Source organism: Acinetobacter pseudolwoffii, from assembly GCF_002803605.1.
Taxonomy (GTDB): domain Bacteria; phylum Pseudomonadota; class Gammaproteobacteria; order Pseudomonadales; family Moraxellaceae; genus Acinetobacter; species Acinetobacter pseudolwoffii.
The window spans coordinates 1-57,671 of record NZ_PHRG01000012.1 but is presented as its reverse complement, the minus strand read 5'-3'; the positions used below and the strand labels follow the sequence as shown (position 1 = coordinate 57,671).

Below are 57,671 nucleotides of genomic sequence, written 5' to 3'. Positions count from 1 at the left end.
CCATCCAATGCTGCTTAATGATTAAATCCTTATTCCGTCTGTCTTTACGTATGGTTACTGGCTTTGTGCAAAGTCTGATTAAACTTTGCGGATTAAATTGGATAGCTCCAGATTACACCACGCTTTGTAGAAGACAAAAGCATATTGATATTGTAATCAGCTACCAAAAAAGTAGCGATGGGCTGCATCTACTCATGGACTCTACAGGCATGAAGTTTCTAGGTGAGGGCGAATGGAAGCGCAAGAAACATGGACCTGAATATCGTCGCCAATGGCGTAAACTTCATATTGGTATAGATGCTAAAACCCTACAAATACGAGCAGTTCAGCTTACAACCAATAATGTCAGTGATTCACAGGTGCTTGGTGATTTACTTAATCAGATTCCACAAGATGAGCAGATTGACTCTGTTTATACCGATGGAGCTTATGACACCAAGCAATGCCGTCAGGTCATTGCAGATCGGCAAGGGCATGCGGTGATTCCACCTAGAAAAAATGCGAAACCATGGAAAGATACAAAGAGTAGCTCGCTAGAGCGAAATGAATTACTTCGAACAATTAAACGTTTAGGCAGGACACTATGGAAAAAATGGTCAGGCTATCATCGGCGAAGTTTGGTTGAAACTAAGATGCATTGCATCAAATTATTAGGAGATAAACTCAGTGCAAGGAGTTTTGATAGCCAAGTGAATGAGATCCATGCACGTGTAGCAGTCCTTAACAGATTTACGGAATTAGGTCGACCACTTACCCAAGTTACGCCTTAAATTTGGCTCAATTAGGGGCGCTTTGCATTTCAAATCTTTGTGCAACAAAGCCACCCTTGTATAAAAGCTTAAAAGAATCTAGCAAGTCTTTATTTAATGTTAATACTCATCCAGTATTGAGGTTTTTTATCTTTTCTTGCCTGTGATCTAGGTTGTAATACTCTAATTTCATACTCGCCTGAAGCAGGTAAAATATAAATACCATTATTATCAAGCTCTGGAGAATATTCTCCAAAATTGCAATATCAATATGCTTTTGTCCTCTACAAAGCGTGGTGTACGAATATCACTGATATTCGGGGCTGCTCATCCGCAAAGTTTAATCAGACTTTACACAAAGCCAGTGACCATACGTAAAGACAGACGGAATAAGGATTTAATCATTAAGCAGCATTGGATGGCTGCGTCGGAGTAGGTTTGATTTCGCCCTTGTTTGCCTTTTGATGGGGCATACCATTGCGTAGCAAGATCAAACCAAATGGCAATATTTCCGCGATGAATGAGTGCTCGGTTATATGCGGACCAATTGGTTGTGCGATAAATTTTATGTGTATGCTTCTTCATTTGAAAAATATATTGCTGAAAAAGCCCTTAAGAACAGCTTTGTGCAACAAAGCCGTTCAAGATTGTTATGATCTTTTTTGACAGAGAACAAATTTTCCCTGATCAAGCAAATAACTTTAAAATTTTCTTAGTGAGCAAGATGGCCAATACTTATTAGAAGAAAAATCTTTTGTTTATGATGCTGAAAATGATCAATTTCTAGAATCGGATATACAGGCATTTTATTCCCTTTTGTCTGCAATTCTAGACTGGCAAGACCCGCCTTTTAAAGGCAGTTTTCCTATGTAATAACATCGATAAATCAGAATTAGGATTGTAAATTTTTCACCCACCGAATTTTTTTGTGCTAGCTGTTATAATGCGCCAAATTGCTGCCAAGTCTCATCATTATGTAAAGAGTCATAATAATTTTGCAGTTCTACTAAATCATAATATTGAATATAAGCTAATAGCAATAGGCCGAGGATCAGTCCAACTTTAAGACAACTAAGTCTATCTGGCTTTCTATATAAATTATCTATTCCAAAAGCAGTTAGAATTAAAGAAGGAACCAATACAATTGTTTTTAAATGGTTTAGAAAGTGAATTCCATGTGTATACAATAACCCAATAATAAGCAAAACTATCCCTAAACTGGTGTAAATACGGTCATGCAGAGAAGTGCGTAACGCGAAATTACATTGAAAAGCTAAAATAAAAGTTGCAAATAAATAAAAACCAGTTCCACCAATAATGAACGTATAAATTGCATTGAATAGGCAATAAGCCAACAACACTGATAGTGCGAAAGAATAGAGTTTGGTATAGAGAATGTGTGAAAAGGTGAAAATCTGTTTCATAATTTGCTCTATTGACAACTCACATCCTATTAAAAGAGGATTTGAAGCTTAACATACTATTCACTTTTTGCCACTGGGGCATGTTTTTTTAGTGTTGGAGATGGCTTGAATAAATGTCGCGTACGAGTAGAGCTTAGACCACAGATTATTAAACACAGCGTCCCTCCAATAAGTACTGCTGGCACCACAGAAAAATAGCGCGTCATCAGGCTCATGTGTAGGGCACCGAGCTGATTGCCTGAAGTGACTAATATGCCATTTAAAGCCGCTACACGCCCTAATAGTGCTTTTGGGGGGAGTTGCTGTAATAAAGTTTGTCGAATGACCATGCTAATGCTATCAAAGGCACCGATTAAAACAAGGAAGAAGACTGAGAGCCAAACATGGGAGGATAGTGCAAAGGCTAAAATACATAAAGCAATTGCAAAACTACTATAGAGCATATTTCTCCATGCATTTTGCATCGGAGAATAACAGGTCAACATCAACATCATGATACAGGCGCCAATAGCTGGTGCAGCTCTGAGTATACCTAAGCCTTCAACACCAAGATGCAGGATATCGTGTGCAAAAATAGGCAGTAAGATAATGACACTACAAAAAAGCATGACGCTGAGATCCAGCAACATACTCCAAAACATTAGTGGATGTTTAAAAATAAACAAATAGGCTTCTTTCAAACTTTTGCTCAAATGCTGTTTATGTGGGCTAGGGAATTGACGAGGACTTAATCTGAATAAGCAGATGCTACCCACGCAACACAAGAAAAAAACAATAAAGAGGGTCTTTTCAAGCCCAAGTTGGCCGAGTAAAAGTCCTGCGCATAAAGGCGCTAAAATGCCGCCTATTTGCCAAATGAGCGCGGTCCATGTGGCTGCATTGCTATAGGCTGACTCGGGGGTTAGAAAAGGGCGTAATGAATTAAATGATGGGCTGTAAATGCCTCTAAGTATGCCTAAGCAAAAGATGAGGCTATAAATGCCGCATAAAAGTGTATTTTGTTGAATGTGCTGTTGTTGGTACTGAGAAAAAAGAACAATAAATAATAATGGAATTAAAGTGCTACAGCTAAAACTCCACTGCACAATTTTTTGTCGGTTATAGCGATCAGCCCAGTCGCCACTGATCAGGGAGAGGCAAATAAAGGGGAGTAACTCAATTAAGGCAATCATGCCAAGGCTGAGTGGATTTTGAGTGAGTTGATAGATACTATAGGCAATGACGACTTCTTGAATCATGATGGTTAGAATTAAGCACAACTGATTGACACTCAGAAGTGAAAAATCACGTGAACGAAAAGCCAAAAAAGCATCGGAATGGAAAAGCGACATAAACAGAATAGTTTCAAATATGAATTAAAAAAGGATGGCGCAAAGTCCATCCTTTTTAGGGTTTAAAGCAGATTACTGTGCTTTTGCTACCGCAATAGTTTCGTCATTTGCAGCTTTAGCCATAGGTGTATATTTCAAACCAAGGGTTGTGCTGGTGTATTGGCGAACTTGGTCAAGAAGCACAGGATTAGTGCTGAGTTCTTGTTGGTACGATTTTACAATTTCATGTAATTTCGGATTCCATTTACCTGCTACTTGCTGAGGGAATGCTTTTTCAAGCAAGCTCAACATAATATAAGGGGAAGTTGAAGCACCAGGAGACGCACCTAATAGGGCAGTCACAGCACCATCTTGTGATGCAAAAATCTCGGTACCAAATTGCAAGCTTGCAGGTTTGCCTGGTTCTTTCTTAATGATTTGAACACGTTGACCACCTTGATTCATGCGCCAGTCTTCTGGTTTTGCATCAGGATAGTATTTTTTCAACTCATTAAAACGGTCTTCATCGGTCATCATGACTTGGCTAACTAAGTATTTCACCAAATCAAGATTTTCCATACCCACAGCGGTCATTGGTAAAACGTTGTTCTTAGTGGTTGATTTCAATAAATCAAGCTGAGAACCTTGTTTTAAGAACTTGTTTGAATAAGTTGCAAATGGACCAAACAACACATATTTTTTACCGTCGATATAACGTGTATCAATATGTGGAACAGACATTGGCGGTGCGCCTAATTCAGCACGACCATAAACTTTTGCAGTATGACCTTCAGTGACTTTTGGGTTGTCGGTCATTAAGAACACGCCACCTACAGGGAAGCCAGCATATTGCTTCGCTTCTGGTAAGCCTGTCATTTGTAAAAGTTTAACCGCTGCACCGCCTGCACCAATAAAGACAAAGCGCGTTTTCACGTGATCTGTTTTCCCTGTAGTGAGGTTTTTAAATGCAACAGTCCACGTTTTATCATCGTTTTGGCTAATGCCAGTCACTTCAGTCGATGTTTGTAACTGGAAATTAGATTGTTTTTTAAGGTGATCGACCAATTGAGTGGTGATCGAACCATAGTTCACATCCGAACCTACATCCATGCGTGTTGCAGCTACTTTTTGTGCAGCATCACGGCCATTCATCACCAATGGGGCCCATTGTTTAATTTCAGCAGGATCCTCAGAGAATTTCATGCCATAAAACATTGGGTTTTTAACCATTGCAGCGTAACGTTTTTCGAGGAAATTCACGTTATCGCCCCAAACGAAAGCAATGTGCGGTACAGGGTTGATGAAACTATTTGGTCGTCCCAAAACACCTTCTTTGACTTGATAAGACCAGAACTGTTTTGCAACTTCAAATTGTTCAGCCACTTTTGCAGCTTTGGTAATGTCCATTTTCCCATCTTTTTCAGAGGTGTAGTTCATTTCCATAAAGCCAGAGTGACCTGTGCCAGCATTATTGAAGCCGTTAGAGCTTTCTTGTGCAACTTTGTCTAGGCGTTCATACATGCGAATTTGCCAGTTTGGCTCAAGTTCACTAAGATATGTGCCTAGGGTTGCACTCATGATGCCCCCACCAACTAAGACTGCGTCAACGACAGGCTCATTGCTGGTGTTTTGAATTTTCTTAGACGCGATAGGTCTAAATAAAAAGATTAGTGCTGCAATAATAAGCAGAACGATGAATACCAATAGGTATTTTAAAAATTTGTTCATGCGATTATGACCATGGAGGGCAGGTTTGGATCGCTTTATAGCGAAGACAAGAATAACAATTATGGTGATAGGGAACACTTGTAAAGAATTAGCTTAGAGAATTGAAGTAATACTCAAAATTACAAGTATGCAAAGATTAACGTTCGAAGCTATCACACATTTTTGATTGATGGATATTTTAGACTAAATACATATTGACTTAGTAATTTTTATTGTAAATGAACATGATTAAAATATAAATACCAATGATGTTTGTTTTTATTGGTTTTTATTGGTTTTTATTTTAATTCAATATCTGGGTTAAAAAATCAGATGTTGAATATTTATACAAATACTCAGTAATTTATGAAAAAGAAGCTTATAACTTGTTTCAAGATTACTTTCCAACGGCTTTATTGCACAAAGATTTGAAAGGCAAAGCGCCCCTAATTGAGCCAAATTTAAGGCGTAACTTGGGTAAGTGGTCGACCTAATTCCGTAAATCTGTTAAGGACTGCTACACGTGCATGAATCTCATTGACTTGGCTTTGAAAGCTCCTTGCACTGAGTTTATCTCCTAATAATTTAATGCAGCACATCTTAGTTTCAACTAAACTTCGCCGATGATAGCCTAAATATTTTTCCATAGTGTCTACCTGAGAAGCACTGCTTCGCAAGATTAACTGTTCGAAGTAATTCATTTCGCTCTAGCGAGCTGAACCGTACCGGGTTTGTCGGAGGCGAATTTCGAGTAATTTATGGGACAGTTTTGTCACTGCTTTTAAAATTATAAGCAATCGATTGGTAAGTTCTTTACTGTAGGTATTGAAGGTAATAATTGCAGAATCAGGCATCGGCTCAGGCGTGGATTTAGGAGAAGCTGTAATTTTTCGAAAAAGTTAGAAAACCACTTTAAGGCTTTCGATTTAACCTTCTTCCACATCAATAATGGCTGCATTTAATCCCAGCATACTTTTTGAAACACCACCACTTCAATTCAAACAAATTTTAAGAAAAAATCTAAAAAAATTCTCTTTAGAATCTATAGGAAAAACCTAATAAGAATCAAGAATATATACAAAATGATAAAATTTTAAATATTAATGGAATGACTTTAAATTCACTTTTATAACTAAGCAAAGCCACAATTAATCAGAAATTATGATAAGATCAGCTTTCTTAAAAAATGTATTTTTTATAAAGATGAATTGCTTAGGTAATTTTTACTGTCTTTAGCACATTTTATTATTTTTTCTTTTTTTTAATTCACATCCTATTTTGAACAGATTTTTAATCGCTCAATTTAGGATTGTATTTGCTTATCTTTATAATGCTTATATTTCAAATCCTAAATTGTGACACTCAAAATTGGAGAGGTAATTAAGAACTCAAAACTAATGGAGATAGCAATGGATCGAATTGCAATTATTGGTGCTGGCCCAAGTGGCATGGCCCAATTAAGAGCGTTTCAGTCAGCAAAGGCCAAAGGTCTACAAGTTCCTGAAATTGTATGTTTCGAAAAACAAAATGATTGGGGCGGGCTATGGAACTATACTTGGCGCACTGGTATAGATGAACATGGGGAACCTGTCCACGGCAGTATGTACCGCTATTTATGGTCAAATGGCCCCAAAGAAGCGCTAGAATTTGCCGATTATACTTTTGATGAACATTTCAAAAAACCAATCGCTTCATATCCACCACGTGCAGTACTGTGGGATTACATCAAAGGCCGTGCAGAAAAAGCACAGGTCAAAGATTTAGTTCGTTTCAATAGTGCCGTTCAGCATATTGCCTATGATGAAACAACGCAAAAATTCACGGTAGATGTCGAAGATTATGCACAACAACAGCATTATTCAGAACAATTTGATTATGTTGTCGTTGCATCTGGACACTTCTCTACCCCACGCGTTCCTGTTTATGAAGGCTTTGATCAATTCCATGGTCGCATTTTACACGCACACGACTTCCGTGATGCGCTGGAATTTAAAGGCAAGTCTGTGTTATTGGTTGGCAGCAGCTACTCTGCCGAAGACATTGGTTCGCAATGTTATAAATACGGTGCTAAGCAAATTTACAGTTGCTATCGTAGTAAAGCCATGGGCTTTAAATGGCCTAAAAACTGGTCTGAAAAGCCACAATTACTGCGTGTAGATGAAAATACTGCTTATTTTAGTGATGGAACATCTGCCAAAATTGATGCCATTATTTTATGCACAGGCTATTTGCACCACTTCCCATTTATTGAAGATAACCTACGCCTCAGAACACATAACTGCCTTTATCCGCAGGGTTTATATCAGGGTGTGGTGTGGGAAAAGAATCCTCGCTTGTTCTACTTGGGCATGCAAGATCAATGGTACACCTTCAATATGTTCGATGCGCAAGCATGGTTTGTCCGTGATGTGATTTTGGGCAAAATTGCTTTACCAAGCACGGCAGAAATGCAGAGCCATACGCAGACCTTACATCAAAAAGAGCAGCGCCTATTGAACGATGAACAATCTGCCCGCTTCCAAGGTGACTACATCAAACGCCTGATTGCGCAGACGGACTATCCATCATTCAATATTGATGCAGTGCATGATATTTTCATGCAATGGAAAAAGCATAAAAAAGAAAACATTATGGGCTTTAGAGATAAAGTCTATCGCTCAGTAATGACTGGAAAAATGGCTAAGCCACATCACACGCCATGGTTATATGCGCTAGATGATTCTTTAGAAAACTATTTGGAAGATGAAGCACAACGTGAAGCGATGTAAGGCTTAATCACAAAAAGCCACACAATACGCAGCAAAATAGCCAACAAGCCCCATAAGTTATGGTCATGGGGTTTGTTGTTTGGACTGCCACCACTCTCCGAGACAAATAAGGCCGTACAGCCTTTACGACGTAACAACCCTGATGAACATGAACCTCTCGAAGCAAAGAAAGAAATCCTTTGCCTTAAAGCACCGAACGTTTCAATTGCTTCGGTCGCTTTGCAACATGGATTGAATACAAATCTTGTATCCAAATGGATTCGCTTAATTGATGGTAAGCCAGGGAATGATCGCTCACCACTACCGAATAAACCTGCATTTTGAACCGTACCGGGTTTGTCGGAGACCAAGCTTTCTGAGAGAATGTCCCGATGAAAAAAGTAAAATATACCCCTGAAATCAGAGAAAGAGCGGTTCAATTATTGATTGAATCCGAGAAAGATTATCCATCGAATTGGGCTGCGATCACCGCTATTGCTCCCTGAGCAGTATACTGCGCAAGGGTTGTACTCCTGAAACACTACGTGTTTGGTATCAAAAATATTTAGATAAACAAAATCCAGTTAAAGTACAGCAGCTTTCAGACCAAGAACGTATCAAACAACTGGAACGCGAAAATAAAGAACTGCAACGCGCCAATGAAATTCTACGTAAAGCAGCCGCTTTTTTCGCCCAGGCGGAGCTCGACCGCCCACACAAATAATGGTGGATTTTATCCATAATAATAAAGAGCTGTACGGAGTCGAGGCGATTTGTAGAATTTTACCGATCGCTGCTTCAACCTATTACCGGACTTTAGATCTCGCGGACAATCCAGAACATCGAGCGAAACGGGATCTGCATGACCTTCATCATGCTGAACAAATTAAACGAATTTGGAAGGAAAGTTCAGGTCGGTATGGTGTGCGTAAGGTCTGGCAACAACTGAAACGTGAAGGCTATGTGATTGCACGTTGTACAGTTGCTCGATTGATGCAAAAGCTAGGTATACAAGGTGTTTGGCGTGGTAAGAATAAACAAACCACCCGTAACCGAGATGACCAAAAACGGGCAGATGATTTAGTGAAACGTAATTTTAATGCTGATCATCCAAACCAACTATGGGTGGGTGACTTTACGTATATTCAAACTCATTCAGGCTGGGTATATACCGCATTTGTTATTGACGTGTTCTCACGAGCAATTGTTGGATGGAAAGTATCTACACGGATGAATACAGATATGGTGCTCGATGCATTGGAGCAAGCATTGCACGATCGAGGTATGCCTAAGAATGTGATTCATCATTCAGATAGAGGTGTTCAATATCTTTCTATTCGCTATACCAATCGTTTAGAAGCAGCAAATTTACGAGCATCAGTCGGTACGACAGGTGATTCATACGATAATGCTTTGGCTGAAACGGTGAATGGCTTATACAAAACAGAAGTGATTGAATATTTAAAAGCAGATTGGCAAGGTTTAGCGGATGTACAACTTGCGACATTAAATTGGGTAGATTGGTTCAACAAAAAGCGTGTACACAGTGCACTGGGTTATGTATCGCCTTTTGAGTTTGAAGCAATGTACTATGATAAGATTAATCCGTTAGGTCAGGTGGCCTAACTTAAATAAAAAAGTCTCCGACAAACCCGGTACGGTTCAGTTTCCATAAGATCGCTTCCATGATATTTCTACTATTCTTTGAACAGTAACAACCGTGTAATCGCATAGTATCTTGAATTTGCTGCCAGATATCATCAGTGAGAAGAGTGCGTGCCATTGGAAAAATATAGAAATGAAAAGAGCTTAAAGGGGGATTTTAAATATTTAAAACCAATTCTTCAAATGAGGACACGCCCTAAAATAAAAGGCACCTTATGTGCCTTTTAACCTTTTGGCTTTAATCGCAGAAAACAGCAAACTCTTCGGCAGGAACACGCGGTGTATGTAATTGATTCACCACTTGGTCTGGGTCGGCATAACCAAGTGCAATAGCGCAAACTAATTCTTCGTCTTCCGGTATACCCAGTACGTCTGCAACCACCTGATGAAAAGGATTCCATGCGGCTTGTGGACAACTGTCAATTCCACGGGCTTTGGCAGCAATCATTACATTTTGGATCATCATTGCAATATCCATTTTTGAACCTGTTTCTAAAATAGTATTTGCAGTAAAGAATAAACCCACAGGTGCATCGAACAGCTGATAATTGCGTAAAAGTTGCTGTTGCATTTTATTTTGTTCACCTTTTTGAATACCCAATAGACCGTACAAGCTCCAACCATTTTCACGGCGGCGCTCAATAAATGGCGAAGTCCATTTTATAGGATAATATTTAAAGGTTTCTTGATATAGATCCGCATTTTCTGGATTGGAAAAAATTTCTTTTTGTGCTGCACAAACCTTCTGTATCAATGCTTCTCGTTTTTGTCCAGTGACCACATAAACTTTCCAAGGCTGAATATTGTTGCCTGATGGTGCACGGCAGGCGATGTTTAAAATATCTTTGATGGTCTGTGTATCAAGTGGGGTATTTTTAAAAGCACGCACAGAATGCCTTGAGGTAATGGCTTGATCCACCAAGGTATGTTGCTGCATTCGAAACTCCTTTTAATCTTCATATTTTGATTTTATGTAACTTTATAAATTTTATCAGTCCTAAACCTTAGGCATCGCTAGAAATAAAAATCGTACTAATTCGTGCCAGTATCAGGTTGTGCAAGGTGGATCTGTTTTAGGCCTGCATTCAACTTGTTGAGTAAGTGGATTAAACTGGCTAAATCATCCAAGGCAAAGCCAGACATTGCTTGATGGTAGAACTGAAAAAATTGCTCCTGTAAGTCGAGCCAGCTTTGCTGTCCGGATGGCGTGAGAGCTACATTTTTAGCCCTTTTGTCTTGATGAGAGGTGACACGCTGTACACTGCCTTCACGCTCTAATCGTTTTAAGACATTGTCTAAGCTTTGCCGACTAATACCTAAATATTCTGTTAAGTCAGAAAATGACATACCTGCTTCGGTTAAGTGTGGTCGTGATAGGGCACCAAGTACTGCCCAATGTACTGGTGAAATACCTAATTCATTTAAACATTGGCGATCAAGACTATTACCTACCTGAAATAACCGAAAAAAAAGCCGATTATGAATCATATATAGAGATTGATCGTAAATTTCTGTATTTGAGCTTGGCATAATTATGGATCACATTTTGATATGAAAATTCTGAAAATAGTATATCGACTGTAGTAATAAAATGAACAAGCCAAAATTGATTTCGCTTAGCAAACCCTGATTTGCTGTACTTGGTCATTAATATAGTGCTCTGTTTCAACTTAACACTGGGTGAAATTAGCTCTTCGTTTTTCTAGAAAAGCCTGAATGCCTTCTGCTGCATCGACCGTCTGGCTGACATTGACAAATAATTCTGCTTCTAAAGCCAAACCCGCCCGAATATCCAGTTCAGATGCTGCCTGAACAGCTTTCATTGCATGTTGAATCGCAGCGGGAAATTGTAACCCGAATTCATCCAAATATTGACGACCGGTTTGAATGGGGTCACTCAAGTCTAGAATGCGGTTAATCAGTCCAATATGAAGGGCTTCTTCTGCCGTAATAATTTTTCCACTGATAATTAACTCCAGTGCTTTGGTCTGCCCGACTAGGCGAGGCAAGCGCTGTGTACCCCCATATCCGGGAATCAGTCCAAGCTTAATTTCAGGTAATCCCAGGCGTGCACTTGGGCTGCAAATTCGAAAGGTACATGCCATGGCCAATTCTAACCCCCCGCCTAAAACCGCGCCATTGATACAGGCAAGCGTAGGAAATTTTAATTGATTAATTTGCTCAAATAAACTTTGGCCGATTTGTATAGTATTTAAATGCGCTGCAGGGGTTTTGTTCTGCAGTTCTGTAATATCGGCACCTGCGCAAAATGCTTTATGACCATCACCTGTAAAAATTGCAGCGCGTAAGTTGAGTGGAGCAATTTCTGCGATGAATTCTTGCAGTTTGGCAATCATTTCGGCATTCAGCGCATTTCTTGCTTCGGGGCGCTTTAAGGTAATGATCGCGATATTGTCTTGATATTTTAGTTCCGCACTCATGCGCCAGTTCCTTGGTTTGATGTATTTAAAAGAATAGAATTTATTTAATTTATGTCAATACATATATTTAATTTTTAAATAAATAAGTATAAGTAGTTGCACTTGTTTAATTTAAATAAAAATATATGTAAAGATGTTGACATAAAATTACACCTAAATTAACCTATCAATGGCTAGTGAAAATCGGAAAAAGAGTGTTGAGACTTTTGAATGTAGCTCATCAAACAAAGGGTCATATCGCGATTTAAAAAAATGAAAAGCGAATTTGAAATTTGTTGAATCAGAAGAATTAAAACGGACAAGGAGTAGAGGTTATGCAGCATATTGATATGCAAAAAATGGCAAGTGAAGCAAAGTTTAACCGTTTCCATGCCAAGGTACTGATTTGGTGTTTAGTGATTATCATTTTAGATGGTTATGATATTGCGGTTTCTGGCGCAGCCTTACCTTCAATTATGGAACAAATGGGAGTAAGTGCTTCAACTGCTGGATTTATGATGAGTTCTGCACTATTTGGAATGATGTTCGGTGCAATGTTTTTTGGTGGTTTGGCGGATAAAATTGGTCGTCGCTTAACCATTGTAATCTGTGTTTTTTTATTTAGTGTTTTTACTGCGGTCGCAGGTTTAGCTGAAGACCCTGTGACTTTTAGTATTATCCGTTTTATTGCAGGTTTGGGAATTGGCGGGGTAATGCCAAATGTCGTTGCACAAATGACGGAGTATTCCCCTAAAAAAGTACGCACCGTAATGACTTCATTAATGTTTTCAGGTTATGCGGTAGGGGGGGTTTTAGCAGCAGTTTTAGGTAAGCAGTTTATTGTAGAGTTTGGTTGGCAAATTGTCTTTTATGCTGCGGCTATTCCAGTCCTTTTAATTCCCTTTATCTGGAAGTCAATGCCAGAGTCCCTCAGCTATTTAACTAAAAACAATAAAGAAAGCGAATTGAGAAGTCTGGTAACACAGATCGCGCCTGATCTTCAAATGGATAGTGACGCAAAATTTGTGAATGAGGCCAATATAAACAATGCTAAGCCTTCTATTGGACTGTTATTTAGTGATGGACGTGCCTTTAGTACGCTGATGTTCTGGGTCGCATTTTTCACCTGTTTATTCATGGTCTACGCCTTAAGTACCTGGTTAACCAAATTGATGGCAATGTCCGGTTACTCCCTTGGCTCAGCCCTTACTTTTGTGATCGCTTTGAATGTGGGCGCAATTGTTGGAGCAATAGGTGGAGGGTGGTTGGCAGATCGTTTTCACATTAAGTGGGTTTTGGTCATCATGTATAGCTTAGGGAGCGTATTCCTGTATTTAATGACCTTGCCAATGTCGATCAATATGCTGTATTTCACCATTGCTATGGTAGGAGCATGCACCACGGGTGCACAAATTGTTGCCTATTCTTATTGTGGGCAATTTTATCCAAGCATTATTCGTTCAACAGGAATTGGCATGGCCTCTGGCGTGGGACGTTTGGGAGCAATCGGAGCACCATTACTAATTGGCTTGATTGTGTCGCTAAATTTACCTATTCAACAAAATTTTATGGTAATTGCTTTGGCAGGTTTAATTGGTGCTGTGGCTTTATCTCTGATTAATCATAGACGTGCAGATATGGCACACGTACAGAGTGAAACCAATTTTAATTTAAAAGCTGAGGAAGTATAAAATGAAAGCAGTGGTTGCTGTAAAACGTGTGGTTGATGCCAACGTTAAAGTTCGCGTTAAACCCGACAATAGTGGGGTAGACCTGACTAACGTTAAAATGTCGATCAACCCATTCTGTGAAATCGCAGTGGAAGAAGCGGTTCGTTTAAAAGAAAAAGGAACAGTTTCAGAAATCGTTGTGGTTTCTATCGGTCCTAAAGAAGCGCAAGAACAAATCCGTTCTGCCATGGCTCTGGGTGCTGACCGCGGGATCCTGGTAGAAACGGCTGACGAGATTGGTGCACTTGAAGTGGCTAAAATCTTGAAAGGCATTGTAGAACAAGAAAAACCAGAACTGATCCTGCTCGGTAAACAAGCGATTGATGATGACTCGAACCAGGTCGGTCAGATGCTGGCTGCTTTACTGGGTGCCGGTCAAGGTACATTTGCTTCTGTCGTGAATGTTGCTGGCGACAAAGTTCAGGTGACTCGTGAAGTGGATGGTGGTTTACAAACGGTTGAATTGAACCTTCCTGCCATTATCACCACGGACTTACGTTTGAACGAGCCACGTTATGCTGCTCTGCCAAACATCATGAAAGCGCGTAAAAAACCGCTGGATGTGAAGTCACCTGCAGATTATGGCGTTTCAGCGACCACTAAACTTAAAACAGTGAAAGTTGAACCACCAGCAGAACGTAAAGCTGGCGTACAAGTGAAATCTGTTGACGAGCTTGTTGCAAAACTTAAAAACGAAGCGAAAGTGATCTAATACAGAAGGATAAAATCATGAGTATTTTAGTTATCGCTGAGCACGACAATAAAGCACTAAACGCTGCTACTTTAAACGTTGTTGCTGCAGCTCAAAAAATCGGTGGTGATATCACTGTATTGGTTGCGGGTTCTGGCGCTCAGGCCGTTGCTGACCAGGCGGCTCAAGTTGCGGGTGTCAGCAAGGTATTGCTTGCGGACAACGCGGCTTATGCACACCAGTTGGCTGAAAATGTGGCTAAACTCGTTGCCGAGTTAGGCAAAGGTTATTCACATATCCTGGCTGCATCGACTTCTAATGGTAAAAACGTATTGCCACGCGCTGCTGCACTTCTAGACGTTAGCATGATCACGGATATCATTGCTGTTGAAAGCCCTAAAACTTTCAAGCGTCCAATCTATGCAGGTAACGCCATTGCAACGGTTGAATCTTCTGAATCTATCGTGGTTGCAACTGTTCGTGGTACTGCATTTGATCCTGTCGCTACGACTGGTGGTTCTGCAGCAGTTGAAGCGGTAAGTGACGTTCAAGATGCTGGCATCTCTACGTTTATTTCTGAAGAGATTGTTAAATCTGAACGTCCTGAATTAACAGCTGCGCGTATTGTGGTGTCTGGTGGTCGCGGTGTGGGGTCAGGTGAAAACTATCACACAATCCTTGATCCGTTGGCGGACAAGCTGGGTGCTGCTCAAGGTGCTTCACGTGCTGCAGTGGATGCGGGCTTCGTTCCTAACGACATGCAAGTGGGTCAGACAGGTAAAATCGTTGCGCCTGACCTGTACATCGCTGTCGGTATTTCTGGTGCAATCCAGCATTTGGCGGGGATGAAAGATTCTAAAGTGATCGTTGCGATCAACAAGGATGAAGAAGCGCCAATCAATGCGGTTGCTGACTACTGGTTAGTGGGTGACTTGAACACTGTAGTTCCAGAGCTCGTTTCAAATATATGATCTAAAACATTGTATTCAAAATATTTATTTCGTAATACGAAACAAAAATAATGGTAAAGGAATTTACCGTAACACAGTAAACGGAGATCAATATGATTCGTGATCCAGAAATGCTTGAACAGCTTTTAGAAACGATTCGAAATTTTGTAAAAAATGAGCTTGTGCCATTAGAACACGAGGTTGAAGAAAGCAATGCCATTCCTGAACATATCGTGAATCAGATGAAAGAGCTGGGTTTATTTGGCTTAACCATTCCTGAGGAATATGGTGGTTTGGGCATTACCATGGAAGAAGAAATTCTAGTGGCACTGGAATTGGGTAAAACCTCGGCCGCTTTCCGCTCTTTGATTGGGACCAATAACGGCATTGGTTCCAGTGGTATCTTGATTGACGGAACAGAAGCACAAAAACAAAAATATTTGCCTCGTTATGCCAGCGGTGAATATATTGGTTCATTCTGTTTAACCGAGCCTGATTCAGGCTCAGATGCAGCCTCATTAAAAACCACAGCCACCAAAGATGGCGATCATTATATTTTAAACGGGACCAAGCGCTTCATTACCAATGCGCCACGTGCGACGACTTTTACAGTCATGGCATGCACCAATCCAGAGATTAAAGGCGCCAGCGGCATTTCTGCATTTTTAGTTGAAGCCGGTACACCGGGTTTATCTTTAGGCAAAATTGATAAAAAAATGGGGCAGCATGGTTCTTATACCTGTGACGTGATTTTTGATCATTGCCGCGTACATCAGGATCAGTTGATTGGCGGACAAGAAGGAATTGGCTTCAAAACCGCTATGCGCGTGCTCGATAAAGGCCGTTTGCATATTGCTGGATACAGTGTCGGCATGGCCGAACGCATGTTGGAAGATGCGCTGAATTATGCAGTTGAACGTAAACAGTTTGGTCAGGCGATTGCAAATTTTCAGCTCATTCAAGGGATGTTGGCTGATTCTAAAGCAGAAATCTATGCCGCAAAATGTATGGTCATGGATGCTGCACGTTTACGTGATGCAGGCCAAAATGTGACGACTGAATCTTCTTGCGCGAAAATGTTTGCCACTGAAATGTGTGGTCGTGTCGCAGATCGCTGTTTACAAATTCATGGCGGTGCGGGCTATATCAGTGAGTATTCGATTGAGCGTTTTTACCGCGATGTGCGTCTGTTCCGTTTATATGAAGGCACCACTCAAATTCAGCAGATTATTATTGCCCGTGAAATGATTAAACAAGCCACAGCATAAATACACGATCTAAATTTTTGGAATATAAAATATGAGTTCAAAAACAAAATTCAACTGGCAAGACCCGTTTTTAATCGAACAGCAATTAACTGAAGAAGAGCGCATGATTCGCGATTCTGCACATGCCTATTGCCAGGACAAATTGTTGCCTCGTGTACTTGAACAGTTCCGTCATGAACAGACCGATGCTTCCATCTTTCGTGAGATGGGCGAGTTGGGTTTGTTAGGCCCCACCATTCCTGAGCAATACGGTGGTGCAGGGTTGAACTATGTCAGCTATGGTCTGGTGGCCCGTGAAATTGAATATGTCGATTCAGGCTACCGTTCCATGGCGAGCGTGCAAAGCTCGCTGGTAATGGTGCCGATTAATGAATTTGGCTCTGAAGAACAGAAACAAAAATACTTGCCTAAACTGGCCACAGGTGAATACATTGGCTGCTTCGGCTTGACCGAACCGGATCATGGTTCTGATCCAGGCAGCATGATTAGCCGGGCCAAAAAGGTAGAGGGTGGTTATCGTTTATCTGGTGCGAAAATGTGGATTACTAACAGTCCAATTGCCGACGTGTTTGTGGTCTGGGCCAAAGAAGTATCGGAAGAAGGTAATGTCGGGGAGATCCGTGGCTTTATTCTGGAAAAAGGCTGGGAAGGGCTATCTGCACCAGCGATCCACGGCAAGGTGGGTTTGCGTGCCTCAATTACCGGTGAAATCGTGATGGATAATGTCTTCGTTCCTGAAGAAAATGCCTTCCCGGAAATTCGCGGCTTGCGTGGTCCATTTACCTGTCTCAACAGCGCACGTTATGGTATTGCCTGGGGTGCCATGGGCGCCGCAGAGTTCTGCTGGCATACAGCCCATCAATACACCATGGACCGCAAACAGTTCGGCCGTCCTTTGGCTGCGAACCAGCTGATTCAAAAGAAACTGGCCGATATGCAAACTGAAATTGCCTTGGGTTTACAGGTTGCCTTACGTTTCGGCCGCATGAAAGATGAAGGTATTGCATCAGTTGAAGGCACTTCACTGATCAAACGCAACAACTGTGGTAAAGCCCTGGATATTGCACGTTTGGCACGTGACATGCTCGGTGGAAACGGCATCAGTGATGAGTTCGGTGTGGCACGTCATCTGGTCAATCTGGAAGTGGTGAATACCTATGAAGGTACCCATGATGTGCATGCCTTGATTCTGGGGCGTGCACAAACAGGTATTGCTGCATTCTGTAATTAATTTGCTAAAAATAAACCATGTTTGGATTGGTGTCATTCACTGATTCAAATTTTTTAGCATGCAAGTATGCTGGTTTAGCATAGCTAAACCAGCTTTCCCTTGAAATATGGATGCTTTGTTTTCTTGCAGATTGAAAGGTTGTTATATTGTTTGCAAGAAATTGATTCAATGTAATTTTCTTTAAAGTGGCGCGTGTGCCATTGGTTTAGTTCTCTTGATTCGGGTTGCCACATATTTCTTAGACGGGGCTGGATCGTAAATTTTTATTAAAGATCGTCAATATGACCCGCAAAACCATATAAAACTGTAGCAATAAACTAAAAAAATGAGCCCTGGAAAGGACTCATTTTTAAATATAAGTTAAATTACGATATAGCCGATTTTTTAATTTGCACTACATGCCTCAGGTTTCATTCTCGATTTTAATACTTTTTAGTCCATCGTTGACTTTATTTAACAGGTGAATCAAGGTCACCACATCATCAAAAGAAATCTTGTTTAAAGCCTGTCCATAAAAATTAAAAAAATCAACTTGTAACTTATCCCAAACCTTAATACCTTCGGCAGTAAGTGCGACAGTTTTTGCACGTCTGTCATTTTCATTAATGATACGTTGTACTAAGCTATCACGTTCCAGTCGCTTCAAAACAGCATCTAAATTCTGACGACTGACGCCAAGATATTCAGTCAAATCTGAAAATGACATTCCCGATTTCACATGCGGTCGAGACAAAGCACCCAGTACGGCCCAATGTACAGGAGAAATACCTAATTCATTCGAGCACTGTCGGTCTAAGGTATTTCCGACCTGAAACAGCCTGAAAAAAAGTCTATTGTGGGCAGAGTATAAGGATTGATCATAATTTCTTGGTAGAGAATCACTCATTATAAAGACCAACCTGAAGAGAAAAGCGTTTAAATAAGAAAGAGTATACCTTATAGGTATTGATCATAAAACTAATTCCTTTTTTTCTATAACCCTTAAAAATTTATATGATGATTTTATAATTGATATTTAAAATCATAAGTTTAAATATTTAATTCCATTCTTATATCCAGACTCAATCTGTTCTGTATGCCTGGAATATCACTCTCATCAAACCATTTAAAAATTAAATTTAAAATACCTCATGATCAAGAGTTTTACTCTCCACTTACTCCAGATGGGTTTTCATGAATTCTAATTCGGGCAGCGGCTGGCTGACGAGATGAAAAATTAAAGGTTCTTTTTCATGAAAACTTCTTTGTTCTGTAATAAGCCCGCAACTTAAGTGAAATCTAAAGTTAAAAGTGGATGTGTGTCAATGCATTTAATTTATTAAAATATTATATTGTTGATAATATTGAATAAAATAAATTTATAAAATTAATTTATGTAAATATATTGACACAAAAACATTATAATCCTATCTTAGTGATTACAGGCGTTAAATGAACAATAGCCAACCAAAATTAGATAAAAATAGAGTAGGGAGACAGAGATGAAAGGGTTGAAGGATAAGGTCATTATCGTGACGGGTGGTGCAGGTGGAATTGGTTCTGCAACCTGTCGACGTCTGGCTGAAGAAGGTGCCAAAGTGGCGATCTTTGATATGAATATTGAAGCCGCAGAAAAACTGGCTACCGAGATTAATAACCAGAATGGTCAAGCTTTGGCCGTGCAGTGTGACATTACCCAAAGCGATGTCGTGGAGCAGGCCGTACAGAAAATAGAAGCAGAATTTGGGCCTGTAGATGGTTTAGTCAATAACGCAGGCTGGGATATTTTCAAACCCTTTGTCAAAAGCAATCCGCAAGAATGGGATAAACTGATTCAGATCAACTTGGTGGGTATGCTGAACATGCATTTTGCTGTACTTAAAGGCATGGTAGAGCGTAACTCTGGAAGTATTGTCAATATTGCCTCTGATGCTGCACGTGTGGGTTCTTCGGGTGAAGCGGTTTATGCGGCATGTAAGGGCGGACTGGTTTCATTTTCTAAAACACTGGCCCGTGAACATTCTCGCAACAACATCAAAATTAATGTGATTTGTCCAGGACCGACCGATACCGCTTTACTTGCAGGTGTGACTGAAGGTGCTTCAAATCCAGAGAAACTGCGTGAAGCCTTTGTACGCGCTATTCCACTTGGCCGTTTAGGTCAACCAGAAGACCTCGCTTCTTCAATCGCATTCTTCTTAAGTGATGACGCGAGCTTTATTACCGGACAAGTGCTGAGTGTTTCCGGCGGTTTAACCATGAACGGTTAAGCAAACCAGATCACAGTGATTAAAAATAAAAGTCAGATAGAGAAATACAGGAAGTAATAAAAATGATTTTTGAAGATATCTTATATGAAGTAAAAAATGGTGTAGCTTGGATCACCATCAACCGCCCAGAAAAAATGAATGCCTTTCGTGGCACCACCTGTGATGAATTAATCAAAGCCTTAAACAAGGCAGGCTATGACCGTGAAGTCGGTGCGATTGTACTGACGGGTGCCGGTGATCGTGCTTTCTGTACCGGCGGTGACCAGTCTGCACATGATGGTAATTATGATGGTCGTGGCACAATTGGCTTACCGATGGAAGAAATGCATACGGCAATTCGTGATGTACCTAAACCGGTGATTGCACGGGTACAAGGTTATGCGATTGGTGGTGGTAATGTATTGGCAACCATTTGTGACCTCACCATTTGCTCAGATAAAGCTATTTTCGGTCAAGTGGGTCCTAAAATGGGTTCTGTGGATCCAGGTTATGGCACAGCATATTTAGCTCGCGTTGTCGGCGAGAAAAAAGCCCGTGAAATCTGGTATATGTGCCGTCGTTATACTGGCCAGGAAGCAGTTGAGATGGGGCTTGCCAATAAATGTGTGCCGGCCAATCAACTGGATGCGGAAGTACAGGCCTGGGCAGAAGAAATCTGTCAGCGTAGTCCGACTGCCATCGCGATTGCCAAACGTAGCTTCAATATGGATACCGCGCATCAGGCAGGTATTGCCGGGATGGGCATGTATGCACTGAAATTGTATTACGATACAGAAGAATCACGCGAAGGGGTAAATGCGCTTAAAGAAAAACGCCAACCTGAATTCCGTAAGTACTACAAATAAGGAGCTATGTCATGAGTAAAAATCCTTATATCACCGAAGATTTAGAATTCTTAGCTGAAACGGCTGAAAAATTTGCCCAAAAATTTATTGCACCCGGTTTTTTAGAGCGTGATCAGAGTCGAGTATTTGATCGTGACCTGGTTAAAAAAATGGGTGAAATGGGATTTATTGCACCAGAATTGCCTGAACAGTACGGCGGTCAAGGGATGGGGCGTCTGGCTGCGGGGATTATTCATGAAGCCGTGGCCAAAGCCGATTTAAGTTTCTCCTATATCAACTTACTGGCTTCCCTGAATGGTCAGATTCTGGCGGAACATGGTCAACCTGAAGTGGTTGAGTCGTGGCTGAAAAAATTGACGGCGGGTGAAGCGATCTTTTCGATCGCATTAACTGAGCCGCGTGGCGGTTCAGATGCTGCCAACTTGCGTTTAAAAATCGAACGTGACGGCGATGAGTATGTTTTAAATGGCGAAAAAACTTCTATTTCCGCTGCCGATCAGGCCGATGCTTCGGTGGTGTTTGGCCGTACCGGATCAATTGAAGATGCTGCACATGGCGTAACGGCGCTCTTGGTTCCGATGGATTTGCCGGGAATCACGACCACACGTTTTGATTGTCATGGTCAGCGTGCGATTGGTCGCGGTTCGATTTTCTTTGATAATGTGCGTGTACCAGTCAATCATCGTCTAGGTGATGAAAACAAGGGTTTCGTGCAAGTCATGCAAGGCTTTGACTTTTCACGTGCTCTAATTGGGTTACAGGTTCTGGCGGTTGCCCGTGTCAGCCTGGATGAAGCCTGGGAATATGCGGCACAACGTGAAGCTTTTGGTCAGCCCTTAACCGCCTTTCAAGGGGTTTCGCATCCATTGGCCGAGTATGAAACTCAAGTGGAAGCAGCACGATTATTGTGCCTGCAAACCTTATGGTTAAAAGACAATCATCTCCCGCACACCTCCGAAGCCGGAATGTGTAAATGGTGGGGGCCAAAATTGGCTTATGATGTGATTCACCAATGCTTACTGACCTTTGGTCATGCCGGTTATGATCGAGGTGTGATGGAACAGCGTATGCGCGATGTGCTCGGCTTCCAGATTGGTGATGGTACCGCACAAATTATGAAAACTATTATTGCGCGTAAAAAAGCAGGCCGAAAAGCAGTCCCAGCCTAATAAGAGCCACTAAATTATGTAAAGTCCCATTTCTAATTGCTCAAATGTTTATTTGAGCAATATAGCAAAGCTCTACCTAAGATTTGGTGGCCAATGTCGATATTGTGATTTGAAATAAAACAATCGGATAATTATAAATTGGAGTTATGGAATGGATTTCGATGCGGTTCTTTTACCCCCACGCAGGGAAAAAATGTTACAAGAAGGGTATTGGTTAAATAAAACGATACTTGATTCATTGAATGAAGCAGTATATCAATACCCGGATAAAGTTGCTTTGGTCAGTTATAAAATAGAAGATCAATCTGAAAAAAGCTTTACTTATCGGGAAATGCTCCATACTGCTAATAAAATTTCATTAGGTTTGAAGCGTTTAGGTGTTCAAAAAAAAGATATCGTATCTTGCCAATTACCCAATTGGTGGGAGTTCACTTTATTGTATATCGCTTGTCGTCGTATAGGTGCTGTACTTAATCCGTTAATGCCAATTTTTAGAGAGCGTGAGCTTTCATTTATGTTGAAACATACTGAAAGTAAGGTGCTCATCGTACCTAAAGTCTTTCGTAAGTTTGACCATGAAAAACTCGCCTATCAATTACATAAAAATATTGAAAGCCTAGAGCACGTCGTTGTAGTGGGTGGAGAGGGTGAGAATAGTTTTGAAAAATTATTATTAAATCACGGTCTAGATAATGACCCGCAAATCTTAAATACCCTGAATGATGTCACCATCACTGCTGACGATATTGCTCAACTTGTGTTTACCTCAGGTACTACAGGCGAACCTAAAGGGGTAATGCATACAGCAAACACCTTATTTTCCAATATTGTACCGTATGCCAAGCGTTTACATTTAAGCAAAGACGATGTGATTTTTATGGGTTCGCCAATGGCGCACCAAACCGGCTTTATGTACGGCTTAATTATGCCCGTACTGTTAAAAGCAAAAGCGGTGTTACAAGATGTTTGGGATGTAAATACTGCCATCGATTTGATTCATAAGCATGAAGTTACATTTACGATGGCCTCTACACCATTTTTAAATGATTTATCTGAAGCGGTATTAGATACCCAGCAATCTTTAGATAGCTTGAAATTATTCCTATGTGCGGGTGCGCCAATTCCAAGCACGCTGGTTCAAAAAGCACGTCAAAACATGGGCGTTAAAGTCATTTCAGCTTGGGGAATGACCGAGTGTGGCGCTGTCACGACCACTCGCCCTGAAGATGATGATGAGCGTTCATTTAATACGGACGGACTTCCACTTCCAGGTGTTGAAGTCAAAGTGGTGGGGGATGATGGCGAGGAATTAGCACCGCATCAATCAGGCACACTAATGATCCGGAGTTGTTCGAATTTTGGTGGCTATCTGAAACGCCCGCATTTAAATGAAACCAGTGAAGATGACTGGTTTGATACCGGTGATATTGCCTACCTGGACGAGCAGGGTTATATCCGCATTGCCGGACGTAAAAAAGATGTAATTATTCGCGGTGGTGAAAATATTCCGGTGGCCGAAGTTGAATCGTTGATCTACCTGCATCCAGATGTAGCGACCGTGGCATTAATTCCGTATGCAGATGAACGGCTGGGTGAAAAAGCCTGTGCCATTGTGAAGCTGAAAGAAGGTGCACCGCACATGGTATTAAAGGATCTGATCGATTTCCTGAAATCCCATAATCTGGCAATCCAGTATATTCCAGAGCGTTTAGAGGTCTGGGAAGAAATTCCGATGACCCCATCGGGGAAAATCCAAAAATTCAAAATCCGTGAATTATTATAGAATTAACAAATACATAGACGTATTTCATTCAGCAAAATCCAAACAAGTCTATTCGATAAATATCATTTTTATATTTATCAATGGCTTTGTTTGACCTGAAAAAATTGTGTGTATCCAGAATTAAACATTTGGGGAATAAAGGGATTTCTACCATGAAAAAAAATGTACAGCTTTTTGCTAAAAGCACTTTGACTTTATCCATATTGGTTTTCACCTCATTGGCTCATGCTAACGTGAGTCTGGAGCAGCAAGTTGCACAATTGCAGCAGCAGGTTCAAGCTCTGCAGGAATTGGTGCAACAACAGCAAAAAGCCAATGATCAAAAGTTCAATGAACAAAAAATGGCAGCTGCGCCTGCATTGGTTGAAAGTGCTGCACCAAAAAAATCTTCAGCACCCGTTTTACAGCATACGACAAAGGGCGGTGCTGAATTTGAGCTCTACGGCAATGTGCGCGCGGACATGAGCTATCAAATGAAAGGTCCGAATACGATGTATAACTTAATCAGTGCTGTACCGCTGGAAGGAACACCTGATGAACATAAAAACTCGGATAAATTTCAAAGCACCTTAAATGCCACACGTTTCGGCTTTAATTTTAAAACCCCTCAACTTGGCGAGCATGCTATTGGAGGTAAAGTGGAAATGGACTTTTTTGGCGGAGCTGGGCGCGATACCTTCCGTATTCGTCATGCCTATATGACGTATGATCAGTGGCTTTTGGGTCAAACATGGTCTAACTTTAACGCTGTGGAATATTTCCCTGAAACAGTAGATGCATCACTTTCTGTCGGTGGGTCATTAACCCGTGTACCGCAAATCAAATATTCGGTCCCTGTGAATCCACATCTGAATTTGGCCTTTAGCTTGGAAGATTCGAAAGCTGAAACGGTGACACGTACAGGTACGCAGAATTTTACAACTGACCCCGATGCGAAATTAAAACTGCCATCAGCAACCGGACGCGTGAATTATAAATTTGATAATGGTTCAGCGCTTTCTGGACGTGCTTTTGTGACTCAAAAAGCGACCAATCATGAAGGCAATGATGATTTCCTGGCCTGGGGTGTAGCATTAGGCGGAAAATATCAAGCTGCGGAAAATACCTTGGTTCGCTTCGACTACAATCATATTAAAGGGGACACCAAAAACTTGCTTTGGTCTAATATGGCATATGTGTTTGATGACAATAATAAAATGCGTGCTAATCAGTTCGATGCCATTAGTGTCGGTTTAACCCAAAAAATTACGTCTAAAATCCGCTCAACATTAGGTTTTGGCTATATGAAGGCAGATGATAATAATAGCTTTGCACAGCTGGTACGTAATGATGAAACCCAAAATTCCGAGCTAAAAGAAGGCTGGATTAACTTATTCTACAATCCAGTGAAACCGGTGAATTTTGGTCTGGAGTATATGTATGGTGAACGTAAAACATTTAATGATAAAAAGGGTATAGATAATCGACTGAATTTCACGGCAATTTATGATTTTTAAAACAATTTTAAGTAGATGTTAATGTCTGCGGGTTCTATCTTTTTATATGACTATGTATAAAGTAATGGAAAATTCCCCTTTGTGGAGTGTTTTACATGCATATAAGTATTGTAATTAGCTGTTTTATTTACATAAATTAGATAGAATCCGTCGACCTTGGATGGGTTGGGATTAAAGTGAACATATCATTCCGATAGATGCTAATCAGCTTAAAAAACCGACCAGAAATCTAGGAAAAAAGCATCCAATTTTGACCACCCCAGATGTTATGTAACTATCCAGCTTTTAAGTTGGAGGTTTTGGAGTGTTATGTGTGGAAACCATCGTAAAGATCTGTCGACGGCATTTAATACAGGGCCAAGTATTGAAGTAAATCATAGAGTTTAAAGAATATCTAAAATTAACTCGTTTGAGGATTTCGGGCCTAAAGCAGACGGTTTCCGTAACTGGTTGAAAGACGACTATGTAGTACAACCTAAAGAGATATTGTTAGACCGTGCGCAGTTAGTGGATTTAACTGCGCCTGAAATGACAGTATTGATCGGTGGTATGCGTGTACTGGGTACAAGGTAGCAAACAAGGGGCGTTTACTGACTGGAAAGGTGTATTAAGCAACGACTTCTTTGTGAACTTGATTGACATGAAGTACAGTTGGAAACCAATTGACAAAAACCACTATCAAATCGTAGATCGTGCAACGGGGGCACCGAAATGGACTGCAACCCGTGTGCATCTGATCTTTGGTTCTAACTCGATTCTGCGTTCGTATACAGAAGTGTATGCGCAAGATGGCAATAAAGAAAAATTGTCAGAGACTTTATTGGTGCTTGGACAAAAGTGATGAATGCAGACTGTTTTGATGTGAAGAAATCATGATCTGAACATGTAAAATAAAAAACCGGCTTAAAGCCGGTTTTTTATTTAACTTGTGAAATCTATGGTTAATTAAATGGTTACTAAAAAACCGTTACTCTAAATATAACTCATATTTAACAATTACTTATAAAATTATATGATGCGTATGATACGCATCATATGAATATCGCTTAAATTTGCTATAATTGAATTGAGCAGTGCCATTTGTGGTTAGGTTAAAAATTCATGAGTCTTACTGAAATTAAGGTACGTCAAGCTAAACCAAAGGAAAAAATCTATTTTCTGGCAGATGATGACGGCTTAAGTTTAAAGATAGAACCAAATGGACGTAAATCTTGGAGTTACCGCTATTCACTTGTAGGGACAAATAAACGTCCTCGCATGAAGTTGGGCGAATATCCTGTAATGTCCTTGAAAGAGGCCAGATCAGTCCGGGATGAATATAAATTTAATGATTATCAAAATAAACTGCTGCATAAAAAAGACATCAAAACTTTTCAGGATATTTGTGAAGAGTGGTTAGAATTTAAAATTAAAAATTCCTTTGAAGATGAACCACGATGCGGTGTAATTCAGCTTGCAAAAAAATGTTTAGATCAGGATATTTATCCAAATATTGGACTAACGCCATTTATTGAAGTTAAAAGATATGATCTGGTTAAGGTTATTAAAAATATAGAATCTAGAAATGTAAAAGAACCTGTAAAGAAAGCTTACAGTTATTTAAATCAGATTTATGATTATGCTGTAGCAATGGGGTATTGTGAATATAATATTGCAAATGGGCTTCATAAAATATTAGTTAATAATAAGATTAAGAAAAATTATCCTCATTTGAACTCAGATGAACTATCTAATTTCTTAGCTAGATTGAATCAGATTAATACAGATCCTATCATTAAAAAAGCCCTATTATTTAAGTTATATACAGGCGTACGTGGTGGAGAATTACTGCTTTCTGAACCACATCACTTCGATCTGGATAAAAGAATATGGAAAATACCGGCCTTACATATTAAACAATATAGAAGAAAAGTTATTTTAGGTCATGATATTCCTGAATTTTTAGTTCCACTATCTGATCAAGCACTTGAAGTTGTGAAATCAGCACTCGCTTGGTCTCATGGCGAAAAATATGTATTTTCTAGCCCCCGTAATAATCATAAACCTATTCATTTTAACACCCTGAACTTGATTATTAGAAAAATGGGATATACTAAAAATGAACTATCATCTCATGGTTTACGCTCAACATTTAGTACCATATTAAATGAATCTGGTTTATTTCAATCAAATTGGATTGAAGCACAGCTATCTCATACTGATAAAAATAAAACCCGTGCAAGTTATAATCATGCAGAATATTTCAATCAGCGCGTGGAAATGATGCAATGGTGGGGAGATTTTATTGATAGTTGTACTGTATAGTTAATGGTTATGAAATCCAAGTTTTAATTAGAATATATTAGTAAATATATAAAATTAGATTCAAGCATTATTAAGACTGAAATATTGTAAAGTAAACTACTTATATTCTGTATTATTTATTTTATACGATTTATAAGAGCCTTAGTTTTTTAATATATTAACCATGATCTATTGACAGAAAACTAGTAAAGTAAATGCCCGCTGAAACTAATTATCCGTGATTTGAGTTATTTAATGCTCTAGTAAAACAGCATTAAATAACCCGATCACGGCATCGAGTGTGGTCAGATCTATGATGAAACTCGGCTAACCAAAAATATTGTATTGGAACTAAAATGCCCTATAGATGGCAGTATAGGGCATCTAAATTACTGAACGTTAACTACGATCTTGCCGATTTGGGCATTTGTTTCCATGTATTTATGAGCTTCTTGGATATTCTCAAAATTAAAGACTTGGTCAATTAAAGGTGATAACTGACCTGACTCCAAACCACGATAAACAAATTGTTTTGCCTGTTCTAGCGCATTGGAATCAGTGGTAATTTCAAAGAGCTCATAACCACGTAATGTTAAATGTTTGCCTAAAACATCCATAACACTCATTTGGATATCACGTGTATCAAGCGCACCATATTGGAAGAATGTGCCTTGTTTAGCCATAGCTTGCATGATTTTACCTACAGCTGGACCACCTACAGGATCAAACACCATATTTACCCCCTGGTGATTGGTAATACGATTCAATTCATTTACTAAATCTTGCTCCTCAGTAGCGATCACATATTTAGCCCCTAGATCTATCAGTTGCTGCTTTTTAGCACTAGTACGAGTTAATGCGATTGGGGTAGCGCCTAACATATTAGCAATTTGAATTGCTGCCACGCCAACACTGCTAGATGCAGCACCAATAACAACATATTGGTCTTTCTGTAAGTTGCCAAAATGTACTAATGCACCATAAGCCGTCACAAACATCATCCAGCTTGCAGCCGCTTGTTGGAATGTCAAATCTTTAGGATGTTTTACAACAGCATGGACTGGCAGATTGATGAGTTCTGCGTATGTACCATATTCATCAAAACCAAAAGATGGAATGACACTCACTGCATCGCCAATACTAAACTCTGAAACACCTTCGCCAATCGCTGTAACGATACCTGCGGCTTCATAGCCAAGTACAGAAGGAAAAGTGGGTTCAATCACATAATTACCGGTACGGTACATGATTTCAGCCCGATTTAAGCCGATCGCATGGACTGCCATTTGTACTTCACGTGCTTTGGGAGCAGGAATTTCTAGATCTTCAATTTGTAGGACCTCAGCACCACCGATAGCACGCATCACCACAGTTTTAGACATGTTTCTTTTCCATATGTTTAACAGATGGAATTAGCATAGTGGTTCAAACAGATCAGATAAATAAACAATCTATTTATAGATTGGTTCTATTTTTTATCACAATCTCTTGCAAATATCCTTTCAATCCAATCTATAAAGACTTGCATACGTGCAGGTAAATGTTCACGGTGAGTGTAGAGCAAAGAAATAGGTTTAGGCATATTTTGATAAGTTGATAACACTTCAATGAGTTGGCCATTCTCGAGATACGGCTGTATTGCATGACGAACCCCTTGAATTAAGCCCAAACCATGTAAGGCTGCGCTTAAAAATGATTCTGAATCATTGACTAAAATACTTGAATCCAATTTATATTCTTCAAGTTTCTGATTCACAATAAATTGCCAATTCATAACCTTACGTTGTTTACCGCTAAAATAATTGATGGCTTGATGGTGTTTTAGATCATCTAAGGTATGCGGTGTGCCATATTTTTTTAAATAAGAAGGGGCAGCACAAGTGATCATTTCAACTTGTCCAAGTGATTTTGCAATGAGGGTTGAGTCATCTAAGTAGCCGAGTCGAATTGCAAAATCGACACCTTGATCAATGAGATCCACTAAGGAATCAGAGGATTCTAGAATCAACTCGATATTTGGATATTGTTGTTTAAACTCTGCCAAATGAGGAATCAGAATGGCTTTGGCAATGGTGATGGGTACGTTGATGCGCAGTTTACCCGATATATTTTGAGTCTGTAGATTTGGCTGAAAGCTATTAAAAATAGCATCGAAGTCTTTAAGGAGTTGCAATGCTTTGTGATAGAAAGCTTCACCTTCTAAAGTCATGCTGACTTTACGGGTGGTTCTATTGAGTAATCTCACCCCCAATTCATGTTCAAGCTGTTTGATGGCTTTGGAAATCAGTGGACGATGCACACCCAATGTCTCAGCAGTGTGAGTAAAGCTTTGGGTTTCAACCACACGCACATATATCTGTAACTTCTGCAAATGATCCATTTAATTTTGCCATTCATTGAATATCGAAATTATAACAAATGGCTGATTTAAAGGTCTTATTCGAACGACATGATGTTTAGCCGTCCGATCAGGGATGGTCATGAATACAGAAAAAAATTAATCTTCAATCAGGTCAATTTTGAATGATAAAAAATATTTCACCTGCTTATGCAATGAACTTTACCCAAAGTTTAACTATATTGATTACGATATTGGCTCGGTGTAACGTTAAACCAACGCTTAAATGCGCGTCTAAAGTTAGAACTGTCATGATAGTTTAATAGCGTTGCAATCGCATCGACAGATAAAGTACTGTCTGTTAAATAACGACGTGCTTGCTCCGACAAAATTGCATCTCGAATCTCCCTAAAGCTTGTGCCATCTGCGGCAAGTTGACGTGCCAATGTCCGTTTACTCATAAACAATGCCGCTGCAATTTGGTCTTCACTCAGTTCATGTAGCGAACTCGACAGCATCATTTTTTTTATCATATACACATAGCTTTGCTTGCCCGGTTTGAGCTGCTGTAGCATGCTTTCGCATTGTTGCATCGCGAGTAAATAACTGTCTTGATTGGCCGAGGCATTCGGAATGTGACATAGACTGAAAGGAAAGGTGGCTTTGATTGCAGGTGCGGAAAAAGAATAAGCGCCCGATAAATACTGCGCATAGGCTTGGTGATAGTCGGGTTCTGCGTGCGCAAAACAGATTTGAGCGTCATGGAGAGGGCGTCCAACAATAAATTCAGCACACTCAAATAAAATCACGGCACAGGTTTCAGCCAATAGACGATGCACCTGTTCAGACAGTTGAAAATCAAAATACAGTGATATATTGACTGAATGTTCGGTGTATTCAAGATTTAAACGTGCAAAGCTGATACGGGTGGGAATAAATTCCTGAAATGCTTTCAGTGCTATCAATAAATTTGGGCTACTGTTGACCAAGAATCCCATGGCACCATGTACTGAATAGCCACCGATTTTGTAGACACTCTTTAGTTTAATATTTTAATACGCTAGTTAAGCGTAAACTAGAATATGGAGATCTTAAGTTTCTCTCGGCAATTTAAATGAAAAGAAACGGGAGTTAATAGTATGAGTCAAGACCCTAAAAAATGTCCTGTTACCCACCTGACTACTGAAGCTGGTGCCCCTGTGGTCGACAATCAGAACAGTATGACGGCAGGTGCGCGTGGACCTTTACTTGCCCAGGATTTATGGCTGAATGAAAAACTGGCCAACTTTGTCCGTGAAGTGATTCCAGAGCGTCGTATGCATGCCAAAGGTTCAGGTGCTTTCGGTACCTTTACCGTGACCAATGATATTACCCAATATAGCCGCGCTAAAATTTTCTCTGAAGTCGGCAAAAAAACCGAAATGTTTGCGCGTTTCTCAACGGTGGCGGGTGAACGTGGTGCGGCCGATGCAGAACGTGATATTCGCGGTTTTGCCCTGAAATTCTATACTGAAGAAGGCAACTGGGATCTAGTTGGCAACAATACTCCGGTATTTTTCCTGCGGGATGCCCGCAAGTTCCCTGACCTGAATAAAGCAGTCAAACGTGACCCGAAAACCAACAAGCGCAGTGCCACCAATAACTGGGATTTCTGGACATTATTGCCTGAAGCCTTGCATCAGGTGACCATTGTCATGTCGGATCGCGGTATTCCTGCTGGCTACCGTCATATGCATGGTTTTGGCAGCCATACCTTCAGTTTTATCAATGCCCAAAATGAACGCTTCTGGGTGAAATTCCATATGCGTACCCAGCAAGGCATCCAGAACCTGACCGATGCTGAAGCAGCAGACTTGATTGCCAAAGACCGTGAAAGCAGCCAGACCGACCTGTTTGATGCCATCGAACGTGGCGACTATCCAAAATGGAAAATGTACGTTCAAGTCATGCCAGAACTGGAAGCCGAAACAGTGCCTTATCATCCATTTGACCTGACCAAAGTCTGGCCGAAGGGCGATTATCCACTGATTGAAGTCGGTGAATTTGAGCTGAACCACAATCCGGAAAACTATTTCCAGGATGTAGAACAGGCAGCCTTTGCACCTAGTAATCTTGTACCGGGCATCAGCTACTCACCGGACCGTATGTTACAGGCACGTTTAGTGAACTATGCCGACGCAGCGCGTTACCGTGTTGGTGTAAATCATTCACAGGTTCCGGTCAATGCTGCACGCTGCCCTGTAAACTCTAATCGTCGTGATGGTCAGGGCCGCATGGATGGCAACTATGGTTCATTGCCACATTATGAACCGAACAGTTTTAACCAGTGGCAGGAACAACCTCAGTTTAAAGAACCAGCATTAAAGATTACCGGTGATGCTGATTTCTGGGACTTCCGTGAAGATGACAATGATTACTTCAGCCAGCCACGTGCCCTGTTCAATTTGATGAATGATGAGCAGAAACAGGCCCTGTTTAATAACACGGCCGCAGCGATGGGTGATGCGCTAGATTTCATCAAATACCGTCATATCCGCAACTGTTATGCTTGCGATCCAGCTTATGGGCAAGGCGTTGCTAAGGCCTTAGGTATGACTGTAGCAGATGCTCAAGCGGCACGTGAAACAGATCCTGCTAAAGGTTTGCCAAGCTTTCTTTAATTTATTTTACTTTCTCTTCCTCTTTTAAGGGGGAGAGGAGGTAAACTATGGAATATAGCATAAGAAGGTGAAAACCTTATGCCATAAATTCTCTATTAAGGATCATAAAGAAAAACTAAGATTTCTCTTTCAGAATTTGTGAAAAAATTTTAACTTTTTCTAATGTGGCGTCTACACCTTGCTTAAAAAAGGTATCCACCAGTGCCGAACCGATCACCACCAGATCAACTTTATTGGCTAAGGCTTTCACATGACTTTTATCTTTAATCCCAAAGCCAATAGCAATCGGGATATTAAAAATTGGTTTGATTTCAGCAATCTTTTTTTCAAGATTGGTCAGATTTAAAGTACCGCCGGTGAGACCATTTTCCGCAACATGATATAAAAATCCTGTCGCACTGGCTGAGATTTGTTTCAATCGCTCAACTGGAGTAGTGGGTGCGCTCATTGCAATTAAATGCATATTTTTTTCATTTAATATCTGTTTAAATTTTTCCCGATATTCATAAGGGGCATCTAGGATCAGAATCCCCTCAATCAAATTTTCGGTATCCGCAACCAGCTTCTCGAAACCATATTGTATGATCGGGTTTAAATAGGTCATTAAAATAATCGGGGTGGTTTCATCCTGTAAACGGATAGCTTTCACGAGCTCAATGGTTCGATGCACGGTCTGACCAGAAGCGAGTGCTCTAACATGAGCAGCCTGGATGGTCTCTCCATCTGCCACAGGATCAGAAAATGGGATGCCCACTTCGATGATATCAGCTCCAGCTTGACCCAATTGACTAAATAGACGATAACTTTCATTAAAATCAGGATCTCCGGCAGTAAAATAACAGACTAAACCACTGCGATTTTCCTGTTTTAATTGCATTAGTTTTTGATCTAAACGGTTCATGCGCGTGCTCCTGCAAGATACTTTTTGACTGTGTCTAAGTCTTTGTCACCTCGACCGCTTAAATTGATGATAATTGTCTGTTCCGGATGCATTTCTTTCGCAAGTTTGATGGCATAGGCAATAGCATGAGAACTTTCCAGCGCTGGGATAATGCCCTCTTGCTGGCTCAGTAGTTGAAAGGCATGTACAGCCTCTTCATCTTTGACTGCTGCATAAGTCACGCGGCTTGTTTCAAACAGGATGCAATGCTCAGGGCCAACCCCAGGGTAATCCAGTCCTGCGGATATGGAATGTCCCTCTAGAATTTGCCCGTCTGAATCTTGCAGTAAGTAAGTCAAATTACCATGCAAGACGCCGACTCGACCTTTGGAAATCGAGGCAGCATGTTCATGACTATCAGTGCCTTTCCCGCCAGCTTCAATTCCAAACATTTTGACATTGGTATCCTCTAGAAAGGGGTGCATGAGTCCTAATGCATTGGAACCCCCACCGACACAAGCAACCAAAGCATCTGGGAGTTTATTTTCTTTAAGAAGAATCTGGTTTCTGGCTTCGATGCCAATAATTTTCTGGAACTCTCTCACAATAGTCGGGTAGGGATGCGGGCCAGCACCAGTTCCTAGCAGATAGTAAGTCGTGTCGACATGACTGATCCAGTCACGTAAGGCTTCATTCATAGCATCTTTCAGGGTTCCACGGCCTTTTTTTACGCCTTGTACTTCAGCACCAAGTAATTTCATACGTTCAACATTCGGTTGCTGACGTTGAATATCTGTTTTACCCATATAGATCGTGCATTTCATCTTAAAGAGTGCACAGACGATTGCTGTGGCAACACCATGCTGTCCTGCACCTGTTTCAGCAATGATTCTGGTTTTACCCATGAATTTAGCCAATAATATTTGCCCCACACAGTTATTGATCTTATGGGCGCCGGTATGGTTCAAATCTTCTCGCTTGAGATATATTTTGGCTCCCCCTGCGTAGGAAGTTAGATTTTTTGCATAGAATAGCGGGCTAGGGCGACCCACGAAGTCGGTTAAAATCTGTCGATATTCAGCCCAAAATTCAGGTTGATTCCGTATGGTATTAAAGGCTTGTTCTAAATCTTGTAGAGCTGGCATCAGGCTTTCAGGCATATAGCAGCCACCAAATTTACCGAAAAAACCACCTTGATCAGGACCCTGACCGATATAAGGAGTTGTCATTGTCTTTCTCTTAAAATTTCAACATTGATTGGATCTTAAAAGATTTCCATTTTCCTGATAATTGATATATTTTTGATTTATGATGTTAGAAAAATTTACAGCATGAAACGTAGAACCTTACCGCCCTTAAATTCACTTAAAGCATTTGAAGCGGTCGCTAGACATCAAAGCTTCAGCTTGGCTGCGGAAGAACTGTGTGTCACTCATAGTGCAATCAGCCATCAAATCAAACAGCTCGAAGAATGGTTGGATAAAAAATTATTTATTCGGCATTCATCAACGATTACTCTCACTCAGGATGCAGAAGACTTATCCCGTCTTTGTACTCACTTCTTCAATGAGCTGGAAGAATGTGTATTTGAATTAACTCACAAAGCGTCAGAAGTAGAAATCGTAATCGGTGCCTCTCATAGCTTTATGGCGAACTGGTTAATTCCACGACTGGAAAAACTAGAGAGCCTTTATCCTAATATCTCTATTAAATTGATGACCTGTAACGACCTAAAGCTACTGGAAAAAGAAAAAATTGATATTTTTATCAATAGTTTGAATGTAGATGAAATGCTGCCTAAGTTTTTGGATAAATTTCTTTTATTTCCGGACAACATGGGACCAGTTTGTAAAGGTGAAAGCTATGCTCTCACTAGTATTCATGATCTTTTTGAGCACCCATTACTTCACACTTATTCCAATAAGAATGCCTGGCAGATCTGGTTTGAACGATCCCATCTAAACCTTGAGACTAAATCGAATGATCGATATTTTGATCGTCTCAATTTAATGATAGAGGCGGCTGTTTCAGGATTGGGGATTGCTATAGCGCCCCAGATTTTGGTAGAAAAGGAAATATTAAGTGGCAGAATTATTGCGCCGTTTGAATTTACCTATTGCAACTTTGACTTCTATGCAATCGTTAGGAAAAATAATTCAAATCAAGAGATTATCAATATTGTAAATTGGTTACAGACCCAATGTTGAGAGGATCCCAATCAAAAGCCATTTCTATCGCTTCTTATTCTCAAGTGAAAATACCCTATCTTTAGTGTGAAAGAGGACTCCACCCGACAGTCAGGGTGGAGGTGAATTTCACGAATTTTTTTGGTGTTTTTTCAGTGCAATATGATAGAATAATTTGCATTAAGTTTCTGTATCTAAATAGCTTTAATGCGAAATGAAGATCAACAAAGCGTACAAATTTAGGCTTGAGCCTAATGCAGAGCAGGAGCTTGTTTTAAACAAGTTGCTTGGCTCTGCACGTTTTGTTTGGAATCAAATTTTAGCTGTATCATTTGAGATGCTTGCTAGAAATGAGCGAATCAACAAAGTTAATTTAGTCAATAAAATTCCTGAATTACGCAAAAAACCTGAATGTGCTTTTTTAGAAAACAGCTCGAATGGCGTTTCACTTCAACAAAAAGTCCGTGATCTTGGTGATGCTTGGGCTAAATTTTTTGATAAAAAAGAACAAGCCAAGTTAAAGCAAAAACCATTCAAAGCGAAGAAGCCAAAATTCTTTAAATTGACCGATGGCAGTGAAATTCAGCTTAGACCACTCATGCCAAGATTTAAAAAGAAATCTGATGGTTATGATTCAATCCGTATTGTTCAATTTGGCAGATATTGTTGGGTTAAAGGTAATCAGGTTAAGTTGCCTAATGACATTGGCGTTGTGAAATTCAGAAAATCACAAGATATTTTAGGCGAGATTAAGAACGTCACAATCTCAAAGCATGTTGGTAAGTGGTATATCTCTTTTGGTGTTGAAAACACAATAGACGCACCAATCCATCCATCGAAATCAGCGATTGGCATTGATTTAGGTGTTAAAAAGTTAATTACAGCGTCTAGTGGTCAGGTATTCGACCCGATCAATAGTTTTAAAGCCAATCAGGTAAAAATAGCCAAATTCCAACGCAAGTTGAGAAAGAAAACCAAGTTCAGCCAAAATTGGAAAAAGCTCAATTTAAAGATCAATAAACTGCACCATCATATTGCCAATATTCGGCATGACTACTTGCATAAAGTCACCACAACTCTCAGCAAAAAACACGCAATGATCGTAGTTGAGGACTTAAAGGTAGCCAATATGTCGAAATCAGCACAAGGCTCAATCTAGAAAAAAGGAAAGAATGTGAAAGCCAAGTCAGGCTTGAACAAGTCAATCCTAGATCAAGGTTGGTCAATGCTTGTTGGCATGTTGGGGTACAAACAGCAATGGCGAGGTGGTTTACTCGTTAAAATTGACCCTAGATATACAAGTCAGACTTGTAGCTCATGCGGTCACATTGCAAAGGAAAATAGGCTCACTCAGGCAAAGTTTGAGTGTGTTTCGTGTGGATATGTTGCGAATGCAGATATTAACGCTTCTCGCAACATTTTAGCGGTAGGACATACCGTTTTGTCTGTGGAGGGTCGATGCGGTAAAGGTCGCCCTGCGAAGCAGAAAGCAAGCGAAATCCGTGAGGAAGTCGCCTAAGAGCTTTTGCTTTTAGAATCCCCCACTTGAGGTAAAGCGAAAGTGGTGGGAGTATGTCAACAAGAATAGACCAATACCGCCGCAGAGCTGGGCAATAATTTCGAGCACAATTTCCCCAAGGTGTTTTTAGCATCAGCATACCGTCTGATCTAGGCGATGTCATTAACAACAATCCCAGGCATAGGCTTTGGTAGCAGGTATTTGGACCACACGCTGAGATCGAAGGCCCGATAGGACAGCAACAAAATACAATCCACACAAAAAATCACAAAATCTTCATCTTCGTTTTTTTAAGATGAGTTTGGTCAGCTTGATCTGACCCAGACAGAGAGAGATAGCGTTAAATTTTATCGCTCAATTTTTATTTTAAAAATGAAAGTAAACAGAGGTATGTGGTGCGTCAAGTAATTGAATATGTGGGAGCAGATCTGTCAAGGATCATTGAAATGGCCTGGGAAGATCGCACCCCATTTGAAGCCATCCAGCGTGAGTTTGGCTTGAATGAAACTGCAGTGATTCGCTTGATGCGGAAAAATATGAAAGCATCAAGTTTTAAAATGTGGCGTGAACGAGTCACCGGCCGAAAAACTAAACATCTGCAACTGCGTTCCCCCGATGTCATTCGGGCTTATTGTGCGCGGCAGTATAAACGTTTCTAAGCGCTTTGTTTTGAACGCCGTTTGGACTCACGTTTACATCGTTCAGAACAGTATCTGACTTCCTCCCAGCAGCGTTGCCATTTTTTGCGCCAAGTAAAAAGGCGCAAGCAGTGAATACAGGTTTTTTCAGGGAGATGCTGTTTTTTCATGGTTTATAACTCATCTATCTGGCTAAGAAGCTGTTGGGCATGGGTGGATTATTTGTTCCGCAACTTTAAGTTTATCCCGCTGCCGATAGAAATCACTAGCAAATCGTCCTCACGTGAACGCAAGTTCATTTATCTAGCTAAAATCTTACTCATTTTATAAGCCTTATTTTTAATGATTTCTTAACTCATAAACGATGTGAAAATTATGTGATTTTAATCAAAAAGATACAAATTATTATAGTTGTAATTCAGGCAGCCTGCGCCTAGTATCTTCCATGAAGTTACTCCATGTAAGCTTCCTTAGTTTTGTCCCATACACCCCTCTGTATGGGATTTTTTTTAATCCGGGGATTGTCATGAGCATGCATTCAAAAGCATATATTTTTAGACAGCAGCAATTGCTGGTGGATGATCATTTCCAGTTGCCGCAAGTGGAAAGACTGCAGCACGACCTGAACCTGTCGGAAAATGGCCAGGTCATTGCACGGGATCTAAAAGAAGATGAACCAGTACCCGAGGGTTATCAACTGATCCCGATTCGGCAACTGGTGCAGGTCTGGAGCAGGCCGCAGTTTGAACAGGCCAGCCGTGCCGTACAGTTACTGGAGTGGCGCCGTAATCACTGCTTTTGCAGCAAATGTGGCCATGCCACCCAGCAGCACGCCAGCCAGTATGCCATGGTCTGTCCATCTTGTGGCTATAACCAGTATCCCCGGGTGAATCCCTGCGTGATTACCATCATCACCCGGGGTATAGATGAAATTCTGCTGGCGAAAAATGCCCGCAATAAAACCCAGATGTACAGCCTGATTGCTGGATTTGTTGAAGTCGGCGAAACCTTGGAGGAGGCAGTACGCCGTGAGACGCAGGAAGAAGTCGGCCTGCAGATCAAGAATATTCAATATCTGGCCAGCCAGCCGTGGCCGTTTCCCAGCAACCTGATGATGGCCTTCAGGGCAGAGTATCACTCGGGTGAGATTCAGATTCAGGAAGATGAACTGAGCGACGCGCAATTTTTCAAGTTTGATCAGTTACCTGAGATTCCCTTCAAGGGCAGTATCGCTTATGCCATGATTCAGCATGTGATGCATGATACCCCTGTAGCAGATGACAGCAAAGAATGGCTTTAACCTAGAAAATAGCCTAGGGCTTTTCAGCAGCACGCCTGCTAGATCACATGATTTTGTCTTCACGCTTTGTTCACATCCACCTGGGTTATCTTAGTCCTGAAATCATTCAAGGCTTAAAAATGAATACTCTATTCAAGTCAGTTTTTGCGGTTACGGCACTGACCCTCATGAGCTTAAGCATGCTGACTCGAGCGGAAACGGTTGCGCCTCAGGCAGTCGATCAGGTGGATATCCAGCAGTATGCAGGCAAGTGGTATGAAATTTCGCATTTACCGATGTATTTTCAGCGTAAATGTGTATCGGATATCTCTGCACAATATGAGGTCAATGCCGATCAGACCATGAGTGTGTTAAATAGTTGTCGGATTGCCAATGGTGAGATGATTAGCTCTGAAGGAGTGGCTTATCCGCAAAATAAGGGCAACAGTAAACTCAAGGTCAGCTTTTTACCTCCAGGTTTAAGGTGGATCCCGTTTACTAAAGGTCATTACTGGGTATTACGCGTGGATCCAGAATATAAAGTGGCACTGGTCGGTGGACCAAGTAACAAATACCTGTGGATTTTGTCGCGTGAACCACAACTGGACGAAGCAACTTATCAGTCCTATCTGGAGACTGCGAGACACTATGGCTACGACATCACAAAGTTAATCAAATTACCGCATTAATCTGCTACCCTTTGGCCGAACTGCTTAGTCTCTTACAGTTCGGCTTTTTTTCACTTCACATAAAATTCATATCTGACTGATTAGACTCATCAAATGGAATAAAGACAGTTGCTCGAAATAGGATGAGTCCATGTTGAAAAGTCTGATGCGATGGATAGATAGCTGGTCTATATCGACACCAACCGAAACACTGACGGCTGAAAATAGCAAGATTCAGTGGGTCCGGATTTTACCCTTTATTCTGCTGCATCTGGCCTGTTTCGCTGTGTTCTGGGTCGGTGTGTCATGGTTTGCGCTTGGCTTTATGGTCGCGTTCTACTTGATCCGCATGTTTTCCATCACGGCTTTTTTTCATCGCTATCTGTCGCATAAAACTTTTCAGACCTCACGCCCGATACAGTTCCTGTTTGTATTGCTCGGCACCATGAGTGCGCAGCGTGGCCCGCTATGGTGGGCAGCTCATCACCGTTATCACCACCGCTATACCGATACCTTGCAAGACCCACATTCATCCACGCATGGTTTTTGGTATAGCCATGTCGGCTGGTTTCTGAATGAATATAATTTTGCTACGCGTAAAGAGGTGATCAAGGACTGGCTGAAATATCCAGAACTGATTTGGCTGGACCGTTTTAGTTTGATTGTGGTGTTGCTGACTGCGGGCGGGATTTATGCACTAGGCGAATGGCTGGCCATCACTTGGCCGCAACTCGGGACGTCCGGCCTGCAATTGCTGGTCTGGGGCTTTGTGGTTTCCACGGTGTTATTGATCCATGCGACCTTGTGCATCAATTCATTGGCGCATCATTATGGCAGCCGTGATTTTGAGACGGATGACCACAGCCGTAACAATTTATTTCTGTCACTCATCACCTTAGGCGAAGGCTGGCATAACAATCATCATTACTATGCTGGTAGTACCCGGCAGGGTTTTTACTGGTGGCAGATTGATGTGACCTATTACTTGCTGAAACTCATGTCCTGGCTGGGACTGGTCTGGGGCCTCAAGCCCATTCCGGCACGGATTTATGAAGCCAGTAAAATCGCTCAGGCTCGAAAACATAAAAAAGCTGCTACTGCCGACACTCACACGATTCAATCGAAGGAATCACCATGAAAATTGCAATTATTGGTTCAGGTATTTCCGGTCTGTACGCTGCCTGGAAACTCAGCAAAGTGCATGAAGTCACAGTCTTTGAAAAGAATAACTACTTTGGTGGTCATACCGATACCCATCAGCTGAATATCGAGGGTGAACAGGTTGCGGTGGATAGTGGCTTTATTGTGTTTAATGAGCATAACTATCCGCTGTTTTGCTCGATGCTAAAAGAACTAGGGATTCAATCGCAAAGCAGTGACATGGGCTTTTCGGTGAATAATCAGGTCAGTGGCTTACAGTACAATCCTTCAAAAAAATTCTCGCTGTTGTTCCGACCTCAAAACTTTCTTAATACTGATTTTCGCGCGATGTTGTCGGATCTGTTCCGTTTCTATGCAGCCAATAAAGATCTGGATGTGGAACAGGTCGATACACAGCTCAGTATTGATGATTATTTAAATCAACATGGTTATAGCGATGCCTTTCGTCAGGAACATCTCTATCCGATGTGTGGAGCGCTGTGGTCCTGTCCGGTGGAACAGGCTGGACAGATTCCCTATAAATTTGTGGTGAGCTTTTTCCAGCACCATCGCATGTTGCAACTGAAAGACCGGCCGTTATGGCTCACGGTGAAAGGTGGATCGGCTCGCTACGTTCGTGCGATTCAGTCCCAGACGAATATTATTTTCCGCAAAACGGGTGTGCTCCATGTATCCCGTAGTGCCAATGATGTACTGGTTGAAACAGCACAGGGCAGTGAGCGTTTTGACTGGGTGATCTTTGCCAGTCATGCTGACGACAGCCTGAAACTGCTTAAAGACCCGACAGCGCAGGAGCTGGACGTGCTGGGCAAGTTCCGCTATCAGGCTAACCGTATGGTGGTGCATTCAGATACCCGCATCATGCCCAAATCCAGACGTCAGTGGGCCAGCTGGCATGTGCATGTGACCCCGAGTCAGGCAGCTGAACAGACACCTTTCCAGCACAGTGGTATGCACTATGGTTTCAGTTACTGGATGAACCAGTTGCAAAACCTGCAATGCAAGACTCAGGTCTTTGCCACTCTGAATCCTAATTTCACCCTCGATCCGAAAAAAATCTGGGTAGAACGGCATTACCGACATCCGGTGTTTGATGCCTCCGCGATTGAAGCACAACAACGCTGGGCTGAAATCAATAGCCAGAACCGCACCTCATACTGTGGCGCTTACTGGGGCTGGGGCTTTCATGAAGATGGTGCCCGTAGCGCTGCATGGGTGGTCGATCAGCTCTTAAAACAGGCCGAGCAGGCCGCCTAGGAGGATATGATGCAAATGTATCCACTGGCGATTGCCTCTGCCGAAATCCGGCATCGCCGTTTCTTGCCCAAAGCGCATGCTTTTGAGACCCGGCTGAACTATCTATACTTTGATCCTGATCAGCTCTCAAGCTTTACTGAAAAATCCTGGCTCTGGTCTTGCAATCGCTGGAATTTCCTGACCCTGGATGAACGTGATTTTCTGACCATGGAATGTGGTTCGATTCGGCAGAAGGTCGCACGTCTGCTGATCAAGCGGGAAAATTATCTGCTAGCGCATGCTGCGTCCATCCGGGTTCTGGCCTTGCCACGTACACTCGGATTTCGCTTTAATTCTGTGGTGTTTTATCTGGTCTTTGATGCCACCGACCAGCTGATCTTTATCCTCAGCGAAATTACCAATACGCCATGGAATGAACGTCAGGTCTATATCCATGACTGCCGGAACAATGTGACCGAACATACGCCGTACCAGAGCCACCAGTTTGATTTCAAAAAGGCCTTTCATGTATCGCCCTTCATGCCGATGGCGCTGGATTACCGCTGGCGATTCAGCTTTTCCGATCAAAGCAATGTGATTCATATGCAGCTGTTCCAACAGGGAATATTGCAATTTGATGCCACCATGCAATTTTCGTTGCAAGCCATCACAGTTCCTTCACAACAGCATCGCTATGCTGTGCTGAAAGTTCTTGAGCCCTTCAGGATGGTCGGTGGAATTTATCTGCATGCCTTTCGCTTATGGAAGAAAAAAATTCCATTTTACCGGCATCCTCGCAAAGAAAAAGGAAACACCTTGTTATGAAAACACTGTTTATGGGAGAAGAAAGCACACTGCCGGTGGTACTGCGCCATCTACTGAAATTACGTCATGGTCAGCTGATTTTTAAAGGCGTCTGGAACGGGATTGTGGGAGAGAGCAGTGATCTGTATGCTGTGATTCAGGTGCATGATAGCCGCCTGATGGATCTACTGTTCCGCAATGGTGTACTCGGTGCTGCAGAAGGTTTCATTCGCGGCTACTGGAGCAGTGAAGATCTGGTCAATGTGATTCGCATTCTGGCGCGCAATCGCGATGTGTTGGACCGGATGAATCAGAACACCTTGGCGAAAGCCAGCCAATTCTTCCTAAAGACTTGGTACAAATCCCGCAAAAACTCGATTGATGGCAGCCGTAAGAATATTGCCGAGCATTATGACCTGAGCAATGACTTTTTCAAGCTGTTCCTGGATTCCAGCATGATGTATTCCAGCGCGGTATTTAAAGAGCCGGGCATGAGCCTGGAACAGGCCTCCGATTATAAAAAAGAACTGATTTGCCAGAAACTGCAGCTGCAACCAATGGATCATTTGGTCGAAATTGGCAGCGGTTGGGGTGGTTTTGCCATTTATGCCGCGCAGCATTATGGCTGTAAAGTCACCACCATTACCATCTCCCAAGCACAATATGATGAAGCGGTCGCGCGAATAGAGGCAGCAGGATTATCCCATCGCGTGGATGTCCAGCTGAAAGACTACCGTCTGTTGAAAGGCAAATACGATAAGCTGGTCTCGATAGAAATGATCGAGGCCGTGGGTGAGCAATACTTAGCGACCTATTTCAACAAATGCCGTGAATTGCTGAAACCGAATGGTCTGGCCCTGATTCAAGCCATCACCATTGAAGATGCCCGCTATGCCAAAGCCTTGAATACCGTGGACTACATCAAGCGTTACATTTTCCCGGGAAGTTTTATTCCCTGCATCAGTATCATGACCCAGTCCGCTTCCGAGCAAAAACTGCGTCTCAAGCATCTTGAAGATATCGGCCAAAGTTACGCCCAAACCTTGCACTGCTGGCGTCAGCGCTTCTTGGAACAACGTGAACAGGTACTGCAACTCGGCTTCGATGAGCGCTTTATCCGTATGTGGGATTTTTATCTATGCTATTGCGAGGGTGGTTTCCGCGAAGGCGTCATCAGTGATGTACATCTGCTGTTTGAAGCCAGTGCTTACTAGGCCACGATAAAACAGGAGGACTGATATGCTGCTGGATTTATTTTTGCTGAATGTCTTCATCATGCTGTGTAGCTGGGTACTGGTGACCTATAACCGCAGAGCGGGTCTGGTGGATGTGGCCTGGAGTTTCAGTATTGCGCTTAATGTCATCATTGCGGCTTGGGTCATGGAAACTGCACCGCTGCTGGTTCGGGTATTTCTGGGTGTATTTAGCGGCATCTGGTTTTTACGCTTAACCTGGCATCTGCTGCGCCGTTATGCCAATGAAACCCGGGAAGATACCCGCTATGCCAATATGCGCCGTGCCATGGGCAGTTATCAGCATCTCGGTTTTCTGGCCTTTTTTATGTTTCAGGCCGGGCTGGTGGCACTGTTTTCCTACCCGATGCTGGAATTGCTCAATATTCCGGTCCAGCAGTGGAATGACTGGACACAGGCTACAGTGCTGGTGGCAGGCATGATCATGCTGTTGGCGCTGATCGGGGAAAGCACAGCCGACCAGCAACTCTACCGTTTCAAACTGAATCCACAAAACCAAGGCAAAACCCTGGACCAAGGCTTATGGAAATATTCACGTCATCCGAATTATTTTTTTGAATGGTTGCACTGGTTTGCCTATCCGGTTCTCGGTCTGGCAGCAGGTGTGTATGGATTATGGGTTTATCCGCTGCTGATGTGGCTGTTTCTGTACTACATCACCGGAATTCCGTTTAGTGAACAACAGGCGCTGGCACATCGCGGCGACAACTATAAAGACTATCAACGACGAACTTCAATGTTTATTCCGTGGCCACCCAAAGAGTAGGTAAATACATGGACTTTATGATTCAAAAATCTTTAAAACTGATCGAAAGCGGCAAAGTGCCCGACCCGGTGATTCGCGCAGGCATTCGCACTTTAAGCAAAAAACGTTTGGCACAGGAAGGGCGCTTTGACCCGGCACTGGCGGCACAGCGTTATATGGATGTGCTGCATATGCTGAAAAACAGCGAAATTGCCATCGAGACCGACAAAGCCAATGAACAGCACTATGAACTGCCCACCGCATTTTTCCAGGCGGTGCTGGGCAAGCGGCTGAAGTACAGCGCCAGCCTGTTTGAACAGGCGCATACCACACTGGATCAGGCCGAAGAAGCAGCATTGGCCAGCTATTGTCAGCGTGCACAGTTACAGGATGGACAGGATATTCTGGAAATTGGTTGCGGCTGGGGCTCACTCAGTCTGTATATGGCCGAGCATTATCCCAAAGCCCACATCACTGTAGTGTCGAACTCCTCGACCCAGCGTCAGTATATTCAGGAACAGGCCCGTCTGAAAAAACTGGAAAACCTGACGGTGATCACCTGCGATGTCAATGTACTGCAACTGGAATCGGCTGCTTTCGACCGTGTGGTTTCGGTGGAAATGTTTGAGCATGTGCGCAACTACCAGAAACTGTTTGAAAATATCAGCAGCTGGCTCAAAGCTGATGGCTTGCTCTGGTGCCATATTTTCTGTCACCGTTTCCTGCATTATCCGTTTGAAGTCAAAAATGAATTTGACTGGATGTCGCAATATTTCTTTAGTGGCGGCCTGATGCCGGCAGCCTCAACTTTCCTGCATTTTCAGCAGCATTTGCAGCTGGAGCAGCACTGGCAATGGGCCGGTACCCAGTATGAACGCACGGCAAATGCCTGGCTGGAGAATATGGACCAAAAGCAGGCCGAGCTGCAGCCCCTGTTTCAGCAGACCTATGGCGCAGATGCGGCCATCTGGTGGCAACGCTGGCGGATTTTCTTTATGGCCTGTGCCGAATTGTTCGGTTATGAGCATGGACGCGAGTGGGTGATCGGCCACTTTCTGTTTAAAAAGAAAGCCGTATAATTGAACGATGAATCGAATGCGCCAGCGGGGAATTGATCAATGTTAAAGCTGTTTAGGGACAAACGCGATCATCCTCTCGGTGAGGTGTTTAACCGCTACTACTGGCTGCAAATCGGATTTATTGCCTTGTCGGTGGTGATCGGCATTGCCTGTAGTGCCTGGGTGATCAAAGGCTTTTTGCTGCGCACCGCTTTGGAACAGGAAATGTCACACTACTGGCAGCGGCTGGAACGCAATCCGGCCGCCGAACTTCCCGACACCAAAAACCTGTATGGTTATCGCTGGTATGATACCCTCCCTGTGCAGTTTCAGCACATGCAGTTCGAGCAAGGCGTAAATCGGCATTTTGTCGATGGTAAAGAGCGCATGACCGTCTACGGTGAAAAAGACAGGCAACATGTGCTGCTGGTCTTTGGCGAAAGTAACGTGAACAAGCTGGTCTGGCTGTTTGGTCTAGCACCACTAATGGTCAGCCTGTTCGTGCTGTATAGCGTATTGTGGTGGTGGAACCGTCGCGCCCGGCGTTATTTTTCTCCGATTACCCGGCTGGCCAATGCACTGGAACATATCGACTGGGAGCATCAGAAAAATCAGGCTTCGCCTTTTCAGGACATCCGTACTGACTCCAATCTGGAAGCAGAATATCTCAAGCAGGCACTGGAAAAATATCATCAGGTGCTCAGCAAGTTCATTCAGCGCGAACGTGAGTTTACCGGTGATGTCAGTCATGAACTGCGCACGCCATTGACGATTTTAAAAGGCAATGTGCAACTGTGTCAGGCACGCTATGGTGACAACAAATCCTTTACCCGCCTGCACAATACTATTGAAGACATGCAGCTGCTGGTCGATACCTTACTGGCTATCGCCCGAAATACCACCAACACCCTGACGGCCGAGCCCACTATGCTGTCAGAATGTCTGGAGAATCTGGTACAGGATCTGGACAGTGTCAGCCACAACAAAGGCATGCAGATCGACCTACAAAAAGACCTCGATGAGCAGCCACGTAAACTGTATCCATCGATGACCAAAATGGTCTTTGGCAATATTTTGCGCAATGCGCTGAATTATTCGCAAGGTACAGAAATTGATGTGATTCTACAGAAAAATACAGTATTGATCGCTGATAATGGAATCGGCATCTCTTTGCCAAATAATTCTAAAGTTCAGGAGCTGTCTGGCCAGCAGTTGCAACTGGAGATCAAAGGGCATGGTATTGGCCTGCAACTGGTACAGAAGTTGTGCAAACAGCTGGGCTGGCGGGTCGAACTCTTTGACCGGCAGTATTATCTCAGTACCCATCCAGAGATTGATCTGGCAATGACGACCGGTCTGATTGTGGTAGTGTATTTAAACTAAGTTTCAGCTTTGTACGTTTAGACTTAAGCTTCCAAAGCAATCTTTAAACCCACACCAGAAATGGTATGAATCAGTTTCTGCTCAAAAGGCTTGTCGACCATTTTACGTAAATTATAAATGTGACTGCGCAAGGCATCACTTTCCGGCTCTTCATCACCCCAGAGTTCCAGCATAATTTCCTGTTTGGTGAGGACTTTAGGTGAATGACGCATCAGCAGTTTCAGCAGTTTGAACTGAATCGGGGGCAGTTCAATCGTCTGTCCAGCCCGAGTCAGCTGCTGTCTTGCGGGATCCAGAATCAAATCATGAATTTGCAGGCGACTACTGGAAACTTCACCCAATGAGCGTTTGATTAAGGCTTTGACCCGAACCACCAACTCATTAAAATCAAAGGGCTTAACCAGATAATCATCCGTGCCGGAATTAAAGCCTTTGAGTTTGTCATCCAGAGTATCGCGCGCCGTCAACATCAGTACGGGTAAATCCAATCCTTCGTCATGACGCAGCCATTCACACAGTTCATAACCCGAACCATCAGGCAGATTAATGTCTAGAAGCAAAATATGATAGCGCTGCTGTTTCAGTAATTGGCGTGCAGCGTTCAGATTGCGGGCATGATCCACCACAAAATCATGTTCTTCCAGAAACTCGCATAAGGTAGAGGCTAGTTCATAATGGTCTTCGACCATCAGGATAAAATGTTTGGACATAACGGCAGAGACTAATTCAATAATTGCTGTTTTAATTTAGCACTAAATGGCTGCGATCCCAGCCAGATATTAAAATATTGTTGTGCTAGCGGATGCTGAAGATTGCCTAACACCTGCTGATTTAGCATCAAGGTCAGGGTCTGAGTCTCGGCTTGATAGCTTAAGCGATAGAGATCTCCCGGTTTTACCGGCTTATAAAGCTGGGTGATTCTATCTAATACTATTAAATGTTTAGACTCTCGCTCATTACGCTTCAGAAAATGGGTCGCTGCACGCTTGAAAGCCCATTCCGGAATATTTTTTGTATAAGAAAAATCAATCTGCATATTCTGGCCTTGCCAGGGTTTTGTACAGTTCTGAGCATAATAACGGGCGACGCCAACCTGTTTCTGAGCTACCAGAAGTGGACCACGACCACACTGATTCATATTTTGGGCATGTGCCCATGAACTGAAACTGCAGAGTATCAGTAGTCCAGTATTTAATCCTATTTTTTGAAAGGCAGTACCCATGAATAAGCTCCTCCGACATAAGGTAAAGAACGATACAGGCCATTTGCAGGATCCCAGAAATCCTGCTGAAAAATAATCTTATTGTCGCGGTTGACCTTGATTTCACTGATGCCATAAGAATCCATGCTTCGTGTTGCGCCAAACATTTTAAAATCATAGGCCATATGCCAGTGCACGTAGGCAGAGTCTTGATAATAGGAGGTATTTAATAGTTTGACATTCACGTTACTGACACGCTTGTTCATCCCTTGAAAATGTTGGAGTAGATTTTGACGTGATGAAAATTGGGATAAGGTATCGTTAATAAACAGCTGATCGGCATAGAGTGATCCGGCTCGTTCAATAAATGCAGGTGTACCTAAAGTATTAAAAGCTGAAGTAAAGCGAATGCCGATGTCTTGGGCTTTAGCCTGATCCAGCGCAGTTCCCTGAATTTGGTTTCTGGATTTTGCATAATCACCTGAATAGCTGGGAATACTTTTACATCCTGCTAAAACTAGTAGCGGTAAGGACAAGGTAGCTAGCAGTATTTTTTTGATATGTTTCATATTGGCTATCCGTATTAGGTCTATGCTAATACTTTAGGCCGAAAGTCGTGAACAGAATGTGAAGAGGATGAAAGGCTGTTAAATGAGCAGTAAACAGAAGCTCTTTAATGATGGAGTAACGTGTATATCCCCAGTCCTGTCTAAGCCTTTTTTGACATTCCCCAACTTTTCGCATAAAGCAGAAATTCATAATTTAAAGCCACGAGAATGCTTTGCATATTGAAGCTATTCCGGTCTTCGGGTAACTGTAATAGAAGTGGCAAACGTGTCACCCCATTTTCACCATTGGCAAAAGCATAATGGCGCACTTTAGCGTCAATCACCGGAATTAAATTCTTGGCTTCCAGATACACACTTTCCTGAGTGGCCTGCTTTTGCATGGCAATCATTCTGAGATAGCAATGATCGCGAACCTCAGTCAGATTCTTTTTGAGTTCATTGATCTTTAATTCATGATTTTCAGGTTTTTTAAACAGCCGTTTAAGAAAACCTCGATTTTCGGTATTTTGTATTTCACGTTCTAACTGGCGTATTTGCTGCTGGATCTGGCGAGTTTGTTCAAGCGCGTCATTCAGAAGCTCTCTAATTTCCTGGGTGGGTGCTGAAACGGCCCGCACCTGTTGCTGATAGTGAAACTCATCATGAAAAATCACAAAGATTTGGGTGCGACGTTGTTCCAGTAATTTTAAATAGGCAATTAAGCGATATTTGAACAGACGCGCATGCGGATTAAACTGCAGCATCGGTTGCTGCGATAAAATTTCCAGCTGATGCAGAAACTCATTGATTAATCTTAAAATATTCAAATAGCAATATTCTAGTTCATCAGTATGCTGCACACTGTTTTTCAAGCCTTTGAGAAAAGGTTCGAGAATATTTAAGGATAAATCTTTCTCCAAAATTTCCAGATGTTCTTTCACCAGATGATCGATGGCAAAACTTTGGATATTTAAAATTTCTTTTAAACTTGGGATGAGATTCTGCTGATTATATTGATGCAGCGATTCAACCAGTTCCACAATATGTGGATTCATTTTACGTTGAATACCAATAATTCGTGTCATCAGCTGTTTAAAATTTTCAACATAATCTGCTTGATCCAATTGTTCCGGGTCAAGCACCAAACCACTAATATAGAACCGATCTTCTTTACCAAAGCTTTCTTCAGTTAAAAAGCGACGAATGGAATAGGCAGATACTAAACTGTCATAAGAACTGTTCAGGACAAAGTAATATTGAAAGGTTTCAATAATTTCAAAGTCACGAACCTGTTGCTGCGGAATAAAATAATCCTGAAAAATCGCCAGTTCCTGTTCGGCATATTCGCTCGGCAAAATATGGGCAAACCAGCTGCCCAGAATTTCACTTTTCATGAAGACTTCAAAGATAAACGTTCGGACTTGTTCAAGATCCAAATGCCGGTGATTGGCAGAAATAGAAAAATCTAACTCTCGAATGATCAATGCAGCATCGTAGAGAAAAGCTTTTTTGATCAGTTGTTGTGCCTGAATATCGGCGGGATTGTCCAGATCGATTTGATTAATTTCACGGACAATGCTTTCCAGGTAGTCTGCAACCTGAAAGTCACTTTGATAGCCTTGCAGAAAGCTGAAAGTGCTATTGATGCGCTGTGCAAGTTGCACGAGTTCAGGATTTTGCGTATTGAGCTGCAGATCTTTCAGGCGGGTATGGCCGGTAAACTCAAAGGCTTTGGTCAGGTAGTTCCACGAGATATTCTTGGGTTTTAGGTACTGATCTTCTATTTTTTGATGTAGCGCTTGCGGTGTTGCAGAGAGGATCGACAGCAGTTGTTGTTGCCAATGCTTATCAAGAATAGGATCAATTTGTTTTAATTGTACCCGCAGCTGATAAGGAATGTATGTTTGCATGGGAATCCAAATCCATTTGTAGTGAATTCAATCTTTTAAGGAAGTAAAATAATGTGATTTATATCACAAAAACAAAGATTTTTTAGCCTTTCTCCATGAAAAAATGATAACAGGGTATTTTTTATTCGATAAAAGATCATCAGGCATCTTTAGCAGTCCAAATAATGGGAGCCAGCAATTTCAATTTTACGGCCACCGATTTCTGCTTATTTTAATGATGCTGTTATTGGGAGGAATAAGCAGTTCATGTCAGTTTTTTATGATATAAGTATCATAAATCAACACTTAGGATTGAGCTATTGAGACAGGTTTTACTGGCGCCTCGTTTAAATCTGCGCAGCTTGATTTTACTTTTAACGATTCTAAGTGTGACCTGTCTGTTTGTCTTTGCTTTATTTTTTGTCAACTATACGGTGAAAGAGCGCCTGATCGATAATTCTCTGGCCTTGAATGCGGAATATTCATCCAGAATTGCTGCGCATACCAATTACCAGTTTGAAGAAATCTTAAAAAATTTAAGCTTTAGTGCGAAGTTACTCGGTAAAGACTTTACTAATACAAGCTTGAGAAACACGGAAGCGGCACGTCTCAAAAGCCAATCCGGTAATTTCAACAGTGTTTTTCTGGCTGACCGAGAAGGACGCATCATTTCATTTTTCCCGACCACTTTAAATATTGATGCTAAACAGATTTATACAACCCACGGTATTACCGAGTCGATCAAGCGCAAGCAAACTTATATTTCTTCGCCGTACTGGTCTTCAACCAAAAAATTGATCGTGATTATTTCTGAACCGATCTTCGATGCCCAGGGGCAGTACTTGGGCTTTGTCGCTGGTACGATTTATCTGCAGAGCAAGAATCTGGTCAGTGAAATGCTGGCCTCCAAATATGGCTACAAGAAAAATTATACCTATGTCATGGATGACCAAAATCAGATCATTTTTCATGCCGATACTCGGCAAATTGGCCAGGAAGTCCAGGCGGGTGATGGATTAACCACGATGCTGCCGCAGCAGGATGGCAGTTTCCGTCTGATGAACAGTAAAGGCATAGATAGTCTGGTCGGTTTCTCGCATATTCCCAGCGTGAACTGGGTTGTAGTATCACAGCAGCCGATTGAGGAGCTATTTGCTCAAGCCAACAGTATTATTATCAAGGTATCCATCGGGATTAGCCTATTCTATTTATTCATTTTCTTTGTGGTCTGGCGTTTATCGGGCTTGATTGCACTGCCTTTAAACCATTTGGCGAAAATGGCCAGTATGCTCAGTCGGCAGGATGTTCAGGATAAAATCAACGAAATTAAACCTTCGTATTTTGAAGTCAATCAATTCAAAAATTCTCTGATGCTGAGCTGTCAAAATTTCAATGAAAAAATTGATGAGCTGAATCAATCAGTGAATACTGATCCCCTAACTGGTTTATACAATCGCCGTGGAATGAACCTGTTTATCGAAGAGTTTGTGCGTATGCGTACCGATTTTGCTGTGCTGGCGGCAGATATCGACTTCTTTAAAAAGGTGAATGATACCTATGGTCATGACAAAGGCGATATTGTCTTACAAAGGCTAGCGAATGTGATGCAATATCATTTCCGAGACAATGATGTCTGCTGCCGTTCGGGAGGAGAGGAGTTTATTATTTTAATGGCTGCTTCAGATCCCATAAAAGTTTTTCAGGCAGCGGAGCGGTTACGAAAAGCAGTTGAAATTACGGAAATGGGAGAAATTGGTATAGTGACCATTTCTATTGGGATTGCTTACTGGCCGCATAGTTCTGAGGATGTCGAGGAAGTGCTGAGAATGGCAGATCAAAAACTGTATCAGGCCAAGCGTGAAGGACGCAACTGTACGCGCTAGCTTCTAGGCATCTATTGATTAAAACTGTTCAGTGTGAAATTTCAATACGCCGTATCGCTGATCTGCTGTCAACAAGTTTGATCTATTTAAACATAGATTATTCTCATCGGCCTAATGATATAATTATCATGTAAATATTCAGCTAACACAAAACTTTGAACCACATTATTTTAATAAGACCATTTGCGAATCTCGCGGGGGAAATGTATGCCTAAATCATCTCGTGACTTATTTACACCGGATGTATTCGACCTCAAATCGTTTATTTCTCCCTATATGATGGTCATTCCTCCAACGCTCTTTGCCTTGGTGATCTGGTGGACCGATCAAAGTTTTGGTTTTCTGTTTGCTCATACCGTAGCGGAACTGGTTTCAATCATTATTGCGCTCACAGCGCTGATTGTGACCGTGGTGTCACGGCATTTTACTAAAAATTATTTTGTTGTTTTGATTGCCATCGCGATTGGCTGGTGTGGATTTATTGACCTGTTCCACACCCTGCTATATAAAGGCATGCACATTCTTCCGGTGGACAGTGCCAATCAGGCCACTCAATTATGGATTGGTGCCCGGTTATTGCAGGCCTTTGCCATGCTCGCCGCGCCATTCATGCTGACACGCGTGATCAAAGCTGCCCCCTTGAACCTGTTTTTTGGTCTGTTCAGTGTCGGGATTGTGACTGCAGTCATGTTGGGTTTCTTTCCAACCGCCTTTGTTGATGGGCAAGGCCTGACCCCTTTTAAAATCTATAGTGAATATCTGATTATTGCGGTTCTGGCAATTGCGCTAGTACTGGTGTGGCAGCGCCGTGAATATTTATCAGCCCAACTGGCGTTTGGTGTCAGTCTTTCCATGCTGACCATGATGGCTTCTGAATTTGCCTTTACCCAATATGTGTCCGTATATGTGTCCGTATATGCCGATGCCAATCTGCTGGGGCATATTCTGAAAGTTTATTCATACTGGTTTATTTATATGGCGCTGGTTGAATCGACCATTAAAGAGCCTTTTAGCATGTTGTCCAAGGCTGCAAGCACTTATGACACCATTCCTGATCCAACCTATATTGTCACTTCTAGCCAAATGATTCAGCAGGTCAACTTAGCGGCCGCCCAGCTGCACGGCATTGCAGCGACACAATTGAGCGGACGCTCTGTGCATGAACTGGTGCATGATCCTCGGGTAAAGGCCGAAGATTGCCCGGTGTGCTCCCGATTGCAACAGGCACCGCAAGAGTTTTTAATCCAGATGACCTTGCCGGATCACAAAACGGTCGAGTGTCATGTGGCACCTTTTGCAGAACGCCTGGGTAAAAAAACCGTCTGGGTCATGGTGGTACACGATATTACCGATCGCCAGTTTTTGCTGCAGGATCTGCAGAAACGTGTAAAAGAAGTGCGATGTCTGAATCAGATCAATCAACTCTGCAATAATACCCATACCGGCATGAGCGAGCTGTTGCACAAAGTGATGCAGACAATCCCTTCCGGCTTCTCTTCTCCGGAGCGGGTTAAGCTGCAGATTGATAGTGACTGGGGTGTTTTTGGCACAGCCCCTCCGGCTCAGATGCCTTTTTTGCAATCAGTCTTTGCCAATGAGACTCAGCAATTCGGCACCTTAAGCATCTGGTATGATCCGGCAGCGGATGCCCCGACTTTTCTAGATGAAGAGCAGAGTTTAATCGATCATATCACCGGTCAGATTACCGATGTATATACCCGGATACAGTCACAAAGGCGTGTAGCACGGTTGACTTATCTCTATCAGCTGCTCATTGAAACCAACCGGGTGATTGCGCATAGCCAGAATCGGCAAGATTTGCTAACCGAGTTGCAGCAGGTGCTGTTGAATCTGGGTAGTTTTGCTAAAATTTTAATTGCAATCAAAGCAGAGGATCGAGCTGACAGTCCATTGATGATTCAGTTCCATCATAATATTAGCGCAAATATTATGCCCACTTTACGCACTCTCTTACAGCAAGATGAAAATACTCCATTGCATCAGGTGAAAAATACCAGTCCAGAGGTAGATGTCTATGCCTATTCCTTGATCAATGACGCGGACGAGAATGTTTCACCAGAATACCAGGCATGGAGACAGTACTTAAAACAGGAAAAGATAAGTCAGGCAGCATTAATCCCGTTGTTGCTTGATGGACATTTCTGGGGGCTAGTGGGGGTGTATACTACAAGGCAAGGAGAATTTGATGAGGAGCAAATTCTACTGTTGCAAAATCTTTCTAGGGACATTTCTTCTGCGTTGGAGCGTTTTTCAGCGGAGCAACAGCGTAAAACTGCCGAGACCTATTCTCAGCAGATGGAACAACGTTTCCAACAGGTATTTTTGCAGTCTCCCGTGCCAATGCATATTATTTCCGTACAGGATGAACGAATTCTTGCGGTTAATTTGGCCTATGAAAAATGGCTGGGATATAGTCTGGAAGATTTTCAAAATCGGGAAGCCTGGCTGGAAAAAGTGGCGCCTAATCCAGAGCAAAGACAGTTTATGCAGCAGAACTGGGAAGAGGCATTGCAACTGGCAAAAAACGGTAAACAGGTGCAATTTCCTGAAATTACTCTGTTAGCTAAAGATGGTAGTCAGCGTATTGCTCAGCGAACACTGGCGATTGTCGGCAATGATGTGATTCTGGCTTGGAATGATCTGACCACCATCCGCAAAACTGAACAGGCATTACGAGACAGTGAACAGCGTTTCCGGGGTATGGTGGAACAAACCGTGGTCGGGATGTATGTGCTGCGCGACAATCACTATCTGTATGTCAACCCGAGTTATGCCAATATGCTGGGCAGGTCTGCTGCAGCACTCATTGGACATAATATTCTGGAATTTAGCACCATGGCCGCAGACACACCGGCACTGATTAACCAAGAGCAGGATCAGGCTGCAGAATATTCGAGCCTATCCTGTGTGGTTCCGTTCCGACATCAAAATGGCCAGATCCGGGAATTTGCCCTGCATAGCCGTCGCATCACTTGGGATGATGGCTTGCCAGCCTCGATTGTGATGGCACAGGACATTACCGAGCAAAAGCAGGCACAGGACCAGATTGCCCGACAGCTTGAGCAGTTGGAAGCAACCATGTATGGCACCTTACAAGCTGTGTCCATAATGGTGGAATTACGCGATCCTTATACCGCGGGACATGAACGCCGTGTAGGCTTGATTGCCAGTGCCATTGCCAAAGAAATGGGCTGGGATGAAAAACGTTGTCTGCAAATGGAAGAAATTGGATTGGTACATGACATTGGTAAAATTTCAATTCCTTCAGAAATTCTGACCAAACCTACTCGTCTGACCTATCTGGAAATGGAAATGATGAAAGGTCATGCGCAGGCTGGTTATGAAATTCTCAAGGATGTTCCTTTCAATATTCCAATTGCTGAAATCATTGGTCAGCATCACGAACGCATGGATGGGACAGGTTATCCTAAAGGATTAAAAGGTGATGAGATTCATCCTGAGGCGCGTATTCTGACGGTGGCCGATGTGATCGAGTCAATGGCTACACATCGCCCATACCGTCCTGCTTTAGGCATAGAGGTTGCGCTTGCAGAAATCTTAAAAGGACGTGGAACGATTTATGATGTAGAAGTATGTGATGCAGCAGTACGTTTAATTAGGGAAAAGGGATACGTCTTGCCAAGTTAAACAGTCTTGATCATCAGGTGAATAGCAGCCAAAAAGCTATTCACTTATTTTTTAGTTAAGTAGTATTCCGGATAAATTTGATATTGTTTAATGCTTTAAATTGAAGCGCTAACATGCTTATGTTATCTATAACTGAATAGAAAGTTCGTATTTGGAGCATTATCGATGTCATACCAGAATATTTTAGTACCAGTTGATGGTTCAAAAATTTCATTCTCCGCGGTAAAACATGCGGTCGAAATTGCTCAGGTATTCGATAGCAGATTGACCTTCATCAGTCTGGTTTCTGAAGATCCATTTACAGATGCAGATTTCTATTATTATTATGTCTCTGCTCCAATGAAAGAACACTTTATTCAAGCTTATGCGAATGCAGAAGAGGTATTAAAACAAGCAAGTGAAATTGCATATGCAGCGGGCGTTCAAGTTGAAACTAAAGTCCTAAAAAGTGTAGTGTTTGAAGAAAGTATTGTGAAAACTGCCAAACAGATACAGGCTGATCTCATTGTGATGGGATCGCATGGTCGCAGAGGTTTTAAAAAATGGAGACTCGGAAGTGTGGCCACAGCTGTACTTCGCTCAACCGAATTACCAGTGATGATCATAAAATATTAGGGTGTGTTGACACTTTTAGCTGGCTTTGTTGCACAAAGCTATTCTTGAGGGCTTCTTTAGCAATATAATTTCCAGATGAAGAAGCCTGCACCTAAAACTTACCGTACAACCAATTGGTCCTCGTATAACCAAGCTTTAATCAAGCGAGGAAATATTTCAATCTGGTTTGATCCTAAGACCCAATGGTATGCACAACCACAAGGCAAGCACGGACGAAATCAAACTTATTCCGATACAGCGATTCAATGCTGTTTAATGATCAAATCTCTATTCCGTCTTTCTTTACGTATGGTCACTGGCTTTGCTCAAAGCCTGATTAAACTCTGTGGCTGAGCAGCCCC

General features: G+C 42.0%; 45 protein-coding genes, 9 pseudogenes and 1 other annotated feature (1 of these 55 running past the window's edge). Of the genes and pseudogenes, 33 read left to right on the top strand and 21 right to left on the bottom strand.

From position 1 onward, the window contains the following. Positions 1-770 carry the 3' portion of an IS5 family transposase gene (locus CWI32_RS13865; RefSeq protein ID WP_100535577.1) on the top strand. 163 nt of this gene lie to the left of the window's left edge, so only the last 770 of its 933 coding nucleotides appear in the window; its start codon lies beyond the left edge, outside the window; its stop codon occupies positions 768-770. Positions 771-859: 89 nt separating this feature from the next. On the opposite strand, the pseudogene CWI32_RS15575 reads toward CWI32_RS13865, so the two are convergent. From CWI32_RS15575 to CWI32_RS13835, 6 genes and pseudogenes are all read right to left on the bottom strand, one after another. After that, positions 860-1,009 (bottom strand): annotated as a pseudogene (locus CWI32_RS15575) (PPC domain-containing protein); the annotation flags it as partial. Beyond that, positions 1,006-1,334 (bottom strand): annotated as a pseudogene (locus CWI32_RS13860) (transposase); the annotation flags it as partial. The pseudogenes CWI32_RS15575 and CWI32_RS13860, both read right to left, overlap by 4 nt. Before the next feature lie 353 nt (positions 1,335-1,687). Next, a complete protein-coding gene (locus CWI32_RS13850; protein ID WP_100535576.1) occupies positions 1,688-2,173 on the bottom strand; it encodes a hypothetical protein in 486 nt (161 codons plus the stop codon). 56 nt (positions 2,174-2,229) lie between these two features. Continuing rightward, positions 2,230-3,504 (bottom strand): MFS transporter, encoded by a 1,275-nt coding sequence (locus CWI32_RS13845; RefSeq protein WP_100329929.1) that lies wholly within the window; start codon positions 3,502-3,504, stop codon positions 2,230-2,232. A 72-nt stretch (positions 3,505-3,576) separates the two neighbouring features. Further along, entirely contained in the window at positions 3,577-5,211 is a 1,635-nt protein-coding gene (gene mqo, locus CWI32_RS13840) for a malate dehydrogenase (quinone) (RefSeq protein WP_005093636.1), read from the bottom strand. A gap of 440 nt (positions 5,212-5,651) precedes the next feature. Then, a pseudogene (locus tag CWI32_RS13835) lies at positions 5,652-5,940 on the bottom strand (IS5/IS1182 family transposase); the annotation flags it as partial. Between CWI32_RS13835 and CWI32_RS13830 the strand changes: the two are divergent. The 3 genes and pseudogenes from CWI32_RS13830 to CWI32_RS13810 form a co-directional block, all read left to right on the top strand. Further along, positions 5,932-6,152 (top strand): annotated as a pseudogene (locus CWI32_RS13830) (IS1 family transposase); the annotation flags it as partial. The pseudogenes CWI32_RS13835 and CWI32_RS13830 sit on opposite strands and share 9 nt — an antisense overlap. Before the next feature lie 447 nt (positions 6,153-6,599). Then, entirely contained in the window at positions 6,600-7,958 is a 1,359-nt protein-coding gene (locus CWI32_RS13825; protein ID WP_074382685.1) for a trimethylamine monooxygenase, read from the top strand. 371 nt (positions 7,959-8,329) lie between these two features. Further along, a pseudogene (locus CWI32_RS13810) lies at positions 8,330-9,563 on the top strand (IS3 family transposase). Then, positions 8,619-8,735, top strand: a sequence feature (AL1L pseudoknot). (Overlaps the previous pseudogene by 117 nt.) A gap of 25 nt (positions 9,564-9,588) precedes the next feature. Here the strand turns inward: CWI32_RS13810 and CWI32_RS15395 are convergent. From CWI32_RS15395 to CWI32_RS13795, 4 genes and pseudogenes are all read right to left on the bottom strand, one after another. Next, positions 9,589-9,720 (bottom strand): annotated as a pseudogene (locus CWI32_RS15395) (IS5/IS1182 family transposase); the annotation flags it as partial. Between the two features lie 120 nt (positions 9,721-9,840). After that, positions 9,841-10,539: a nitroreductase gene (locus CWI32_RS13805; RefSeq protein ID WP_100535575.1), complete on the bottom strand. Its 699-nt coding sequence runs from the start codon at positions 10,537-10,539 to the stop codon at positions 9,841-9,843. Between the two features lie 95 nt (positions 10,540-10,634). After that, complete coding sequence (locus tag CWI32_RS13800; RefSeq protein ID WP_100535574.1) at positions 10,635-11,132, bottom strand: MarR family winged helix-turn-helix transcriptional regulator; 498 nt, start codon at positions 11,130-11,132, stop codon at positions 10,635-10,637. A gap of 140 nt (positions 11,133-11,272) precedes the next feature. Then, complete coding sequence (locus CWI32_RS13795; protein WP_100535573.1) at positions 11,273-12,043, bottom strand: enoyl-CoA hydratase/isomerase family protein; 771 nt, start codon at positions 12,041-12,043, stop codon at positions 11,273-11,275. 314 nt (positions 12,044-12,357) lie between these two features. On the opposite strand from CWI32_RS13795, the gene CWI32_RS13790 reads away from it, so the two are divergent. From CWI32_RS13790 to CWI32_RS13770, 5 genes are all read left to right on the top strand, one after another. Then, positions 12,358-13,713, top strand: coding sequence for an MFS transporter (locus CWI32_RS13790; protein WP_100535572.1), 1,356 nt, complete (start codon positions 12,358-12,360; stop codon positions 13,711-13,713). A gap of 1 nt (position 13,714) precedes the next feature. Then, positions 13,715-14,464: an electron transfer flavoprotein subunit beta/FixA family protein gene (locus CWI32_RS13785; protein ID WP_100535571.1), complete on the top strand. Its 750-nt coding sequence runs from the start codon at positions 13,715-13,717 to the stop codon at positions 14,462-14,464. Between the two features lie 17 nt (positions 14,465-14,481). Continuing rightward, entirely contained in the window at positions 14,482-15,414 is a 933-nt protein-coding gene (locus CWI32_RS13780; protein ID WP_100535570.1) for an FAD-binding protein, read from the top strand. 92 nt (positions 15,415-15,506) lie between these two features. Then, entirely contained in the window at positions 15,507-16,661 is a 1,155-nt protein-coding gene (locus CWI32_RS13775; protein WP_100535569.1) for an acyl-CoA dehydrogenase family protein, read from the top strand. A 31-nt stretch (positions 16,662-16,692) separates the two neighbouring features. After that, complete coding sequence (locus CWI32_RS13770; protein WP_100535568.1) at positions 16,693-17,892, top strand: acyl-CoA dehydrogenase; 1,200 nt, start codon at positions 16,693-16,695, stop codon at positions 17,890-17,892. Positions 17,893-18,295: 403 nt separating this feature from the next. Here CWI32_RS13770 and CWI32_RS13765 read toward each other — a convergent pair whose 3' ends face one another. After that, entirely contained in the window at positions 18,296-18,778 is a 483-nt protein-coding gene (locus CWI32_RS13765) for a MarR family winged helix-turn-helix transcriptional regulator (RefSeq protein ID WP_067723172.1), read from the bottom strand. 595 nt (positions 18,779-19,373) lie between these two features. Between CWI32_RS13765 and CWI32_RS13760 the strand changes: the two genes are divergently transcribed. From CWI32_RS13760 to CWI32_RS13730, 7 genes and pseudogenes are all read left to right on the top strand, one after another. Beyond that, the gene (locus CWI32_RS13760; RefSeq protein ID WP_067723170.1) at positions 19,374-20,141 is read left to right on the top strand and encodes a glucose 1-dehydrogenase; all 768 of its coding nucleotides are present in this window, start codon (positions 19,374-19,376) and stop codon (positions 20,139-20,141) included. A gap of 62 nt (positions 20,142-20,203) precedes the next feature. Beyond that, the gene (gene badI / locus CWI32_RS13755; RefSeq protein ID WP_100535567.1) at positions 20,204-20,986 is read left to right on the top strand and encodes a 2-ketocyclohexanecarboxyl-CoA hydrolase; all 783 of its coding nucleotides are present in this window, start codon (positions 20,204-20,206) and stop codon (positions 20,984-20,986) included. An 11-nt stretch (positions 20,987-20,997) separates the two neighbouring features. Further along, positions 20,998-22,155 (top strand): cyclohexanecarboxyl-CoA dehydrogenase, encoded by a 1,158-nt coding sequence (gene aliB / locus CWI32_RS13750; protein WP_086194090.1) that lies wholly within the window; start codon positions 20,998-21,000, stop codon positions 22,153-22,155. 151 nt (positions 22,156-22,306) lie between these two features. Beyond that, positions 22,307-23,938 (top strand): cyclohexanecarboxylate-CoA ligase, encoded by a 1,632-nt coding sequence (gene aliA, locus CWI32_RS13745; RefSeq protein WP_100535566.1) that lies wholly within the window; start codon positions 22,307-22,309, stop codon positions 23,936-23,938. A gap of 152 nt (positions 23,939-24,090) precedes the next feature. Continuing rightward, the gene (locus CWI32_RS13740) at positions 24,091-25,434 is read left to right on the top strand and encodes a DcaP family trimeric outer membrane transporter (RefSeq protein WP_100535565.1); all 1,344 of its coding nucleotides are present in this window, start codon (positions 24,091-24,093) and stop codon (positions 25,432-25,434) included. Between the two features lie 399 nt (positions 25,435-25,833). Beyond that, a pseudogene (locus CWI32_RS13735) lies at positions 25,834-26,310 on the top strand (catalase-peroxidase); the annotation flags it as partial. A 225-nt stretch (positions 26,311-26,535) separates the two neighbouring features. Next, complete coding sequence (locus CWI32_RS13730) at positions 26,536-27,738, top strand: tyrosine-type recombinase/integrase (RefSeq protein ID WP_100535564.1); 1,203 nt, start codon at positions 26,536-26,538, stop codon at positions 27,736-27,738. 368 nt (positions 27,739-28,106) lie between these two features. On the opposite strand, the gene CWI32_RS13725 is transcribed toward CWI32_RS13730, so the two are convergent. From CWI32_RS13725 to CWI32_RS13715, 3 genes are all read right to left on the bottom strand, one after another. Continuing rightward, on the bottom strand, positions 28,107-29,099 hold the full coding sequence (locus CWI32_RS13725; RefSeq protein ID WP_100535563.1) for a zinc-dependent alcohol dehydrogenase family protein: 993 nt from the start codon (positions 29,097-29,099) through the stop codon (positions 28,107-28,109). A gap of 86 nt (positions 29,100-29,185) precedes the next feature. After that, complete coding sequence (locus CWI32_RS13720) at positions 29,186-30,097, bottom strand: LysR family transcriptional regulator (RefSeq protein ID WP_100535562.1); 912 nt, start codon at positions 30,095-30,097, stop codon at positions 29,186-29,188. A gap of 191 nt (positions 30,098-30,288) precedes the next feature. Then, positions 30,289-31,053, bottom strand: a complete 765-nt coding sequence (locus CWI32_RS13715) for an AraC family transcriptional regulator (protein WP_100535561.1) — start codon at positions 31,051-31,053, stop codon at positions 30,289-30,291. A 141-nt stretch (positions 31,054-31,194) separates the two neighbouring features. On the opposite strand from CWI32_RS13715, the gene CWI32_RS13710 reads away from it, so the two are divergent. Beyond that, positions 31,195-32,715, top strand: a complete 1,521-nt coding sequence (locus tag CWI32_RS13710) for a catalase (RefSeq protein WP_100535560.1) — start codon at positions 31,195-31,197, stop codon at positions 32,713-32,715. 115 nt (positions 32,716-32,830) lie between these two features. On the opposite strand, the gene trpA is transcribed toward CWI32_RS13710, so the two are convergent. Next, the gene (gene trpA, locus CWI32_RS13705) at positions 32,831-33,616 is read right to left on the bottom strand and encodes a tryptophan synthase subunit alpha (protein ID WP_100535559.1); all 786 of its coding nucleotides are present in this window, start codon (positions 33,614-33,616) and stop codon (positions 32,831-32,833) included. Then, positions 33,613-34,824, bottom strand: coding sequence for a tryptophan synthase subunit beta (trpB, locus tag CWI32_RS13700; RefSeq protein ID WP_100535558.1), 1,212 nt, complete (start codon positions 34,822-34,824; stop codon positions 33,613-33,615). The genes trpA and trpB overlap by 4 nt, the downstream gene beginning before the upstream one ends. Positions 34,825-34,926: 102 nt before the next feature. Between trpB and CWI32_RS13695 the strand changes: the two genes are divergently transcribed. The 3 genes and pseudogenes from CWI32_RS13695 (at position 34,927) to CWI32_RS13685 (ending at position 37,959) form a co-directional block, all read left to right on the top strand. Then, positions 34,927-35,802 carry a LysR substrate-binding domain-containing protein gene (locus tag CWI32_RS13695; protein WP_100535557.1) on the top strand — a complete coding sequence of 292 codons (876 nt, stop codon included), beginning with the start codon at positions 34,927-34,929 and terminating at the stop codon, positions 35,800-35,802. Between the two features lie 193 nt (positions 35,803-35,995). Then, a pseudogene (locus tag CWI32_RS13690) lies at positions 35,996-37,300 on the top strand (RNA-guided endonuclease InsQ/TnpB family protein). Between the two features lie 407 nt (positions 37,301-37,707). Further along, entirely contained in the window at positions 37,708-37,959 is a 252-nt protein-coding gene (locus CWI32_RS13685; RefSeq protein WP_373683532.1) for a TIGR03643 family protein, read from the top strand. On the opposite strand, the gene CWI32_RS13680 is transcribed toward CWI32_RS13685, so the two are convergent. Beyond that, on the bottom strand, positions 37,956-38,108 hold the full coding sequence (locus CWI32_RS13680; protein ID WP_100535555.1) for a DUF2256 domain-containing protein: 153 nt from the start codon (positions 38,106-38,108) through the stop codon (positions 37,956-37,958). The genes CWI32_RS13685 and CWI32_RS13680 overlap by 4 nt on opposite strands. A 356-nt stretch (positions 38,109-38,464) precedes the next feature. Between CWI32_RS13680 and nudC the strand changes: the two genes are divergently transcribed. From nudC to CWI32_RS13635, 9 genes are all read left to right on the top strand, one after another. Beyond that, on the top strand, positions 38,465-39,238 hold the full coding sequence (nudC, locus tag CWI32_RS13675; RefSeq protein WP_100535554.1) for an NAD(+) diphosphatase: 774 nt from the start codon (positions 38,465-38,467) through the stop codon (positions 39,236-39,238). A gap of 119 nt (positions 39,239-39,357) precedes the next feature. After that, entirely contained in the window at positions 39,358-39,906 is a 549-nt protein-coding gene (locus CWI32_RS13670; protein WP_100535594.1) for a lipocalin family protein, read from the top strand. A 130-nt stretch (positions 39,907-40,036) separates the two neighbouring features. Continuing rightward, positions 40,037-41,023, top strand: a complete 987-nt coding sequence (locus tag CWI32_RS13665; RefSeq protein ID WP_071852181.1) for an acyl-CoA desaturase — start codon at positions 40,037-40,039, stop codon at positions 41,021-41,023. After that, positions 41,020-42,303: an NAD(P)/FAD-dependent oxidoreductase gene (locus CWI32_RS13660; RefSeq protein WP_100535553.1), complete on the top strand. Its 1,284-nt coding sequence runs from the start codon at positions 41,020-41,022 to the stop codon at positions 42,301-42,303. The genes CWI32_RS13665 and CWI32_RS13660 overlap by 4 nt, the downstream gene beginning before the upstream one ends. A 9-nt stretch (positions 42,304-42,312) precedes the next feature. Beyond that, the gene (locus CWI32_RS13655; RefSeq protein ID WP_100535552.1) at positions 42,313-43,107 is read left to right on the top strand and encodes a DUF1365 domain-containing protein; all 795 of its coding nucleotides are present in this window, start codon (positions 42,313-42,315) and stop codon (positions 43,105-43,107) included. Further along, positions 43,104-44,300: an SAM-dependent methyltransferase gene (locus CWI32_RS13650; protein WP_100535551.1), complete on the top strand. Its 1,197-nt coding sequence runs from the start codon at positions 43,104-43,106 to the stop codon at positions 44,298-44,300. Before CWI32_RS13655 ends, CWI32_RS13650 begins: the two co-directional genes overlap by 4 nt. A 25-nt stretch (positions 44,301-44,325) precedes the next feature. Continuing rightward, the gene (locus CWI32_RS13645; protein ID WP_100535550.1) at positions 44,326-45,105 is read left to right on the top strand and encodes a DUF1295 domain-containing protein; all 780 of its coding nucleotides are present in this window, start codon (positions 44,326-44,328) and stop codon (positions 45,103-45,105) included. An 8-nt stretch (positions 45,106-45,113) separates the two neighbouring features. After that, positions 45,114-46,163 carry an SAM-dependent methyltransferase gene (locus tag CWI32_RS13640; protein WP_100535549.1) on the top strand — a complete coding sequence of 350 codons (1,050 nt, stop codon included), beginning with the start codon at positions 45,114-45,116 and terminating at the stop codon, positions 46,161-46,163. A gap of 39 nt (positions 46,164-46,202) precedes the next feature. Next, positions 46,203-47,525, top strand: coding sequence for a sensor histidine kinase (locus tag CWI32_RS13635; protein WP_100535548.1), 1,323 nt, complete (start codon positions 46,203-46,205; stop codon positions 47,523-47,525). Between the two features lie 23 nt (positions 47,526-47,548). Here the strand turns inward: CWI32_RS13635 and CWI32_RS13630 are convergent, their stop codons facing one another. From CWI32_RS13630 to CWI32_RS13615, 4 genes are all read right to left on the bottom strand, one after another. After that, entirely contained in the window at positions 47,549-48,235 is a 687-nt protein-coding gene (locus tag CWI32_RS13630) for a response regulator transcription factor (RefSeq protein WP_071852188.1), read from the bottom strand. A gap of 11 nt (positions 48,236-48,246) precedes the next feature. Then, positions 48,247-48,747 carry a chalcone isomerase family protein gene (locus tag CWI32_RS13625; RefSeq protein WP_100535547.1) on the bottom strand — a complete coding sequence of 167 codons (501 nt, stop codon included), beginning with the start codon at positions 48,745-48,747 and terminating at the stop codon, positions 48,247-48,249. After that, positions 48,723-49,295, bottom strand: a complete 573-nt coding sequence (locus tag CWI32_RS13620) for a nuclear transport factor 2-like protein (RefSeq protein ID WP_100535546.1) — start codon at positions 49,293-49,295, stop codon at positions 48,723-48,725. Before CWI32_RS13620 ends, CWI32_RS13625 begins: the two co-directional genes overlap by 25 nt. 140 nt (positions 49,296-49,435) lie before the next feature. Next, on the bottom strand, positions 49,436-51,184 hold the full coding sequence (locus CWI32_RS13615; protein ID WP_100535545.1) for a hypothetical protein: 1,749 nt from the start codon (positions 51,182-51,184) through the stop codon (positions 49,436-49,438). Between the two features lie 299 nt (positions 51,185-51,483). Here CWI32_RS13615 and CWI32_RS13610 point away from each other — a divergent pair, with 299 nt between their 5' ends. The 4 genes and pseudogenes from CWI32_RS13610 to CWI32_RS13595 all read left to right on the top strand — a co-directional run. Next, entirely contained in the window at positions 51,484-53,046 is a 1,563-nt protein-coding gene (locus CWI32_RS13610) for a sensor domain-containing diguanylate cyclase (protein WP_074382669.1), read from the top strand. Between the two features lie 207 nt (positions 53,047-53,253). Beyond that, on the top strand, positions 53,254-56,715 hold the full coding sequence (locus CWI32_RS13605) for an MASE3 domain-containing protein (protein WP_100535544.1): 3,462 nt from the start codon (positions 53,254-53,256) through the stop codon (positions 56,713-56,715). Between the two features lie 165 nt (positions 56,716-56,880). Continuing rightward, on the top strand, positions 56,881-57,330 hold the full coding sequence (locus tag CWI32_RS13600; protein ID WP_074382667.1) for a universal stress protein: 450 nt from the start codon (positions 56,881-56,883) through the stop codon (positions 57,328-57,330). A 75-nt stretch (positions 57,331-57,405) separates the two neighbouring features. Then, positions 57,406-57,660: pseudogene (locus CWI32_RS13595) on the top strand (transposase); the annotation flags it as partial. Positions 57,661-57,671: the final 11 nt, after the last annotated feature.

What these genes read in the sequence shown, in the direction of transcription:
- CWI32_RS13850 (WP_100535576.1), bottom strand. Translation starts at nt 2,173, where the DNA reads ATGAAACAGATTTTCACCTTTTCACACATTCTCTATACCAAACTCTAT.
- CWI32_RS13845 (WP_100329929.1), bottom strand. Translation starts at nt 3,504, where the DNA reads ATGTCGCTTTTCCATTCCGATGCTTTTTTGGCTTTTCGTTCACGTGAT.
- mqo (WP_005093636.1), bottom strand. Translation starts at nt 5,211, where the DNA reads ATGAACAAATTTTTAAAATACCTATTGGTATTCATCGTTCTGCTTATT.
- CWI32_RS13825 (WP_074382685.1), top strand. Translation starts at nt 6,600, where the DNA reads ATGGATCGAATTGCAATTATTGGTGCTGGCCCAAGTGGCATGGCCCAA.
- CWI32_RS13805 (WP_100535575.1), bottom strand. Translation starts at nt 10,539, where the DNA reads ATGCAGCAACATACCTTGGTGGATCAAGCCATTACCTCAAGGCATTCT.
- CWI32_RS13800 (WP_100535574.1), bottom strand. Translation starts at nt 11,132, where the DNA reads ATGCCAAGCTCAAATACAGAAATTTACGATCAATCTCTATATATGATT.
- CWI32_RS13795 (WP_100535573.1), bottom strand. Translation starts at nt 12,043, where the DNA reads ATGAGTGCGGAACTAAAATATCAAGACAATATCGCGATCATTACCTTA.
- CWI32_RS13790 (WP_100535572.1), top strand. Translation starts at nt 12,358, where the DNA reads ATGCAGCATATTGATATGCAAAAAATGGCAAGTGAAGCAAAGTTTAAC.
- CWI32_RS13785 (WP_100535571.1), top strand. Translation starts at nt 13,715, where the DNA reads ATGAAAGCAGTGGTTGCTGTAAAACGTGTGGTTGATGCCAACGTTAAA.
- CWI32_RS13780 (WP_100535570.1), top strand. Translation starts at nt 14,482, where the DNA reads ATGAGTATTTTAGTTATCGCTGAGCACGACAATAAAGCACTAAACGCT.
- CWI32_RS13775 (WP_100535569.1), top strand. Translation starts at nt 15,507, where the DNA reads ATGATTCGTGATCCAGAAATGCTTGAACAGCTTTTAGAAACGATTCGA.
- CWI32_RS13770 (WP_100535568.1), top strand. Translation starts at nt 16,693, where the DNA reads ATGAGTTCAAAAACAAAATTCAACTGGCAAGACCCGTTTTTAATCGAA.
- CWI32_RS13765 (WP_067723172.1), bottom strand. Translation starts at nt 18,778, where the DNA reads ATGAGTGATTCTCTACCAAGAAATTATGATCAATCCTTATACTCTGCC.
- CWI32_RS13760 (WP_067723170.1), top strand. Translation starts at nt 19,374, where the DNA reads ATGAAAGGGTTGAAGGATAAGGTCATTATCGTGACGGGTGGTGCAGGT.
- badI (WP_100535567.1), top strand. Translation starts at nt 20,204, where the DNA reads ATGATTTTTGAAGATATCTTATATGAAGTAAAAAATGGTGTAGCTTGG.
- aliB (WP_086194090.1), top strand. Translation starts at nt 20,998, where the DNA reads ATGAGTAAAAATCCTTATATCACCGAAGATTTAGAATTCTTAGCTGAA.
- aliA (WP_100535566.1), top strand. Translation starts at nt 22,307, where the DNA reads ATGGATTTCGATGCGGTTCTTTTACCCCCACGCAGGGAAAAAATGTTA.
- CWI32_RS13740 (WP_100535565.1), top strand. Translation starts at nt 24,091, where the DNA reads ATGAAAAAAAATGTACAGCTTTTTGCTAAAAGCACTTTGACTTTATCC.
- CWI32_RS13730 (WP_100535564.1), top strand. Translation starts at nt 26,536, where the DNA reads ATGAGTCTTACTGAAATTAAGGTACGTCAAGCTAAACCAAAGGAAAAA.
- CWI32_RS13725 (WP_100535563.1), bottom strand. Translation starts at nt 29,099, where the DNA reads ATGTCTAAAACTGTGGTGATGCGTGCTATCGGTGGTGCTGAGGTCCTA.
- CWI32_RS13720 (WP_100535562.1), bottom strand. Translation starts at nt 30,097, where the DNA reads ATGGATCATTTGCAGAAGTTACAGATATATGTGCGTGTGGTTGAAACC.
- CWI32_RS13715 (WP_100535561.1), bottom strand. Translation starts at nt 31,053, where the DNA reads ATGGGATTCTTGGTCAACAGTAGCCCAAATTTATTGATAGCACTGAAA.
- CWI32_RS13710 (WP_100535560.1), top strand. Translation starts at nt 31,195, where the DNA reads ATGAGTCAAGACCCTAAAAAATGTCCTGTTACCCACCTGACTACTGAA.
- trpA (WP_100535559.1), bottom strand. Translation starts at nt 33,616, where the DNA reads ATGAACCGTTTAGATCAAAAACTAATGCAATTAAAACAGGAAAATCGC.
- trpB (WP_100535558.1), bottom strand. Translation starts at nt 34,824, where the DNA reads ATGACAACTCCTTATATCGGTCAGGGTCCTGATCAAGGTGGTTTTTTC.
- CWI32_RS13695 (WP_100535557.1), top strand. Translation starts at nt 34,927, where the DNA reads ATGAAACGTAGAACCTTACCGCCCTTAAATTCACTTAAAGCATTTGAA.
- CWI32_RS13680 (WP_100535555.1), bottom strand. Translation starts at nt 38,108, where the DNA reads ATGAAAAAACAGCATCTCCCTGAAAAAACCTGTATTCACTGCTTGCGC.
- nudC (WP_100535554.1), top strand. Translation starts at nt 38,465, where the DNA reads ATGAGCATGCATTCAAAAGCATATATTTTTAGACAGCAGCAATTGCTG.
- CWI32_RS13670 (WP_100535594.1), top strand. Translation starts at nt 39,358, where the DNA reads ATGAATACTCTATTCAAGTCAGTTTTTGCGGTTACGGCACTGACCCTC.
- CWI32_RS13665 (WP_071852181.1), top strand. Translation starts at nt 40,037, where the DNA reads ATGTTGAAAAGTCTGATGCGATGGATAGATAGCTGGTCTATATCGACA.
- CWI32_RS13660 (WP_100535553.1), top strand. Translation starts at nt 41,020, where the DNA reads ATGAAAATTGCAATTATTGGTTCAGGTATTTCCGGTCTGTACGCTGCC.
- CWI32_RS13655 (WP_100535552.1), top strand. Translation starts at nt 42,313, where the DNA reads ATGCAAATGTATCCACTGGCGATTGCCTCTGCCGAAATCCGGCATCGC.
- CWI32_RS13650 (WP_100535551.1), top strand. Translation starts at nt 43,104, where the DNA reads ATGAAAACACTGTTTATGGGAGAAGAAAGCACACTGCCGGTGGTACTG.
- CWI32_RS13645 (WP_100535550.1), top strand. Translation starts at nt 44,326, where the DNA reads ATGCTGCTGGATTTATTTTTGCTGAATGTCTTCATCATGCTGTGTAGC.
- CWI32_RS13640 (WP_100535549.1), top strand. Translation starts at nt 45,114, where the DNA reads ATGGACTTTATGATTCAAAAATCTTTAAAACTGATCGAAAGCGGCAAA.
- CWI32_RS13635 (WP_100535548.1), top strand. Translation starts at nt 46,203, where the DNA reads ATGTTAAAGCTGTTTAGGGACAAACGCGATCATCCTCTCGGTGAGGTG.
- CWI32_RS13630 (WP_071852188.1), bottom strand. Translation starts at nt 48,235, where the DNA reads ATGTCCAAACATTTTATCCTGATGGTCGAAGACCATTATGAACTAGCC.
- CWI32_RS13625 (WP_100535547.1), bottom strand. Translation starts at nt 48,747, where the DNA reads ATGGGTACTGCCTTTCAAAAAATAGGATTAAATACTGGACTACTGATA.
- CWI32_RS13620 (WP_100535546.1), bottom strand. Translation starts at nt 49,295, where the DNA reads ATGAAACATATCAAAAAAATACTGCTAGCTACCTTGTCCTTACCGCTA.
- CWI32_RS13615 (WP_100535545.1), bottom strand. Translation starts at nt 51,184, where the DNA reads ATGCAAACATACATTCCTTATCAGCTGCGGGTACAATTAAAACAAATT.
- CWI32_RS13605 (WP_100535544.1), top strand. Translation starts at nt 53,254, where the DNA reads ATGCCTAAATCATCTCGTGACTTATTTACACCGGATGTATTCGACCTC.
- CWI32_RS13600 (WP_074382667.1), top strand. Translation starts at nt 56,881, where the DNA reads ATGTCATACCAGAATATTTTAGTACCAGTTGATGGTTCAAAAATTTCA.